The organism is Proteus sp. G4415, from assembly GCF_963896075.1.
GTDB lineage: Bacteria > Pseudomonadota > Gammaproteobacteria > Enterobacterales > Enterobacteriaceae > Proteus > Proteus mirabilis.
The window spans coordinates 1-57671 of record NZ_CAWQOK010000065.1 but is presented as its reverse complement, the minus strand read 5'-3'; the positions used below and the strand labels follow the sequence as shown (position 1 = coordinate 57671).

The following is a 57671-nucleotide window of genomic DNA, read 5'->3' as shown; positions in this document are numbered from 1 at the left end:
CAACAGCCACACGCACAGCGGGGGCCGACTGGGCCAAAGTCGCCGCTGTCTGGCAAACGTCCCTGAAAGGAGCGGCAGAAGACTTCGGGGCTGTACAAAATATTATGGCTTATGCCGGTGATCAGGGTTCATTTGAAATCCCTGATCAGGTCAAATGGATGCAGTCTCTTGCCCCTATGATGGAAGGTGTCGCCAGCGGTAAAGATGCCGTGGCTGAAATCGGTGCCAGCCTGCAGATTGCAAAAATCGGGGCAGGTTCAACCGATGAGGCGGCGAATAACTTTAAAAATTTTCTGACCAAAATTTTTGCCCGGGATACCCAAAAGCAATTTACGGATTTGGGGATTGACCTTCAGGCGTCTCTTGAAAGTTACAAATCCGCCGGTATATCCCCCATCGAAGGCATGATGAGTATCATTGAACGATACCTGAATGCCAAAAGTCCCGAGGCACTGGCAGGTTTTAAATCTGCCATGAAAATAGAAAATGATACCGCCAGAGACGAAGCGCTTCAGGCGCTGGCTAAAAATTTCGGTTTGGGGGAGATGTTTGCAGATCAGCAGGTCATGGCATTTATCCGCCCGATGCTGGCGAATATGGATCGATATCGTGAAATACGGGCCGGTGCACTTAAAGCGGCAGATAATGATCTTCTGGGAACAGCTTATGACCGGCGTCTACAATCCCCGCTCGAAGCCACCAAAGCACTGATGATCAATAGTCGTGATCTTGCTATCACACTGGGAGATCAACTTGCACCGTCTTTTGTTTCTCTTGTGCAGGAATTGCTTCCGCTTATACAAAAGACGAAAAACTGGATCACACTTCATCCTGAGCTGGTCAGCGGTGCAATACAGATTGTGGGTGCGCTGCTGGCCTTCAAAGCCTCAACCATTGCCCTGAAACTGGGGCTGAATCTTCTGCTCTCCCCCTTTGTCAGTGTCTGGAAAAATCTCGTTTTACTCCGGGCAAACTGGTTACGTCTGACACAGGCATTCGGTGAAGGCGGAAAATTGCGCTGGCTGGCAACCGGGCTGAGCCGTGTCGGTAAAGGTGCAGCCAGCCTGGGCAAAATACTGGCCGGAGGCTTACTCAAAGGATTAACGCTCGCCGGTAAAGCCATCCTCTGGGTGGGAAAAGCCTTACTGATGAATCCCATCGGTCTGATTATTACCGGTATTGCGGTCGCCGCGTATCTGCTGTACCGCTACTGGGGGCCGGTCTCCGCATTTTTTAAACGCTTATGGGCGCAGGTCACCTCTGCATTCAGTCGTGCATGGCAGAGTATTACTGCCGTCTGGCAGGGCATTTCAGGCTGGTTTTCCGGTCTCTGGACTGAAATTAAGACCGCTTTTGACGGCGGGATTGCCGGTGTCGGCCAGCTGGTTCTCAACTGGTCGCCGCTGGGATTATTTCATAAGGCTTTTGCTGGTGTACTGTCATGGTTTGGTATCGATATGCCAAAAAGTTTTACCGATTTCGGTAAAAACCTGATTACGGGGCTGGTCGACGGGATCAGTAATCAGCTGACCGCCGCAAAAGAAACGATTGTGAATTTCGGCAGTTCTGTCTCTTCCTGGTTTAAAGAAACTCTGGGGATTAATTCGCCCAGCCGGGTCTTTATGGGATTCGGTGATAACATCGTGCAGGGTGCGGCCATCGGTTTGCAACGCACCACACCACTGGCAGCAAAAGCCAGCCAGCAACTGGCAGATCAGATGGTGCCCTCATTACCGGTAATTCGCCCTGATAATCTGATCGGGCAACTGGTTAACGATGTTCGTCAGAAAATTACCGCTGTTAAAAACCGGCTGACCGGCACAGGGGCTTCACTTTTCGCCCGGTTATCTGACACCTTCCCGTCATTTTCCGTAATGCCGTCAGGCATATCGCCTGTCGTTCCTCCGGTCTTACCGGGGTTGCATATTGCAGAGTCAATGTCACCCGCCGCACCGCGTATTCCCTCTGACGAGGTGATGGCTGCGGGGTATGCCGGACAACGTGCCGGTAAGACTGACTCGGCCCCGGCAATTCAGGTCAGTTTTAATCCGCAGTTTTTTCTCAATAACAAAGAAACAACCGTACCTGACACACTGTCCGGTGCGCTGAATATGAGTCTGCATGAACTGGAAAAAATGCTGGCACGTCTGCTGGCTCAGAAACAACGCAGGGAGTACGAATAATGTTTGCGGTACTGGGTAATATTGAATTTGAACTGATCACGTACTGGGACGGCTTCGAAATGACGTCCGGTGTCGATTATGCCGAACATGCCCGTATCGAAGGCAAACCCGGATTACAGTTTATCGGTGACCGACTGGATGAGATCCAAATCGCGCTGGTGTTTCATCAGCATTATTGTGTTCCGGATACCGAACTGACCCGGTTGCGTACGGCAATGAAGGCACATCAGGCGCTGGCGCTGGTTTTCGGCAACGGGGATTACCGGGGCTGGTTTGTCATTACCGATATTACCGCTGTCAGCGAGCAGACCGACAGTACCGGGAATGTGCTGGCCATGAATGCCACCGTGTCGTTGCGTGAGTATACCGGAGACCCGAAAAACCCGCTGAAACCGCCCGCCATACGTACTCAGGTACCCGGTGTCAGCACGCTTTCCGGCGCTGTGCCGAAACCGTCCGGTATCGCAAAGCTTGTCCGTGACGGTGTGAATTATACCCGGCAGGCACAGTCGGTGCTTCAGACAACGGTCAGTGCTGTCCGGATAGCCCAGAAAATGAAGAACAATCCGGCTGTTGCACTGACTCGTGTCCCGGGGCTGATGAGTCATCTGGGGAATATGTCTAACGCACTGGGAAACAGTGTACCGGCTTTCCGTTCACTTTCAGCGGTCATGCCTGATGCTGCCACGCTGGCCCGGGCAGGCAGTGAGGCGGTGTCGTATGTGCAGCAGGCCCGGTCGTCACTGAACAGCACAAACAGTAAAAATATTGCCGCAGTACTGGACGGGGTTTCCGGTCAGCTGGGGTCAGCGACGACGGTACTGACCCGGATATCCCCGGCATTAAGCAAAATGGCTGCCGGAATTACGGTAAGGAGCGTGTGATGTTTATTGAACATATCACCCGTCACGGGGAACGCTGGGATACACTTGCCCAGCAATATTATGGTGACCCGCTGGGCTACCCCCGGATTATTGCGGCGAATCCACACATTGCCATCACGCCGGTGTTGCCTTCCGGACTGGTGCTGCTCATCCCTGTCATCGATGCCGGAGAGGCAGGTACTGAGGAGGATATCGCACCATGGCTGAGATAAACACCCTGCCGGTAAATACCGGCGTCACGGATGTCCTGAGTCCGGTATTTACGCTGTGGTATCTTCAGAAAAATATCACCACCGATATTGCACCGTATGTCACACGCGTCACTTACACCGATAACATCAAAAGTGAATCGGACACCATTGAAGTGGAGTTGGAGGATTCGGACGGTCGCTGGCTGGATAAATGGTATCCGGGAAAAGGTGACACGCTCACGCTGAAAATGGGCTATAAAGGCGAAACATTGCTGTCCTGCGGCACATTCTCCATTGATGAAATCGAGGTCAGTGCCCCCCCTTCGGTTGTGTCCGTCAGAGGTGTGGCTGCCTCGGTGAATCAGGCGCTGCGGACAAAATCCAGCCGGGGTTTTGAAAACACCACACTGGCCGCCATTGCCGGACGCATTGCCAAAAAACATCAGCTGAAACTGGTCGGCACCATTGAGCCTGTCAAAATTGATCGGATTACACAGTATGCGGAAACGGATGTGGGATTTTTGCGCCGCCTGGCCGGTGAATATGGTTATGCCGTGAAAATTGTCAGTGACCGGCTGATTTTTTCTCACCTGACCTCTCTGCGCAGTCAGGAGCCGGTCAGACAACTGACACCGCAGGATATCGCCCGTTTTTCCCTGCGTGATACCATCAACCGGATTTACCAGTCTGCAAAAGTCAAACACCAGAACAGTAAAGAGAAAAAATTAATTGTCTATGAGGCTGACGGAGGAACCCGTGAGAGTGATAAACAACTCAGCGGGGGAAAAACCGTCAGCGCAGACACACTGAAGGTCAACAGTCGCGCCGGTGACCCGGAAAGTGCTCGGATAAAGGCAGATTCGGCACTGGCAAAAAATAACGAATATCAGCAGAACGGCTCACTGACTCTCGCAGGGACGCCGCAATTGACCGCCGGTAATAAAATTGAATTATCCGGTTTCGGGCAGTTATCCGGGGACTGGCTGATAACATCAGCCCGGCATATGTTTGAGCGGAGCAGCGGCTATACCACTGAACTGGAAGTGGCCAGAGGCCCGGTAACCCGAACCCGCCGCCAACGGGGAAAACCGGCAAAAACACAGACGCTGACGGTGTATAAAGCGGATGGCACCACCTCAACGGTGATAAAGGAGAAAAAATAATGGCCACTGTAACCCGTCAGGTCGGTACTGTCAGTGCCGTGGATGCCGATAAGGTTCAGGCCCGTGTTCGTCTGCCGGAATGCGATAATCTGCGCACACACTGGCTGAATGTGCTGCAGCGCAATACCCAGAATAACAAGGATTACTGGTTGCCTGATATCGGTGAGCAGGTGGAGGTGCTGCTGGATGCAAATGGTGAGGACGGTGTTATCCTGGGGGCCGTTTACTCCAGTGTGGATAAACCGCCATTCAGTGACAAAAATGTCCGGGGCACCGTGTATGCTGATGGGGCTGAATTCAGCTACAACAGGGACACACACACGCTGACTATCCGGGGCGGTATTGAGCATATCCGAATTGAATGTCAGGCGGATGTCACCGTCAAAACCCCGAAAGTCACCATCAATGCACCGGAAACCGAAATCACCGGCAATCTTCTGGTCGGCGGTAAACTCACTTATGAGGGGGGCATGGCAGGCTCCGGCGGAAATGGTGCTGCTGCCAGTATTCAGGGGAATGTGGAAGTTAACGGTAATGTCCACTCAACCGGCAGCATGTTATCGGATGGCCCTAACTCGAATCATCATGGCCACTGAGTCTTTTTAAACCCCTTTAATATCCCTCCCGCATGTCCGGGGTAATACTGCCCCCATGAAAACAACCCCTGTATTCTGGCAACCGGCTCTGCAGGCTCCCGGCGAAATCGTCCGGGGGCCGGAGGATATCCGGCAGTCCATTCAGATTATCCTGCGAACGCCCCGGGGCAGTGACCCGCACCGCTCTGAGTTCGGTACGGATCTGCACCGGTATATCGACTGGCCGGTTGACCGGGCCATTCCCCATGTGGTGCGTGAGTCTGTTGATGCCATCCGTCGCTGGGAGCCACGCTGTCAGCTTGTGTCAGTGAAACCCCTCATTGACGGTGAGCATCTTACACTTTGTGTGAGCTGGAAAGGGAATGACGGGGAAACTCAAATGCAGGAGTTGCTATGGCGTTAACAGAACCTGATTTTATTGAACGTGATGCCGATAAAATTACGGCTGAAATGATTGCACAGTATGAGCGTGATACCGGAAAAACCTTATATCCGGCTCAGGCAGAACGCCTGCTGATTAATTTGTGGGCTTACCGAGAGATGCTGATCCGTGTTGCGATTCAGGAGGCGGCCAAACAAAATCTGGTGGCCTTTGCCCGGGAGCCGATGATTGATTTTCTGGGCGAACTGGTGGGGGTTTACCGCCTCGCGCCACAACCGGCTTCGACTCTGCTTCAGTTTTCCGTGGATACAGCACTGACCAGGGATGTCCTGATACCCGCAGGCACCCGCGTCAGTGCGTCAGACAGCATAATTTTTGCAACGGATACCGATGTGGTGCTGAAGGCCGGATTACTGTTGGTTAACACCCGGGCCACCTGTACTGAGCCGGGAATAAACGGAAATAACTGGCAACCGGCACAAATCAGCCAGTTACTGGATGATATCGGGGATATCGATTTACAGGTGACGAACCTGACGGCCAGTTCCGGCGGTTCAGAGCAGGAAGATAACGACAGGCTCCGTGAGCGTATCAAGCTGGCACCGGAATCGTTCACTAATGCCGGAAGCAAAATGGCTTACCGTTTCCATGCCATGCAGGCGCATCCCAATGTGGTGGATGTCGCTGTGCTTTCACCGTTTCCCGGTACGGTGGAATTATATCCGTTGCTCAGTACCGGTCTGCCGGATGACAGTATTCTGACGCTGGTCGAGAGTTTTTGTTCAGATGAAAAAATCAGGCCGCTGACCGATACGGTACAGGCGAAACCACCCGTACTGGTGGATTATGACATTGTGGCCAATATCACTGTCTATCGTGATCAGGATGCCGCCTCGGTAAAAGTGCATGCAAACAAGGCTATTCAGAACTGGGTGGCTGCCCGCAGGGCAGTTCTGGGGCGCGATATTGTCCCGAGTCAGATTATCAGTGAGCTGTCTGTTGCCGGTGTTTATCAGGTTGAACTGATAAGCCCGGCGTTGCTGGTCGTTGCTGAAAATGAATGGGCTAACTGTACCGGTATCACCCTCAATATGACCGGAGTGGCTGATGACTGATCCCCTTCAGCTTCCGCCGCCGCTGGAAGGCGATATCCGGTTCCGGTCACTGGGCAGGCTGGCAGAACGTCTGAATCGTATCGACCTGAGTACCCTGATGATCTGTCTCACCGATATCGTCGACAGTTCCGCGCTGCCATGGCTGGGTGAGCAGTTTTCACTGTTCGGCGATGGCTGGGAGCTGGCTGAGTCCGACGACGTCCGCCGCACACTCATCAAGTCAGCCATTGAATTACACCGTTATAAAGGTACGCCATGGTCAATCCGGGAAGTCATCCGGCGTTTTGGCTTTGGTGAGGTGGAGTTAATCGAAGGACTGGGTGGATTACAGTATGACGGTCAGGGAACGTTTAACGGCCATTACCTTTACGGGGACAAGCGTGCCTGGGCGGTTTACCGGGTGATACTGCAGCGGCCCATCACCAATGATCAGGCAAGACTGTTACGCCGCGTACTGTCCTTTTTTGCCCCGGCCCGCTGTCACCTTATCAGCCTAGATTATCAGGCTGTTCCTGTCCGGTATAACGCAGAGGCGCATTTTGACGGTAATTATAACTACGGGAGTCATCAGTAATGGCAACACTTAACGAATCCGCTGTCTGGGAAGACGGTATTTATCAGCTTGAAGTCTCAGACCCGGTATTAGGTGGGCCGGGAGGTATCGCCAACCGGCAGGCAGAACAACTGGCCAACCGGACGAATTATTTAAAAAAACAGGCTGAAGGTCAGAAAAATGAGCTGTCAGAGCATCTCAAAGCGGCTAATCCGCATACACAGTATGCCCGGAAAGGAGAGTCATATACTAAAGAAGAGTCTGACGGTAAATTCCCGGATAAAAACAGTGTCGCTTACCTGACACATGTGAGGCATCAGGATTTTCAGGGAAGTATCGGCGTTAAAACACTGCTTTCTGTTCGTGGTGCCGATAATGAGGCAGGGCTGACACTCAAACCCGGCATAGACAAATCCCTAGCATTAAAACATAACAATAAATGGAACTATTACAGCTTTCCGGACAAGTCGGGCACCGTTGTGTTAGCCTCAGATGCTGAGTGTGTTGATAATTATCCTGTCGGCTCACCTATACCCTGGCCATCACCTACAGCACCTTCTGGTTATCTAATTTGTCAAGGGCAAACCTTTAATAAGGCAACATACCCAAAACTTGCCGTTGCGTATCCTTTAGGAAAATTACCCGATTTACGCGGTGAATTTATTCGTGGCTGGGATAATGGTCGTGGTGTGGATACAGGCAGACGTATTCTCAGTCAGCAATTCGGTAATACCCCTATAGTAAATTATGAATATCCGGTAGGCAGTGGTTTTTCGGTAACGATTAGCACTGCAAGTAATGATGAAGGTGCTAATGAAACGCGTCCGCGAAATATCGCTTTTTTATATATCGTGAGGGCTAAATAATGCAAAAATATAACGTCAATATCCAAAAAGGAAAAATTGGTGATAACGGTCTGGCCAGCGTGACAGGATGGGTTAAGTGTTATCTTGCTAATCCTGTAACACGCGAATACATGGGATCAACTATGGAATATGTCATGTTTGATGTTTCATTATCTGCGGGTGCTTATTTAGATGAGCCACCATTACCCGAAAAAGAAAATCAAGCCGTTAGGCGTAGAGAAGATGGCAGTGCGTGGGAAATTGTTGACGATTACCGAGATTTAACCGCCTACAATACGCAAACAAAGCAACCTATCATCATTGATTTTATGGGGGCATTGCCTGAATCTCTCACATTGTTAAAACCGAATAGTGAGTTTGATAAATGGGATGGTAAGAAATGGATTGTTGACACAGAAGCCCAAAAAGCGGCACTCATTACACAGATTGAGCAGGAGAAGTCACGACGCTTAGATGAAGCAGGTAATACAATCGCGTATTTGCAAGAAGCTGTTGATGTTGATCTAGCCACAGAAGAAGAGGTTGTCGCACTGCAAAAATGGAAAAAATACCGAGTTCTGTTAAATCGTGTTGATGCTTCCAGCACTACTGATATCGAATGGCCTCAAAAGCCAGAATAACCCATTTCAGACTCTGGCTATGCAGAAGAGGTATTTTTGATATTGATACTTTCTGATAGACCGTTTAAGAAAGAATTGATATATGAAATTGTAATTCTTTTGCAAATATTGGAACGCCGCAACGGTATCATTTATCTCACGGATATGGGGTGATTTATCGCGCGGCGCATCATTTAGTCTGCGCAATTACGGGCTTACTGAGTTACAGGCTAAATTCGTTAATGAATACCTTATTGACCTAAATAGGACTGCTGCATATAAGCGTGCTGGTGGTAAATGTGAAGGAAATACGGCATACGCAAGCGCAAGTCGGATGTATAGAAATGTTAAGGTTAATCGGGCAATCACCGACGCATTAGCAGAACGGGAACGCAGAACAGAGATAACCCAAGATGCCGTATTAAAAATATGGTGGGATATTGCAACTGCAGACGTTAACGAGCTGACCGAATACCGTCGATTATGTTGTCGTCATTGTTGGGGCTTTGGTTTCAATTACCAATGGCGTGATTCAATAGAGTTTGAAGACGCTATTAAGAAAGCGCTTACAGCCAATAAACCGCCTCCACAAGATGTGGGTGGCTACGGTTACGATGAAACATTAGATCCAAATCCTGATTGCCCTCGTTGTAATGGTGCTGGTATTGGGCGTGCGTACTTTCATGATACGCGTGATTTAACAGGGCCAGCTCGTCGAGTATTTGCTGGCGTGAAAGAAGGGAAGTTTGGTGTTGAGGTTATTACCCGTAATCAAGATGAAGCGCTTAAGATGGTTGCACAGCATTTAGGTATGCTGAAGAACAAGACGGAATTAACGGGTGTCGATGGTGGTCCTATTCAAACAACAGGAATAGATTTAAGTCACTTAAGCTTCGAGCAACTTCTTCAATTGAGAAAAAAGGGTGAAAAGTAGTTCTATTTAACATAATGGTTCTAATGCGCCCCTTCACTTTTAAACTCAACTAAAAACACAACCAAAACCGCTAAAAGTAACAATCTTCTTTCTGTTTTAATGCCGTTTTATTGTTAATCAATTGTTATCAAAAACATGAAAATCATTTCGTGCCAATTACGGCATGAAAGGGTTATTTTTGTCACTTTAGGTATCTCTATGGATGTCAATTTCGACTTGTTTGATGAAGAAGTCAGGAGAGAGATAGCTAGACGTAGTTTGCACGAATTTATTCAGTATATAAACCCTGAATACATTACAAGCCATTTTTCTCAAACGGTATGTGATGCGCTCGACCAGTTCTTGATTGATATGATGGCAGGTAAGCGCCCTAAATTAATATTAGGGGCACCGCCACAACACGGTAAGTCTGATATTGTTTCTCGTTATCTTCCCGCTTATTTCTTTGGAAAATACCCTAACATGCGTGTGGGTGCGCTGTCTTATTCCTCAGATTTAGCCGGTGATATGAATACCGATGTTCAGCGCATTATGATGTCCGATGAATATCGCGTGCTATTTCCTAAAAGTTGGTTAGGCAATAGGCCTGAAAACGGCATTGCAGTTAAACGTAATTCTGACGAGTTCGGTATCGCCAACTACAAAGGAAGCTATGTGTGTGCGGGGGTAGGTGGCCCATTAACGGGTAAGAAAGTTGACCTCGGCATTATTGATGACCCGATAAAGAACTCGAAAGAGGCACTTAGCCCAACTGTTAAAAAATCAATTTGGAACTGGTACGTTTCGACCTTTAAGACCCGTTTATCAAAAAATAGCGGTGAAATTATCATGGCCACTCGATGGGCAACTGATGATTTGTCTGGTCAATTAAAAGAAAAAGCGCCTGAAACCAAGGTGCTTGCATTCCCTGCCATTAATGAGAAAGGAGAAGCGTTGGTACCAGAGTTACACCCAATCGACAAACTCCTTGAGACAAAAGCAATCCTCGGTGATTACTTTTGGTCTGCAATGTACCAACAATCACCTAAGCCGGGTGATGGTCAAATCTTCCACGAAGAATTTGCTCAGTACTATCTACCGAAAGACCTACCTGAAAAATTCGATAAGGTTATCCATAGTTGGGATATGACCTTTAAAGACAGTGACGGTACTGACTATGTGGTGGGGCAGGTATGGGGCAAGAAAGACGCAAACGCTTATCTACTGTATCAAATTAGAAAACGCATGAGCTTTACTGAAACCTTAAAATCGGTGAAATGGTTAGCTGAAAAATTCCCTGAAGGACGACGTAAGCTGGTGGAAGACAAAGCCAATGGCCCTGCTGTAATCGACTCTCTCAAATCAACCGTATCAGGGTTAATTCCCGTCGAGCCAGATGGTAGCAAGGTTGCTCGTGCTCATGCGTGTACTGCTGAGTGGGAAGCTAGAAATGTGTGGCTACCTCACAAAGATATTGCGCCGTGGATTGTCGAAACCGTAGAGGAAATTACTACATTCCCGTTTGCTGGCCATGACGACACAGTGGATGCCATGACGCAAGCATTACGCGATTTATATCAGAAGAAAAAAGGCAGTTTCTTCACAACTAGGAGATGATCTATGTGGTGGCCGTTTAAGAGGCGAAAAACAGAACCACTCGCACCGGTTAAACGGTCAGCATTTACAACTGACTTATATCCTGCACTGGCGCGAGAACAGGGCTTTGATGGGATTAATTTACCCCAACCCACAATTGCAGGTGTTGCGATGGATAGCATTGATAGCTACGTGCCCTCATTTAAAGGTGAACAAGTTTACGGTGTGCCAGAGTCACAGGCCTCATGGTATGCCTCACAAATGTTTATCGGCAACAATATGTGTGCGGTTATCGCTAAACATTGGCTGGTGGATAAAGCCTGCAATATGCCTGCGCGTGATGCGATACGTCAGGGTTACGATATTGATTGTGATAACGACGATGATCGCGCTATCAGTAAAAAGCTCCGTAAACGTGATAAAAAATACCGTATTACACACCAACTGAAAGAGCTGGTTCATTTTGGGAGAGTATACGGCGGTCGCTTAGCATTATTCGTTGTGGAGACATCAAACCCGAAAGAGTGGTACGAAAACCCGTTTAATATCGATGGTGTGACTAAAGGGATGTATAAAGGTATTAAACAGATTGATCCACAATGGGTAACGGCCGATTTAACGGATTCCAATGTTCAAGATCCTGCTAGCATGGATTTCTACGAGCCAACCTATTATGTGATTGGTGGGCGTAAGTATCACAAGTCTCACTTTATTAAGTTTGTACCGTTTCCTGTGCCGAATGTCTTGAAGCCAATGTACAACTACTTTGGTGTTTCTGTTCCTGAGCGCATTTATGAGCGTGTCTACGCTTCAGAACGTACCGCCAATGAAGCGCCACAATTGGCAATGACTAAGCGTTTACTCACGATGGGGATCGCAGACCTTGAGTCGGCAGATAAGAGCATTATCAATGAAAACATGCTCTATTTTATGGAGATGCGCGATAACTACGGTGTGCAAATGACGGGCAGTGGTGACACTGTTCAACAGTTCGACACCTCATTAGCGGATTTAGACGCCACGATTATGACGCAATATCAGCTTGTGGCATCGGCGTCCAATGTACCGGCAACAAAGTTATTAGGTACTACACCGAAAGGCTTTAACTCAACAGGGGAATACGAAGAGGCTAATTACCGCGAAGAGCTTGAAAGTATCCAATCAAACGACCTTGAAGATCTATTACAGCGTCATTACGACATGTTAATGCGTAGCGATGGTTTACCTGTGACAGAAATCTCTATCACATGGGCGCCACTTGATAGCCCGACGGCTGTTGAGAGTGCGGATATTGAACTGAAAGAAGCGCAGACCGATGTGGCACTGGCTTCGACGGGTGCGATAGATGGGTTAGATATCCGTAAAAAACTGGCCAGCAATAAAGAGTCCAGCTATTACGGCATTGAAGTGAACGAGGCAGATTATGTCGAGGCGAATACGAGTACGAACGAAGCGAGCACAATGGGCAATTTCGCGTCAAGCGGTCATGAAGGGGAAACCTCTGCAGTATTCAGTCGCCCCAGCTAGTCGTTATCAAGGTGACATGTCACGACTCATTAATGCAATGATTAAAGACTATGAAAAAGTGTTTAGTGAATTAAATGACGGCTTTGACGGTTTTACGATGGATGCCAGCTTTGCCAGTCAAACACGCATCTGGCTTAATCGGCTAAAACGCAAATGGGATAAGATTTTTAAACAAAAATCCACAGAGATTGCGGATAAATTTGTTTCCCAAGTCGATATAGGCGCAAAGCGTAATTTAGATGATTCTCTCAAACAGTTGTCAGGGGGGATCACCATCAAAACCCCAGCCATGCCCGAAGCCCTGAAAGATAAAATTATTGCCTCTACAGCTGAAAACGTATCGTTAATTAAATCTATTCCACTGCAATTTCATCAACGTATTGAAAGTGTTGCATTACGTTCTATTAGCCAAGGTGGAGAGGGCGCAAAGACGCTATTAGAGGAAATTAGGCATACAGGCAGTGTGACTGAAAAAAGGGCGAATTTTATCGCTGTTGATCAAACACGAAAAATCACGACTGCAGTGAATTATGAGCGTATGAAATCTGCCGGTATTCGTAAGGCAGTTTGGCATCACTCGGCTGGTAGTGCCGAACCGCGTGAATTACATCTGCGTCTGGATGGTGAAGTGTTTGATTTAGATAACCCACCTGTGATTGATGAACGGACAGGTGAGCGTGGCTTGCCCGGACAATTACCAAACTGTAAGTGCTTCTGGACACCCGTAATAGATTTCGGTGAGGAGACATGACCAAACGACAATATGATTTAAACGGCTGGCTGGAAGTGAAAGATAACCCCATCTCTAAAGTTGGGGTTTTTGATTATTTAGGGTTTGAAATTGGCGCACCGATACCCGAAAAAATTTACAAGGTGTATCGCCCACAAGAAGAACTGGCCAGCACAGAGACAATTAATTCTTTCAAATTAATGCCCTTTGTTGATGAGCATGAAATGTTAGGGAAAGACGGTACACCCGCGGAGACAAAGGGGATACAAGGGGTCATCGGGGAGCGAGTCTATTTTGAATACCCCTATCTCAGAGGCAATATCAAAATCCTGTCTAATTCAGCGCTTAACCAAATTGAAGGAGGAAAAATTGAATTATCTCCAGGTTATCGCTGTATTTACGATTTCACACCAGGCGAATTTAACGGTGAACGTTATGACGCCATACAACGGCATATTAGAGCCAACCATCTTGCGTTAGTCGATGAAGGGCGCACTGGCGCTGATGTTGCTGTGCAAGACCATTCCGTTATTACCATAGACACAAAGGAACTTATTCGCATGAACGAAGAAGAAAACAAAGAGAAGCAAACCACTGATGAGGGTGCATTTACGCCCGAGCAATTGGAAGCGTTAAAAGCCATTATCAAGGAAGTCATCACCAGCACTCAACCTGCAACAGATAATGATCCAGAAGAAGAGAAAAAACCTTCAACTGATTCTGATCCTGACGAAGAGCAGAAAGCAGAAGAAGCAGTGGAAAAAGCCGAAATTGCCACAGAAGAGGCTGAATCTGGCGAACCTGAAGCAGTCGAGAAAGCCGAAGTCGCCATTGAAGAAGCTGTCGAAGCGATTGAAGAAGCCAAAGAGCATCTTGACCAAGCCACTACCGATGGACTTCATCGTCGTTTAAAACGCCTAAATCGTAGCATGACCGCCATGGACGAAATGGCATCGCTAAAACGTAAAATTAAGCGATTAGAAAAAGCCAAACCCGCAATGGATACGGGGGAGTTACTCAAACAAATCGGTGCGCGTGATTCGTTAGCGCATAAATTAACGCCATTTATTGGTGTGTTTGACCACTCAGCCATGACTCAACAACAAGTTGCCGAGTACGGTGTTGAAAAACTGGGTATTCAATGCAGTAAAGGTACAGAAGCCATTGCTCTTGATGCTTGGATGCAAGGGCGTGTGCCTGATTCTCAAAAGACCAGCTCAACAATGGACTCTGCAGTGAGCAATAAATCAATTATGGATAAATGGGGAGCTAAATAATGGCAATTCCTAAATCAGTAGCAAACGGCTTAATTTCTGGTGTTGTCGGTGAAATTAGTCATGCAGGCCCTATTCGCGCTGTTTCCGCCATTCTCAGTTCAGCAGATGAAAAGCTGAATATTTTCGGTCGCGCCTATACCTACAAAGATGATTCAGTGGAATCCGTTCAAGTGGGCGGTAAAGGGGCATTTGCGGGGATCATGATTAACCCTAAAGCCTATCGTATCGAAGAAGAATTCGCTCGTAATGGTACGCAGGGCGAATTCCTGACAATGGGGGAGGTTTTCGTTGAACTAAAAGAAGTGGCAGGAAAAATCAACGCACCGGTTGTTTTTGATGAAGCAGACGGCTCGCTATCTTCGAAAGCCACCATTAGTGCCGGTGATCGTGTCATTGGTTTTATCAGCCGACACCTTGAGTCAACAGAAAGTGCTCACTTGGGCATTATTCGTTTAACAGAAATCCCATATCCAGCATCTCCAAAGGAAGGTGAATAATGCCAGTCAGTAAAATTAAGTTTCACATGTCTGGTCGTGATGTCAAAAAACATGGCCAACTAAATATTAACCCTGATCAGAAATGGACATACGGGGAATTAGCGCAAATCGGCTTTGGTGGTTTTTCTGCGATGGACTCCGCGATCAGTGGTGGTGCAATGCAGGGGGGCTTAATTCAACGCGAAATGTTGCAACACGTTTTACCGGGTGTCATTCGTACTGCTACGCGCGTGCGTGTGTTAGATGAAATCACAGGTATTGTTAATGCGGGCGAATGGCATGATGAAGAGATCATTCTGAATGTGGCGACACCAACCGGTAAAGCCGAGCTTTATGGTGATCATACTAATGTGCCATTAGCGTCTTATGCGCAAGACCAAGAGCGCCGTGGTCTTGTTCGTTTCGAATTAGGTTTCCAAGTGGGGAAATTAGAAGAAGCGCGCCAATCGTCTGCAGGCTTTGTTGCTATGGAAGAAAAGCGCAATTCAGTGACTGAATCATTAGAGCAAGGGCGTGAGCGAGTGGGTTACTACGGGTTTAATAGCCCTGAAACACGCGTCTTTGGTTTGATGAATGAGCCTAACTTACCCGCCTATGAAACCGCAAAAGGCAAATGGAAAGGGGGAACCTTTGCGGATATTACTGCTGATATTACCGATATGTTCTCGCGCATTGAAACGAGTTCTGGCGGTATTATCAAAGATGATACGCCAATCACCTTAACATTACCGTTGGGCTTTCGTTCTGCTCTGAATGTGGCTAATCCTGTCGCACGCGGTGAAACAGTCAAACAATGGATAAATGAAAACTATCCAAATATGCGTCTGGTTTTCTCTCCTGAATTTGTCGGCGCAAATGGTGGGGCTGATGTGGCCTATATGTTCGCAGATAGTATTGATGATGGTTCAACGGCAACCAGTGCGGTGATCTTGCAAGTTGTGCCTGTGAAATACCAGTTATTAGGTTCACTCAACCAAATTAAAGGGTATATGGAAGATGCAACCAATGCGACTGCAGGTGTATTTGTGACCCGTCCGTGGGCGGTGACACGCTTAACCGGCATTTAATCTTACCACTTCTCTTTTTGCGCCCTCATTTGAGGGCTTTTTTATATCTAAACAACAGGAGAGCACTCCATGCCTCTTTACGCATATTGTACCTTATCAAATGACCAGAACTATACCGTGAAAGACGGGAAAGTGTTTATTGCCGGTCAAGCGAACGTGATGACCAAACACATGTACACACCACGTGGTCGTGTGACGGAAATTTCTGACGAGCAATACAAACAGCTCAAAGAAAATCACGTTTTCAATCTTCATTGTGACAATGGGTATATTACCGTTGAAGAACGCAAAGAAGATCCCGAAAAAGTTGCTACCAATATGGAAGCGAGCGACCAATCAGCTCCTGACACACCAGAATCGTTAGAAGCTGAAAAGTTAGACATTCCTAAAACCAACAAAAAAGGTAAGTGATCATGGAGACGAGCACATTTCCTTTAACGTCATTCCGTGTGCTCTATCCGCAGTTTAACGGTGTGGGTGATGATGAAATAGATATCATTGCTCAATCTGCGTTGAACTATTTCTCTGCCTGTAAGGGTGTTTGCACTAACGAGCTGTGGATGCTCGTTGTTGCACACATGCTAACACTTAGAAAAATGATTGCTGATGATGAGTCGCCTACCGGTGTGGTGACGAGTGTGACTATCGATAAAGTGAGCGTGTCATTTACGGCACCGCCTGCCGGTTCGGATTGGTCGCACTGGTTTAAAATGACCACCTTTGGCCAGCAGTTTCTTGCACTGATCAAACGTTGTAGCGTCCCTCAATATTTGGGTGGTGGTGGCGAACGTTCAGCATTTCGTGGTGTAGGTGGGCGATTTACGCGAGGAGGGCGATTACGTTAATGACTAAATTAGCGCAATTAAAAGCGGTTTACGATGAATTGGCTAAAAAGCGATTAAGTGTTGGTTTTTTTGAACACGCAAAATATCCCGATGGAACACCTATTGCTTATGTTGCAGCTATTCAAGAGTTGGGCTATCCGGCTGGTGGCATTCCTCCTCGCCCATTTTTACGTCCGACCATGAATGACAAAAAGCAGGATTATAGTCAGTTAATTTTTCGTGCTGTGAAAGCCTCTATTAAGGGGAACATCACGCTGGATAATGGGCTGACACAAATTGGTGCGACGGTAGCGGGAGATGTGAAATTGGCAATTAAAGCAGTCACCACCCCAGCGCTGGAAGAGTCAACGGTCAAAGCAAGAGCACGTCGCCATAGCAAAGGTAAAGCCACGGATAAGCCGTTAGTTGATACCGGCCAAATGCTTCAAGCCGTGTCATTTGTCGTGGAGGATAAATAATGTTTGGTAACTTAAATCGTATTGCTTCACGTTATATTCCCCAGCAAAAGGTGCTCTGGTTTCGATTTAAAGAACGGGCACCCGATGAACGAGGGAATGACCAAAATTATTATTATGATCCGATAGAAGTTCGTGGCAGTTGGCAAGCGGTCGATACCCAAGATGTTCAATCCATGGGATTAGATACGAGCCAAGTGTACCGACGCTTATATACCTCTCATGATATTAAAGCGGTGCAACGAGGAACATCTCCTGATTTCCTTGTATTCAATGGTCGAAAATATGATGTGGTGGGTGATGCAGACTGGTACGAACAAGACGGTTGGAAATCGGTGATCTGTATCGAGGCGGGTACTTATGACGGATTATGAAGTTGATGTCGCCATTCGAAAACAGCTCTTGTTGCAGTTAAAAGTGGTCGGTATTGATATCTCCGTTAAAGCTGGTTTTCAATCTACTAAGCAAGGCCGTGAAGATAATATGGTGATGTTCTTTCCCATTAATGAAAACGGCTACGGCTGGCAAGGGCGTAAATATAACGTTCAAGGCAATAAAGCCAATCACCAAGAAAACCAGTTATCCGAAAAAACGTACCAAGTTCAGGCTTTCGTTACCCAGTTGGGCCATTATTCAGCGAGTGATATTACCGCTATTGTCAGAATGATCGCCAATTCATTGCCCTTTGTTGAAGCTCTCCGCAAACAAGGCATTGGCGTTCAGCGGGCAAGCGGTATTCGAACACCTTATTTTCTGAATGACCAGGGCAACTACGAACAAAACCCCTCATTTGATTTCAATGTGACATTTAATCGCATACTTCATCCTGATACAGACGCCGTGAGTGCGTTGTATCCTGATATTTATCGTATTTAAGGAACGTTATGTCTATCAAACAAACTCGCTATGTCGATATCGCGAGTGCGGTGATTGGCGCGTCTGCTGTACCGATGCGTAAGCTCACGGCTCGTGTTTTTTCAACAAACCCTAAAATTCCTGCTGGTAAAGTGCTTGAGTTTGCCAGTGGCCAAGTGGATGACTTATTGGGTACTGACTCCCCCGAGGCGCATTTTGCGCGTCAGTATTTCAGCTATGTCAGTCCAGCACCGGCAAGTAAGCCGAAAGAACTGCAAATTGCCTCTTATGAGCCTGTTGGTCGAGCGCCTACCTTGTTTGGCGAAAAGACAGGCGATTTAGCTGATTTAAAATTGATTAATGAGGGTGAACTCAATATCACTATCGGCAAGGTGACTAAAACAATCACTGGGATTGATCTCTCTGAAAGTACGTCATACGCGGATGTTGCAACAGCTGTGCAAGCGAAATTAAATGCAGAAAGCGAGCCTCAATTTGCTAGTGCTTACGTCACATTTAATTCACTGGATAGTGCCTTTGTCATTAGCGGTGGTGTACAAGAGCGTGCAGATATTAGTGTGCGTCAATCGGTACTTGCTGATGCAATGAATATTAGCCACGGTACATCATCAGCCGGTAATCCAGCGCAAACCCCGTTACAAGCCTTTATTGCTTCTGAGGCTGTTTCTGACTCTTTTGGTAGTGCAACGTTTTTAACGGAACTCTCATTAGAGCATGCCGTAGAGCTGGCGCAGTACGTGGCAGGCGAAAACGTGAAGTATCAATTGCACTTGTCTGTGACCAATCAAAATGCAGAAGATTTTAGCGGGGCGTTGGTGGGTACAGCTTCAACGGGCTTAAACCTAAAAACAGCAGATAACTTCTTTGTTCAAGCGTTACCTATGGCCATTATGTCCGCCACGGATTATGACCGCACCAATGCGACAACAAACTATATGTATCGTCAATTTGGTGTCACGTTCCCATCGCAAATCACGACCGATATCGATGCGGATCGCTTAGATAAACTACGGGTGAACTATTACGGAGAAACGGCGGTATCGGGTTCACATATCAGTTTCTATCAACGTGGCTTCTTATGTGGTGGGGTTGCTAACCCATTAGATATGAGTGTCCATGCTAATGAGCAATGGTTAAAAGCCTACATCGCGCAACAGTGGTTTAGTTTACTTATGGCCACACGCGGAGTACCCGCCAATAAAGACGGTGAAGCACGGGCGATGATGGTGATTGCAGGGGCGGTGACCAAGGCGATTAATAACGGCACGATCCTAGCGGGAAAAACCTTAACCGATGTGCAAAAAATTGCAGTGACAGACGCTTCTGGTGATGATTTAGCGTGGCACGATGTACAAAACAAAGGCTATTGGTACAACGCTCAAATTGTCGAAAACACAGGTCCATCTGATTTACCCGAGTACGTGATGAAATACGTATTGATTTACGGTAAGGGCGACTGGGTTCGTAAAGTCGAAGGCTCTCACAACTTAGTGTAAGGAACACAATATGCATGATGTATCAGCAACTGGCTTGAGTATTGTTATTCAGGCTCATAAAACCTTTCCCGCCGGTATTCAAATTACCGCCTTCGCAGATGATGCCGATCCGTTAGATTTGCCTGCCGTGGACATTGCGCAAACAGGAATGGATATCAACGGTAATTTGGTGACATGGTCAACACCAACACCTCAAACGGTCACCATTAACGTGTTAGCCGGTAGTGAAGAAGATGAAAACCTCGCTATCTTACTGGAATCGAACACTGCACGACGTGGACAACGGCATGCAGGGGATATTATCACCATGGTCGCTTCGTATGGTGATGGTTCAACAACCACGGCACGCAACGGGAAAATTACCAATGGTAGTCGTGGTAGCTCTGTTGCCAGTGCAGGACGACACAAATCCAAAGCGTATACCTTCGTATTTCAAGACTTCGATCGCACTCGCGCACGTTAATTCTAGGCGGTTATTCCGCCTTTTTTTATGGATATTAATCATGTTAATTAAACCGAAAGAAATTACGATCACCGATGCTGATCGTGAAGAGCACACTTTTATTATTAGCCGATTACCGGCAACGATTGGACGTGAAATTCTGGCAAAATACCCTTTATCCAATACACCTAAAATTGGCGACTATGAAGTCAGCAAAGAAGCCATGTTAAAGATGATGGCGTATGTTGCAGTGGAAAAAGAGGGACAAGAGATTTATCTGAAGACCAGCACATTAATTGATAATCATGTGCCCGATGGTGAAGCCCTTATTCGTCTAGAACTGGAAATGTTGAAGTATAACACCAGTTTTTTCGGCAAAGACGGGAGCCAAGGTTTCCTCCAATTCCTGCTCAACAAAATCACCGGTTCACTCCCGTCGATTATAAAAACGCTGATGGCTTCTTTGCCGTCATCATCTCAGCCGGTTTCGCCACGCTCACCGAACTCAAAACGTCAATAGATTTAGAAGAGGCGTTTGATTTGTGGGAGATCGCCATTACCAATCGTTATAACGAAGCGCTGGCTTCATCATAAAGCTAATAGTGGTATATTTATATCTAAATATGATATGGTTTAATAAATGATTAACATTACTAATGGTTAGTATTTATGAAAAAATTTCTGATTATCGCTCTGTCTGCAATGCTTTTATCTGGTTGCAAAGTAGATATGAGTACTAAAATTAATACTGATGATTTACTCTCAGATCAGCATAAATTAATTAGTGGAAATTTATCTATTGAAGTTCCTTCTTGCAATGATTTTGAGGACTCAAGAAAAGATTCCCAAATGCTGGTGGATTTAAAGGAAAAAATACCAACAGTATTTAGAAATGCTGAATTTAAAGAATGTTATAAGCAAAAATTTAATTCATTTGCCAACTTCGAAATCCCTATTGGAATAGGTTCATTTAGAGGGGAATATAAATCTGTCGATACTGATATTTATATAGTCTCAACAGACGATGTATATGTCGGAGCTATTATGGGTAAGGATGTTATATCACGAATGAATTCTTTGAAAAAAGAAATGCCCACAGATTTAAATATCGAACTGACATTAAATATAGAAAAAGGTAAACAGCCGATTCCTAATGTTGCATTATTAGGCTCTTATATGACGGGTGTTGAGAGTAAAAATTCACCAATCCTAATAAGTAAGATTGCCATAGAGTCTAAGAGTATTAAGGTTAAATTGTCAGATGTGTCTAATTCTTTATTAACATCAGGTAAAGTTACACCAGTCCTAGTGAGTAGTGGTTTCTTAAAGATGATACTCGCTAATCTTGAAAAATAGAATAATTAGTATTGATAACAAGCCCCTCATTGAGGGGCTTTTTTTATGGTGATTTTATGGCTTTATTAGATACATTTGTTCATGTTTTTCAGTTCGATACCCAGCAGGCTGATAGTGCATTTGACCGAGTACAGCGTTCAACGGATGACATTATTGACGGGATGAAAAGAGCGCAACAATCGGCAACGATGGGCGCTGATGGGTTTACTCAATTTATTCAAAATCTATCCGCACAATTGACAGAGTTATCATCAAACTCAGTCGATATTCATGTTAATAGTGACACATACGGAGTTGCCGATAACCTGATTGCGGAGATAGATCGCATTAAAGAAAGTGCGATGGACAATTCGCAATCGGTGAATGACTTTATTCAAAGCGTGATTGCCAGTATTGAACAGTTATCAGCTGGGGAGGCGATAAATATTGAGGTTGAGGCAGGTGATACACAAGAAAAAATAGCCTCAGTCACCGCTAAAATTGATGAACTAAAGTCATCAATGAACTTGCTTGATATCCAACGTAACGAACTGTCACAAGGCGTAAATGAAAGCCGTGTTTCATCTGAAACGCTCAATGCCCAATATCAACAGATGCAAGAAGCGTTATCCCTTCTCAATGATGAATTAAATTCACTCAACGAAAAAGAAAAACAAGAAAAAGAAAATAAGTTACTTTTGTCAGCCGTTATGAAGGCATTACAGGGGGATTATAAAGAACTTATTAAACTTGTGGATGAAGCTCGCAAAAAAGGAATTGAAACGGGAAATAGTGAAGTTGATACACAGAAGAGAGTTCAGGATGAATTAGATAAAACTAATAAAAAATATCAGGAAGTGGGTAACTCTGTTACAGGGTTTGTAAAAAAAGCATTAGGTGCTGTTGGTATAGTGATGAGCATTGGCAGTATTTTTGCCGAATCGGTTTCTCGTTCTCAAGAAATTGAAACGCTGGATAAACTAGGTAAACAAATTGGTGTTGCGACCGCAGACGTTGATGCATTTTCTGGTGCAATCGCTGAGTTAGGCGGTTCTAGAGAGTCCGCACAAGCCGATTTATCCGCGATGGCAAAATCGTTCGGCAATACGAAAGACTCAATGGAAAAAGTACTTCAAACCGCGGATAAAGTTCAAGGCATGAGCTTTGATAAAGCAAAGAAAACACTGGAAGGCATGGGGGTATCGGACGAAAAAACCATTGAGTTAATGATGAAAGGGCGCAAAGAACTAGAGCGCACAATGGGTATTCAAAAAGAGTATTCAGGCATTAGCAAGGAGAGTATTGAAAGCTCAATTAAATTTAATAGTGTTATGGCAAAATTTCAACAATCATCAGGGTTGTTGAAGAATAGTTTTTTAGAAATGGTGATCCCCGCTTTATCTAAAGGATTAGAGTGGTTAACAAAATTAATTTCTTTTTGTAAGGAAAACAAGCACCTTGTTGTCGGTTTTTTTACTGCTATATCCACAATTTTGTTAGGCAAATACATCTATGCCATGAAGTTGGCCAGTATTAGTACATGGGCAACATTCTTACCTATTATCGCCATTATTGCCGTTATTGCGCTTTTAGCCGCCGCCTTCGCGCTCGTATATGACGACATCATGAACTTCATTGAAGGGAATGATTCGATGATTGGGCGAATTTTTGAAAAATACCCAATGGTGAAGACGGTCATTCTCGCATTATGGGAAGCATGGAAAGCTTATTTTGAATATCTAAAAGCGGTCGTGAAAGTTGTGACAGATATTGTTGTCGCCGGTTGGGATCTAATGGCATCAGGCTTAAAAGCTTATGTTAAGTATTTGCTGAGTTGTATTTCAGTCATTGCGGGTTGGGGTAAATCCTTTGCAGGTGTATTTAATACAGTCAGTGATGCCGTTGTGAGCGCGTTTGAATGGATGTGGGAGCAAGTCGAAAAAATTATTGGTTGGGTAAATACAGGACTTAATGCGGTTAAAAATGGTTGGAAATCCGCCAAAGAGTTTTTTGGTTTTGGTGGTGATGAAGCTGAAATTAAAATTACCTCTGATGATGCGAGTAATTATTTAAGCGCCTTATCGGCAAAACGTAATCAGGTAGCAAGTGCAGGAATAGATACATCAGAAATTGATAAGGAAATTATTGAACTCAAGAAGCAATTAGACAATGGACTAGACGCATCAAAAATTATAGCGGATGTTGAGGAGGCGAATAAACGTTTAATGATGGCAAGCCATGATGCAATGAATCCTATTACCAGCCAAGCCATCAGTAATCAATCCAATGTGAAGAATGAAAGTAACGTAAGTATTGGAGAAATTAAGGTTGAAACTCAAGCAACCGATGCACAAGGTGTCGCAAGTGGACTTAGCAATGCGTTACAAGATGAAATAGCTAATGTCAATCAACAACATTCTAGTGGATTGGGAGGTTAAATTGCTTACAGAAGTCAAAATCTTTGATTTAGAATCGTTTTCTACGCTATTTGATAGTGTGAGTCCTATTCAAGTCAATATTAGAGATGAGCATAAGGCCACTCAATTTCAAGTTGAAAGCGGTGAAACTCGCAGTGACCATGTGATTATTAACCCCGTTGAAATTGGTATAGATTTGCTATTAACAGGGGAGATGAAAAACATCTTCTCATCGATGCAACAAGCTTTTGATGAACACAAACTTGTTGGTATTCAAACCCGAGTAAAAACCTATCAACCGATGTTATTAACGGGTTTTAATCATGATGAAATACCCGACATGATAGATGCGATAAAACTGTCGCTAAGGTTTGTTGAGTGGCGCACCGTTGAGCCTGAATACGGAGAACTACCGCCTCGAACCACACAAAAGCCAACGCAGTCATCAACAGTAAATCGGGGAAATGTGCAAACAAAAGACGCCGATACTGAGACCAAGAAAAAAGGTTCGGTTGCAACACGTATCGCAGATGGGGATTGGAGCTTCTAATGAAAGTCATACCCTTAAAAGCTATTCCAAACCAACGCTTATCCGTCAATTTGGAAGGTGTTAATTGGACGTTGACAATAAAAGCCGGTCGTCATGCGATGTATCTCGATATTGAACGAGAAAGTGAGGTTATTGCCGTCGGCATGCGTGCGGTGGCAAACACACCTATCATTCCTTATCGCTATCTGACTGATGGTACAAATTTAGCGTTTATAACAGAAAATGATGATCTGCCCTGGTATGAATCATTTGATAGAACCCAATCATTAATTATTTGGAGTGATGATGGACTTACGACGAATACGGGTGGGGATTGAAGTCGCAGAACGACTGCAGTGGTATGAAGGATTGCGGATTAAAGCTAACGGCACCAAGTACGCAAACCCTTTACAAAATGAATGCACAGTTAGCATTGATGGATTGAACGCCCACACTCGAGATTATCTTCTCACTGAAACTAGCCCTTATCATAAAAGCAAACAAACTCGCCGTCTTTACCTTGAAGTAGGACGCGTCAATACCGGATTATTTCGTATCTTTACCGGTGATATTGTCAGTGCAGAAATTGCCTCACCTCCTGATGTTACGTTAACCATTAAAGCCAAAACTAATAATGCCAGTTCAGGTGATATTGTTTCTTCCAGTGGTGGCGCCATGCAGAAAATGAGCGAGATCGCTTCATCAGTAGCTAAGGATTGCAAGGTTAGATTGGACTTTCAAGCCACCGATAAGAATATTGCCAATTGGTATTTTTGCGGTTCAGCGTTACAGCAAGTACAACGACTGCAGGAAGCAGGAAACGTTAAAGCCTTTATTGATGATGATACGTTGTTTGTCAAAGATGATAACCAAGCCTTAAAAGGTCGTCTGCGCATTCTTAGCATGAAATCAGGCATGGTGGGTATACCGAAAGCCACCGAAAAAGGGTTGTCTGTTACCTACTTAATTGATGGCGCTTCAGAACTAGGGGGAATGCTACGACTTGAGAGTAAATTCAATTCCGCACTTAATGGTGACTACATCATTGAACAACTGAAATTCGATGTTGCTTCACATGATGATCCTTTCTTTTATCAGGCTACCTGTAAACGAGCATAACCATGAATAAACCCAATACTGATATTGCCAGTGATGGTTCGCTGGCAGGTGCGCTATCGTCTGCATTTCGTAACTTGATGATGAATACTGAAGATATGCTCCCTGCAACGGTAGTGAGTTATGACGATAAAACCAATCGTGCTGTTATCAAACCACTGGTGATGATGGTAACAACGGAAGGGGGAACAGTCGGACGTGCGCCATTGGCCAACATTCCCGTTTTTAGATTTGGGGGAGGCGGTTTCTTTATTCGCGCACCCATTAAGCCGGGTGATTTCGGTTGGATAAAAGCCAATGACAGAGACATTAGCCTGATATTCCAGCGTGGAGGATTGGAGGATCAACCTAATACCGCACGCCTCCATTCATTCAGTGATGCGATGTTTTTCCCTGACACCATCAAAGGTTGGGTCATTGATGGAAAAAACATTGATGCTTTGGTGATCCAATCAATGGATGGCTCAGTCTGTTTCTCGCTACATAGCGATAAAGTGGTGCTAGAAACCCCTAAGTATGAAATCAACGCCCCTGAAACGATATTTACTGGCAATGTCACGGTAAATGGTAATTACGCTGTAAATGGTAATAGTGACTCTAACGGTGGCACGATGAAACACAATGGAAAAGATATCGGTTCTACGCATCAACACAGTGGTGTTGAAACCGGTCATGGAAATACAGGAGCGCCTCTATGAGAACATTTTCAATCGATAAAAATAATGATCTCTTTATCGGCCCTGATGGAAACCTCCAATTCAGCGAAAAAGACGATGCGGTTAAAAACCTTTGTCAGCATTTTGCCAAGGCTGTGCGTGGTGAAATGTTACATAAAAAAGATAAAGGTATTCCGTTCTGGCCAACAACCTTTGGTCGCCAAGCTGATATCCCGATGTTTGAAACGGCATTTAGACAACGTATGAGCGAAATTGAAGAGGTGGTTGAAGTGACGCATTTTAGCGCCACAGTGGAAAACGGTGAATTGAAGTATCAAGCAACAATTCGCACGATATACGGAGGGTTTACACTGAATGGCTGATTATCGTTATATCAATAATAAAGGCGTTATTCTTCCCGACACGGCCACAATACGTGATGAAGTCGAAAGCGAGTTTCGTGCGGTGTTTGGTCAATCGATTAACCTTGCCCCTGAAACACCGCAAGGGGCATTAGCGACGATGGAAGTTGAAAACCGTGATGCAATGGTGAGAAACAATGCCGAGTTAGCAAATCAAATCAATCCCGATATTGCGGGTGGTGTTTTTCTTGATGCAATATGGGCGCTAATGGGTGGCCAACGCATTAATGCCACTCACTCTTATCTTTCCAGCGTTGAATTTAGTGGCGTACCTGGCACCATTATTCCTAAAGGCTCATTAGCGTCTAGTGTTGCCGGTGCCATGTTCGAAACAGTTTCACCCTTGATTATTGATAATACCGGCAAAGCAACAGGGGATATGAGGGCGGTTGAATATGGTCCTGTTGAATGCGGGGCCGGCCAACTTAATTCTGTGGCTAGCTCAGTATTAGGTTGGGAGAAAGTCAATAATCCCACTCATGCGGTTGTTGGCCGTTATGCTGAATCTGATATCAAAGCAAGGCGACGACGTAAGCAAACTTTGGCTAAAAATACCGTCAGTGTTGCAGAAGCGATCACCTCTTCACTGTATGAATTAGAGGGCGTTAATTCACTGTCTTTTCGAGAGAACTACACCGATGCGGTGCTCACTATTGATGGAATTTCTCTATTGCCTCACAGCATTTACGTTTGTGTTGAAGGGGGCGATAGTAACGAAATTGCTAAATCATTGCTGAGAACCAAAACCATTGGTTCGGCGTTTAATGGCGAGATTGAAATCGGTGTTGTAGAGCCAGTGAGTGGACAAGAATATAAAGTGAAATTTTCACGCCCTAAAGAGATCACCGTTTTTTGTCGAGTGACAGTGAAAAAATCAGCCGTTGATGCGCAAACTATTATCCCCAGTGCCATAGAACAATGGACGCGTGGAGAGTTGGACGGCGATAACGGTTTGATTGTTGGACGTGAAGTATCGCCTTTTGAGATAGCGTCTGCAGTGAATACTGTTGAACCTCGTCTGTTCGTGACTAAAGTTGAATTGTCACTGGATGGGAAAGTGTGGAATGTTGCATTAATTCCGATTGCCATTAATCAAATCGCACGCTTGCAACGGGGTGCTGTGCAAGTGGTGATTGTATGAACGTTCAACAATTTGAGTTCCATTCAGACCTATTAAAAGCGATCCTCTGGCAGTATGAAGATGCAGAGAATTTAAAGAAACTCGCCAGTTTTAAAGCCTCTCATTTTGAAAAGTCGATGGTGTCATTTTGGCAAAACTGGTACCGAGATGTGTTTAATATCGATACGGCGAATGACTTTGGGTTGTCGATTTGGTCACGCATTCTGGATGTACCCTTAGGTATTGATATTCCACCGAGCGATAAAAATAAAGTTGGGTTTGGTTTTGGCAAAAAGAAAGCCAATTTTAAATCTAACTTCCGACGTAATGCGGATTACACCTTGTCACTGACTGTTGATCAAAAACGCATGTTAGTACGAATGCGCTATTTTAATCTGACACAAAGTCCTACGGTCACCAATATTAATGAATTTTTAAAACGTTTCTTTTGGCGTGATGACAGCAAAGTTTTTGTCCTTGACCCGCTAGATATGACTTATATGTATTACGTCTTTAACTTTAACCCTGACGAACGTCTACGGGTTCTTCTCGAAAACTTTGACTTAATGCCACGCCCTTCGGGTGTTGGCGTCAAATATCGCATTGTGACCCAAAAAGCCTTTGGTGTTGGTCAACATCGTAAAAACTTCTTAGGCAGTAACTTCGGAGCATAATTCCTATGACAACTATTTTTAAAACCCCCTTTGCAACACAAGGGGATAAGGCTTCTATACCCGTAGAAATCCAACCAGACGGCTCAGTGTCTTATACACAAGGTTATGGTTACGACTATGAGCGTGACCAAGTCACAGATCCTGCTGCGAAAGATATTGAACGTGAAAAAATGAACGGGATATTTCACGATATCACGGAAGCGATTGGCGAAATTCAGCGATTTGGTTTTCCAAAATGGGATGAAGCCGGTAAGCCGTATGCGATACGCACTATTGTGTATCATAAAAATAAAGTCTGGCAGTCTAAAGTTGAGAATAACAATATTGAGCCGGTTGCCGGTAATGCTTGGGCAGAGTTAAAAGCTGATATCACCGCGAATGAAGTGGGTGCTTATAACAAAGCCGAGGCTGATAAACGTTTTCAACCATTAGGTAATTACACACCATCTGGTTATAGTTACTCAAAGGCAGAAACCGACACCAAATATCAGCCAAAGGGTAATTATGCGCCAGCAGGGAACTATGCCAATAAAGGGGATAGTTACACTAAAACGGAAAGTGACGGACGTTATCAAGCGAAAGGGAGTTACCAGCCATCAGGTGATTATGCGACTAACTCAGCGCTCAATAGTGGACTGAATAATAAATTTGATAAAGGTAATGTAACTCAAAGTACGGGAACGTCAACGGTTCATGTGATGAGCCAGAAAGCTTCTACAGATGCTTTTCAACCTAAGGGAAATTATCAGCCTAAAGGTAATTATGCGTTAGTGGGTGCTTCATATACGAAGACTGAGTCGGATGGCCGATATCAAGCTAAAGGAAGTTATGCAACAGCTGGAAGTAGCTACACAAAAGCGGAAAGTGACGGACGTTATCAAGGTAAGGGAAATTACCAACCAGCTGGCAATTATGCGCTAGTAGGCGCATCGTATACTAAGGCAGAGTCTGACAGTAAATACCAGCCTAAAGGAAATTATGCCCCTGCTGGGAACTATGTTCCTTCCGCACGTAAAATTAACAACAAACAATTAAGTAACGATATAAATTTAACTGCAAACGATGTGGGTGCTTTGGGAAGTAATCAAGCACTGGGTTTTGGGCAAGACTATCAAGATGTCACTTCTAGTCGTGCAATCAATACCGATTACAAGAATGATACGAATAGACCTATTATGATTTCAATTACAGGACGTTCAAATGGTACTCATCACTCTTATTTTAAAGTAAATGGCAAGGTTGCCGCAGTGGTTGGCGGAAGTGATACTATTGCCATTGATAGGAATTTTTTTGCAATTGTTAAGCCGGGTGCAACATACAGAATGGAGAGTAGTAAATTTTCATTTGTTTATTGGGGGGAATTAAAATAAACCATTAGTGCTACATATATATTAAACTCGCCCCGTTACTTAAATTATAAATTAAGTAATTTACTTTTTTGTTCTTTGAACTCTTCTTCCGTCAGTACACCACTTTCTTTTAATTTACCTAATTTTTCTAATTTAGATAACAGATCATCACCGCCACTATTATTCGAAGGTTGTGGTGATGAATTGTTTTTTTCTACATAAGATTATCTATATTTTTTGATGTCGGTACCATATTTTGATGATTGAAATGCGTTTTCAACTTCTCAAACAAATCCCTTGCCACAGCCTCCGTCATATACGTCCTCATCGGTTCCCTACGAACATTCTTCATTTCAAATGTATTCTTATCAAACCTTGGATCAGAAAAGACAATGTCCATAAACAGATAACCATAAGGGTTATCTGCAGATAAACGAGCCTCTTCTAACTGAGCAATATATTCCGCATTATTGATTTCAAGCTTAATCATGGTATCACTTATTTAACTGTGTTTTTATACAGTAACTTATATAAGGTAACGAATAGAATAGCAAGGAGAAAAGGGCAATTTTATGAGCTAAAGAAAGGGTGATTTTGAGAGATGATTTGTTGTCGTTTTACCAGAGTTTTACCAGAGTTTTACCAGTGGCAAATTCCAGACATAAAAAAACCAACCGTAAGTGGTTGGTTTTCTTAAATAAGAATGGTCGGCATGATAGGATTTGAACCTACGACCCCTGACACCCCATGACAACGAGCTATAATGATATTATTTTTTTCTTGCTAAACTTTCGCCATAAATCCGAGCTATTTCATATTTTAGTTCTTTAGCTTCAGCAAGACAGATATCTAAAGCTTTTGCCCACTTTTCTGCAGGAACGACTTCATCTAAATTATTAGAGACAGTCACCATAACTAAACATTTTCCACCACCAAGCGGACCAGCATTTAAGGCTGCATATTTCATGGTTGAATTCAATTCAATACAAGCTTTTCTCATAATCATTACCTCAAATTAAGATGGGTAATAAAAAGGCCCACCGAAGTGAGCCTTTTAAACTTTAAATGATCCGCGTGTCATTTGCGTGTCATTTATAGTTCTTTCGTTGTCAGTGTATAGTCTTAATGATTTCGCTAACTTCTTGTTTTTGAAACCGTTGTCCTATCACTGACCCACCAAATTTGGTGGAGCTGGCGGGAGTTGAACCCGCGTCCGAAATTTCTACATCCGCGGCACTACATGCTTAGTCTAGTCTTTAAATTCACTTACTTGCTGCGGACAGACACGCCACAAATAAGCTAGCTTGATTAAATTTAACGCTTCAACCCCAAGCTAGGCATCCACGCGATCTCTTTTGGGTTTGACTCCTCTTTATCCCCGTCTTAAGAGCGGAAGCTAGGGAGAGAAGGCTCTAGGCAGGTTATTAAGCTGCTAGTGCTTTATATTGATTGTCGTTTGCGACTATCTTTTTGCGGCTTTTTACGAGGCCAACCGCCCCTCGGCATGCACCTTGGGTTTCGCAAATCCCGTCGAATCCAGAATCAGCCCCAAGTTGTTGAAAGTGAGTATATCAGAAAAATACCTGCTATTGCTAGTAGTTAACGCAATTTAGCGGTTAGCATTTTTCATGATCCGTGCTTTGTCTAATTTCCACTCACGATCTTTTATGGTGTCACGCTTATCGTGATCTTTTTTACCTTTAGCTACGCCAATTTTGATTTTACACCATGCATTTTTCCAATATAAGGAAAGGGCAACCACGGTGTAACCATCACGGTTTATTTGGCCATAGAGATTAGCTAATTCACGTTGTTTTAATAACAGTTTACGCGTACGTGTCGGATCACAAACAACATGAGTAGAGGCAACGTTTAACGGTGTAATGGTGGCACCAAACAGGTATGCCTCACCATCACGCATGATTACATAGCTATCACTGATATTGGCTTTACCCGCACGCAGTGATTTAACTTCCCAGCCCTGTAACGACAGTCCCGCCTCGATTTCATCTTCAATGAAATATTCATGGCGAGCACGTTTATTGAGTGCAATAGTGGCAGAGCCGGGTTTGTGTGATTTTTTCTTTGTCATAATTTCCACATTATACTGTATGAGCAATAGAAAGAAATCATTTAAGCGTCTGTTTTCTTTTCAATTGCGTAAAACTTAAGCTATATTCCATTAGATTTTTATTTAATCACTGTTCAATGATATGATCGCACACAGTGTTGTCGTACAGGAATAACTATGCCTCAGATTAGTCGATCTGCTCTAGTTCCTTTTAGTGCAGAGCAAATGTTTAAACTAGTGAATGATGTTCTTACTTATCCTGATTTTCTACCAGGATGCGTTGGAAGTAAACTGATCAAAAGCACTCCAGAAGAAATGATTGCATCTGTTCAGGTTTCTAAAGCAGGGATCAGTAAAACATTCACTACCCATAATTTTTTAAAAACCAATGAACGTGTTGATATGCGTCTTGTGGATGGCCCTTTTCGTAAACTAACCGGAGGCTGGGTATTTACCGCATTAGATGATAATGCATGTAAGGTTGAGTTTCAGCTAGACTTTGAGTTCACCAATAAATTAATTGAGTTAGCTTTTGGCCGTATTTTTAAAGACTTAACAAATAATATGGTGCAGGCGTTTACTCAAAGAGCGAAAGAGATTTATCGTGACTAAAATATGGGTTGAGGTAGCCTACGCGTTACCAGATAAACAATATGTTATCCCTGTGGAGTTAACACTGGGGGATACTGTTGAACAAGCAATTATTGCCTCAAATATTTTAACGATTTGTAATGATATCGATTTAACTAAAAATAAAGTGGGTATCTATAGTCGACCAGCAAAATTGAGTGATAATGTGCGTGATGGCGATCGCGTTGAAATCTATCGACCGTTAATCGCTGATCCTAAAGAGATGCGCCGTAAACGCGCTGAAAAAGCACGCCAAAAAACTGAATAGTTAACATTTTCACCACGTCATAATCAAATCATTGTATCTCATTGATTGCATCGATATGTTGGTCATAAAACACACCCCATTGTTGAATTACAAATGGGGTGCAATTTCGTTTTTGCCAATCGTATAGTGAGATTAGTCTTTACTGGTTTGATTAGAAAAACTCGGCATATCACCTTGTTTGTCAATCTTAGTCAGTATGCCATTATTATCAAATGTCAGTGTCAGAGTTTCTTGACGCACTTTTTGATGGCCTGGCTGTTCACGGAAAACATAATACCAAGTTTGAGTTCCGAAAGGATCTTTCAGCATAGGTGTTCCGAGGGCAAATTGAACTTGCTGCTGTGTCATTCCTTGTTGAACTTTGGCGACTTCGGCTGGTGTTAAATAATTACCCTGATTGATATCTGGGTGATAAACCAGTCTTTCGAACATCGAGCAACCTGAAGTCATTACGACTAAAGATAAGGCGGCAACTTTTAACAGTTTAAAACGCATGGCTATTACATTCCTTTTAGGGTCATAGTGACGATGATAATCGACAATGCAGCAATTGAAAACCTTTCACGCTCTGCCTAAGACCCTAAATATCGATAAAAGTTTGTTAATCGTTAGGCTGCCAGCAGATCTTTTGCGTTAGCAAGGGTGTTTTTAGTCACTTCACTTCCTGCTAATAAGCGGGCTAACTCCTGTAAACGCTCTTTTTTAGTTAACAGCTTCATGGTGGTTTCTGTCTCTTCACCATTAGTCTCTTTATTAACAAAATAGTGTTGATGACCACAGCCTGCTACTTGCGGTAGGTGAGTAACACACATAACTTGTGTCGATTCGCCTAATTCACGTAATAACTTACCGACAATAGCTGCTGTTGGTCCACTAATACCAACATCTACTTCATCAAAAATCAGCGCGGGTGTATCCATTTTTTTTGCGGTGATCACTTGGATAGCAAGAGCGATACGTGATAGCTCACCGCCAGACGCAACTTTAGAGAGAGCTTGATGAGGTTGCCCCGGGTTGGTGGTGACATTGAACTCAACTTTTGTCGCACCATCAATTTGTAAGACATTTTCATCAAACAATGTATCTACAGTTAAATAGCCATGAGGCATTGATAATTGATGCATGCTATTGGTAATAAGCTGACTTAATTCGTGTGCATACTGTTGACGAATTTGATGAAGTTGTTTTGCCACGTCCAATGCGGCTGCATGATCAATTTTAACTTGTTCCATTAATGCATCACAGTCATCATTTTGGCGTAATAGTGCCTCTTTTTCTTCAATTAATTGTTGATGCAGTTCATATAGCTCTTCAGGGGTGACGCGATGTTTACGAGATAGACTAATATATTTGGAAATACGTTTTTCTAATTCGAATAAACGGTTAGGATCCATTTCTAAACGATCACTGTAGTGGCGTAGTTCATCACTCACTTCGCTAATTTGAATACTTGCTTCTTCCAGCATATCTAACAGTGAATTAAATTGGCTCTCCATTGTGGAAAGTTCGCTGATCTCATGTTTGGCCACATTCAGCATACTTAAAATATTTTGTTCTTCGTTATCACTTAAGATCTGCAAACTATTTTGGCTCAAGGTCAGAAATTGACCACAATTAGATAACCTTTTATACTCTTGATCTAATTCAGGGTATTCCCCCGCAACAGGTTGGAACTCGTTAAGCTCTTTTAAGTGATAATCAATCAGTTGTTGCCTTGCTTCTCTTTCTAAAGATTGTTGTTGAAAAGTCGCTAAGGTTTGGCAACTCTGATGCCAGGTTTGATAAGCCGCTTTCATCTTTTTTAATAAAGCAGGTTCATTAGCATAGATATCAAGTAAATGTTTTTGGTAGCGAGGCTCTAACAGTTGTTGATGAGCATGTTGCCCATGAATTTGGATCAGCAATGAGCCAAGCTCTCTTAGTTGAGACAAAGGGACAGAAGTACCATTAATAAAACCACGAGAGCGGCCATCTGCTGCAATGGTTCTTCTTAATAGGCATTCGTTATGATCGTCAAGATGATGTTCTTCTAACCAACGCTGGGCGGAAGGGGTATCAGAGAGTGAAAATCGTGCGCATAAATCCGCTCTAGTGGCACCAGGGCGAACCATATTAGCATCACCACGGTTTCCTAAACACAAGCCTAATGCGTCAATCGCAATAGATTTACCTGCGCCCGTTTCACCGGTAATTGTGGTCATGCCACCAGAAAAGTCGATTTCAAGTTCACGGACTATGGCAAAATGACTAATAGTTAATTGAGTCAGCATAGTGCCTCTCCTGTATAAAAACATATCTGTAATTACATACAGTATAAACTGGTTTTTTATACAGTAAAGTAGCGAGGCACAAAAATCAGAACATTTTTTTTGACCAACCTAATTTTGAGCTGAGTGTATTAAAATAGTTGTAGTCAGTTGGGTGGACTAAGTTAAGTTTTTGTCGACTCCGCTTAATAATTACCTCATCCCCTTCTTTGATAGGTAATACAAGCTGACTATCACAACTGACTTCATAATCAATATTGGTTTGTGAGAATTTTAAGCGAATTTGACTGTCGCTACTAATGACTAAAGGGCGTGAAGAGAGCGTATGGGGAAACATCGGAACCAGCGCAATCGCATCAAGATTAGGTGTAAGAATAGGGCCACCTGCAGAGAGTGAATACGCCGTCGATCCGGTTGGTGTGGTAATAATTAGACCATCAGAACGTTGTGAAAATGCAAAACGATCATCAATATAGACTTCAAACTCAATCATATGCGCCACTTTGCCGGGGTGAAGTACGACTTCATTAATGGCGGTGCCAATCCGTGTTCTTTGTCCTTCAGCACAGACACGAGCTTCAAGTAAGAAGCGTTTTTCTTCACGATAATGGCCTGTTAATACATTAGTTAATTGTTGTAATGCGTTATCAGGATCAAGATCGGTCAGAAAACCTAAGTTACCGCGGTTTACACCAATCACTTTGATATTATAGCGCGATAAAACACGGGCGGCGCCTAGCATATTGCCATCACCCCCAACAACAATAACCAGATCAGCGAGTTTGCCGACTTGTGTTAAATCACCCGTTTGTGTATCGGTGAGTTTTAATTCTTCAGCAACTTGGGTATCGATAATGACGTCATATCCTTTATCAAGGAGCCAATAATAGAGCATTTCATGTGTCGAAAGTGCTTCAGGATGGCGGGGATGACCGACGATGCCAATGCATTTAAATTGTTTTTCTTCCGTTACGGTATTATCTGGCATTTTTTTTACCCTCGTTTAGCGCCTATTCCTTGAAACCCGTTTATTGATCCCCATAATAAACTAAATATGAAGATGAATACTAAAACTACGCGGAGATATTCATGAGTAGTAAAGAACAAAACGTACATGAAGAGCAAGTCTCAAAAGAAAAAGAAGGAATGGAATCGGTAATGAATGAATCTCAAGAGCAAGTGAAAAGCGAAGACGCTCAGGCGGAGTTTGATGCACAAGCTGAGTTAGTTCAAGCGCTTGCACGCGTTGATGAGCTGGAAAAACAGTTGCAGCAATCACAAAAAACGGAACGTGAAGCGATGATCCGTGCTCAAGCCGAAATTGAGAATATTCGCCGTCGTACTCAACAGGATGTTGAAAAAGCACATAAATTTGCGCTTGAGAAATTTTCTAATGAGCTACTACCTGTATTGGATAATTTAGAGCGTGCTTTATCTGCCGCTGATCATGAAAATGAACAAATGAAACCGATGATTGAAGGTTTAGAGTTAACCCTGAAATCATTCTTAGATGCGGTGCGTAAGTTTGGTATCGAAGTCGTTGAAGAAAAAAATGTCGCCTTCAATCCTGAAGTACACCAAGCGATGACATTAATTGATAGCCCTGAGCATGAAGCAAACCATGTGGTTGATGTGATGCAAAAAGGCTATACCTTAAATGGTCGTCTATTACGTCCAGCAATGGTAGTGGTATCGAAATAAGAACCATAATTCTTATATCAATGCGCCAATAAGTCAGGGCGTGGGATAAGTAAACCGCACTTTTGTGCGGTTTTGTGTTTTTATCACTAGCTTATTCAATAGGATCAAGTTGCCAATTAATGGGCGTGCGTCCTTGTTGCGCTAATAGATTATTGGTTTGTTTAAAATGACCACAGCCTAAAAAACCACGATGTGCAGAGAGTGGTGAAGGGTGAGGGGCTTTTAAGATAAAGTGTTTATTAGTATCAATAAAACGACCTTTTTTCTGAGCATGAGCGCCCCAAAGTAGGAAAATAACGCCTTCACGACGTTGATTAATTTGTTCGATAACCGCGTCAGTAAAAACTTCCCAACCATAGTTAGCATGAGAGTGAGCTTGGCCTTTCTCTACTGTAAGAACGGTATTAAGTAGTAATACCCCTTGTTGAGCCCAGCTCTCAAGATAACCATGATTAGGTCGTTTGAAGTCAGGGTATTCTTGTTCAAGCTCTTTATACATATTAACTAATGAAGGGGGAGCCGGAACGCCGGGACGTACAGAAAAGGAAAGCCCATGGGCTTGATTGGGGCCGTGGTAAGGATCTTGACCTAAAATCACAACATTAACATTTTCAAAGGGAGTGAAGCGAAAAGCGTTAAATACATCTTCTTGTGGAGGATAAATTATTTTGCCTGCTTGTCTTTGTTGTGCGACTTGAGACAAAATTTGCTGAAAATAGGGTTTTTCTTTTTCAGCACCTATTACATCATGCCAAGTTAATGGTGTAGTCATAACATAAAATCCTTGTTGATATCTTATGGGGCTAAGCTTACCGATTTCACCCATGGAAAGAAAATGTTCCGTCTCGAAAAAATCGAATTAATTGTTATTTAAAAAATTTTTTGAAAATTTACAAAAAAAATTGCAATTGCATGGGTTGTAATTATTGATTTAAAACAAGACTTTGCACCATTACCCGTTATGTCCTTATCAATTTTATTGATATTTATCAAAGAATGACGCCATTTATACTGGTATATAAGTAAACAGAAACATTGGTTAGACCAAATACCCAAATTCTGATATGCCATTAGAATTTGATTTTGTGCCCACATTGGAGGTCGAAATGATTACTGGTATCCAAATTACTAAAGCTGATAACGACGATTTATTACATTCTTTTTGGTTGTTAGATGATGAAAACGGCGAAGCACGTTGTATTTGTGCAAAAAAAGGCTTTGAAGAAGGCCAAGTTGTTAGCCGTGATGCATTAGGCAACATCGAATACCGTGAAGTACCGGTAGAATCTAAACCGGTAGTACGTGTAGAAGGTGGTCAACACCTAAACGTTAACGTATTAAGCCGTGAAACATTAGAAGATGCCGTTAACAATCCTGAGAAATATCCTCAATTGACTATTCGTGTATCCGGCTATGCAGTGCGTTTTAACTCACTGACACCAGAACAACAACGTGATGTAATTACTCGTACTTTCACTGAAAGCCTGTAATTTTCACTAAAAATCATTAAGTAATGATAGAACCTGGTATGTTTATATCAGGTTTTTTTGTTTATCAATAAAGAAGATAATATAAAAAACCGCCGTTATTTAATAACGACGGTTTTTTATTATGGTTCAAAGTAACGTAAAGAAGACAGATTATTGTTGCTCTGTTTTTATATGATTAGTTTTTTCCGCAGTGATGGTGGTTTTATCAGTAGCGGTTTTACGGCGTTTACCAATATTTTTACGATCGCGTGCGCGTACTTTCTCTTTTACGTTTTTTTTCTCTTCTACTTTTTTCGCTTTGCGTTTTGCTAATACTTTTTTAGAAGGCTTAAATGATGCTTTTTGACTAGGGGCTTTAGTCACTGGACGTAATTGGGCTACAACACGATATTTAATCGGCTCTTGGATATAACGGCTAATTTTACCAAGTAGCGGATAATCGTGTGCTTCAACTAATGAAATGGCAGTCCCTTTACGACCCGCTCGACCTGTACGGCCAATACGGTGCAAATAAACATCAGCTGTGCGCGGTAAGTCAAAGTTAAAGACGTGGGTGATATCTTCTAAATCAAGACCTCGAGACGCCACATCTGTCGCAATCAGCACATGCATTTTGCCAGACTCTACACGTTTAATCGCTTCGTTACGTTGTGTTTGAGCCATTTCGCCTTCAAGGTAGCTGGCTTTGATACCTTGTTTTTCTAATGCTGCGGCTAACTCTCTGACTCGCTCTCTTTTACGTACAAAAACAATCGATTTTTTAACTTCTTCTTGTTTGAGTAAATGTGCAAGTAAGGCAGTTTTATGGTCAAGATTATCTGCATGATAGTAAAATTGTTGAATTTTTTTACGCTCACGACGAGAAGGGTCAGCGTTCAGTTCAACCGGTTCATTAAGAATTCGCTGTGCAAAATCAATCACAGCATTGCCTTCTAATGTGGCTGAAAAGAGTAATGTTTGTTTACGCCAACGAGTTTCCCCAGCAATAGTTTCAATATCGTTAGCAAAACCCATATCTAACATACGATCAGCTTCATCGAGGATCAGCATTTCAACAGCACGACAGTCAAAGTTCTCTTCTTTGATGTACTGCAATAAGCGACCTGTTGTGGCAACAACAATATCTTGGTTCTCACTAAAAACTTCTGCGTGATTCATATAAGCAACACCGCCGGTGATAGTGGCGATGTCTAGATGGGTATGAGCGCATAATTCTTTTGCTTGATCAGCGACTTGCATAGCAAGTTCACGGGTTGGTGTTAAGATCAGAACACGAGGTGGCCCTGATTTTTTTCGTGGATAATCAAGTAAATGTTGAATAGCAGGAAGTAAGAATGCCGCTGTTTTCCCTGTACCCGTTGGTGCAGAGCCTAATATATCACGTCCTTCCATTGCGGCAGGGATAGCTTCTGCTTGGATAGCAGTAGGACGTTGATATCCTTTTTCTTCTAATGCGGTCAATAAACTTTCATCAAGTTCAAGACTGGAAAATGTCGTGGCTGTCATTGTATACCTCTATTTAGGGCGCGGATTTTGACATTATCCTCTGTTAAAAGCCAGAGGATTTACCGCTATCACATTATATATCATCGATTGTTCCAGCTATGTGTTGTTTTTTAGGCTTAAAGTCAATAAGCAAGCATCGAATATAAAGCGTTTAATGTTAAGATAGAGGTAGCAAAAAAGTTATCTTACCATATATCGCTTTTTCTATTATATGGATTGCATTCATTCTAAGAATAGAAAGAGTTATACAAATCATTAGAGCGATTCAATGAAGCAAAAGAAAGTAAAGAAAGCAGGTTTACGCAAAGGCGGGTTTACATTTAAACAATTTTTTGTCGCTCATGATAAGTGTGAAATGAAAGTGGGTACTGATGGCGTTTTATTAGGTGCTTGGGCGCCTATCACTAAAGCAAAAACGGTGCTTGATATTGGTACGGGAAGTGGATTAATTGCCTTGATGTTAGCGCAACGTGCCCCGCAGGTTGAGCGTATTGATGGTATTGAACTTGATGAAGATGCCGCATTACAGGCGCGTGAAAATGCGCTCCAATCACAGTGGAGTTCGTTAATCCATATTTATCATCATGATATTTATCAATATGCGCAACAAGCGCCAACTCGCTATGATCTTATTGTGAGTAATCCACCCTATTTTGAGCCAGCGGTTGCATGCCGTAACCAAGAGCGCGAGCAAGCCCGTTATACGAAAACATTGACCCATGAAGGTTTGCTTGACAGTGCACAACAACTTATTACAGATGAAGGCCTATTTTGTGTGGTGTTACCCTATTTAATCGGTGAACAGTTTATTGAAATCTCACAAAGAAAAGGGTGGAATGTCGTACAGCGAGTCAATATTAAAGATAGTGCAGATAAGCCTTACCATCGCATATTGCTAGCCTTTCAAAGACAGTATCAAGGCGAAACTAAACCATGTAATATTGAAGAGCTGATTATCCGCAATAATGACGGTCATTACACAACCCAGTTCCAATCTTGGGTCACAGATTTTTATTTATATTATTAAAGACTAATGTTGCCGTTAATATTACATTGTTTAAGATTGTATATATTGTTGTAAATAAAGGTATATATTTAAATTATCACATTGTGTTATCGCTTTTTTCTTGGCAAATTGCAGATTGGTTGGTGATTACAACGACAGTTTTTTGTGATTCATCTCTTATTATTATAATTGAATTGAACTTCATTCTATTTTAATGCTCTAACGTAAGTAGCTCATAAAAACGAGAAGGAATAACGAGAGTAATATGACGGAGTCATTGAAAAATAGTTTGAGGCTTGACTTCGGGAGAGTCCATCTCTAATGAGCGAGCAGTTAACGGACCAAATGTTGGTCGAGAAGGTACAACTGGGTGACCAGAAAGCGTTTAACTTGCTAGTTATCCGCTATCAGCACAAGGTAGCAAGTCTGATTTCCCGTTATGTACCTCAGGGTGATGTGCCAGATGTTGCACAAGAAGCCTTTATAAAAGCCTATCGAGCTATTGGATCATTCCGTGGTGATAGCGCATTTTATACATGGCTTTATCGCATCGCTGTGAATACAGCTAAAAATTATCTGGTAGCACAAGGGCGGCGTCCGCCTTCAAATGACTTAGATGCGAGTGATGTTGAAAATTTTGAAACATCAAACGCATTAAAAGAAATTTCGAACCCTGAGAATTTAATGTTGTCTGAAGAGTTACGGAGAGTAGTTTTTCAAACCATAGAGTCGTTACCCGAAGATTTAAGGGTTGCTATTACACTTCGGGAACTTGACGGCTTAAGCTATGAAGAGATAGCCGTTATTATGGATTGCCCTGTAGGTACGGTTCGTTCACGTATTTTTAGGGCGCGAGAAGCTATTGATAATAAGGTTCAACCATTAATACAAGAGTTATAAGATGGCTGAACCCTCATTTACTGAAGGGTACTTTTACATGCAAAAAGAGAAACTTTCTGCATTTATGGATGGCGAAGTTCTTGATAAAGAATTAATGGGATCGATTGCCCGTGATGAATCTATGAAAGAAACATGGCAACGTTACCACTTAGTTCGTGATGCAATGCGTGGTGATGTAGGAGAGGTTATCCACTTTGATATCGCAAGTCGCGTAGCACTCGCTTTAGAAAATGAGCCAGTCCGCATAAGTCCTGAACAACAGCAAGAGCAGCAACCTGCGCCTTCTCAATGGCGTCAGCACTCTTTCTTACAAAAATTACGTCCTTGGGCTAGCCAGTTAACACAAATTGGTGTTGCTGCCTGTGTGTCATTAGCTGTCATTGTGGGTGTTCAGCAATATAATGGCAACAATAGCGCTGAGGATTTCCAAGTTGATACGCCGGTGTTTAATACTCAACCTATTATGGGGAATGGGGCACCAGTCAGCTTAAATTTACAAAGTGATAATTTAGGCCAAAACCAACAAACACGTCTACAAGAGCGTAATCAACGCCTTGGACTTATGTTGCAACAGTATGAGTTAGATCGCCGTATCTACAATGCACCACAAGATGAAGTGCCTGTAGCATCGCAAAACACAACTCAGCAACAGGCTCAGTAATCATTGTGGTATCAATTTATAATTACGTGTAGGAACAATAGAGTCGTAATGAAAAAATCATGGTTATCCGCTTTACTTTTAGCGGGTTACCTATCAATACCAACACAAGCCTTGGCACAACCTCAAATAGGAAATGCCGAGGCTTTGTTGCAAAAGATGGGTAATACAACGCAAACCGCTACTTACGAATTATCTTTTATTAATATCAATTCTCAAGGTATTGTTCCTATTCGTTATCGTCATGCACTTGTCGATGGTAAACCTGTGGCACAATTGATGCAGATGGATAGCACTCGTCGAGAAATCGTGCAACGAGGGAATGAAATCAGTTATTTTGAACCAGGTTTAGATGCGTTTAGTTTGCGTAATGAACATATCGTTGATTATCTCCCTGCTATCATTTATCAAAATTTTGCTGAACTCGCTGAGTATTACAATTTTATTGATGCGGGAAGAACGCATATCGGCGACATTCCAAGTCGTGTTGTTCGTGTGCTATCAAAAAATAATGACCGTTATGAATATGTCTTATTTATTGATGAAGAGAGATATTTGCCATTAAGGGTTGATCTGCTTGATAAAAATAATGACGTTATTGAACAATTTCGGGTGATCACCGCTAATCAAAATAAAGAAATCATCAGTGAGTTAGATTCACTCAATAAAGTGAATATGCCCCCGCTATTGTTGATCCCCAAAGCCACTCAAGCACTGAATTACAATTGGCGTGTGACAACGTTACCTGAAGGATTTAAAGAGGTAAAACGTAGCAATCATCAAATTGCTGAAAATGAATTTAGCCAATCTATTTTATATAGTGACGGCTTATTCGATTTCTCTATTTATGTTAACAAAAGTGGTCAGCAATTAAATTCCCCCGAACGTGATAAAGCATTGAGATATGGCCGTAATACAATTTATACCTATGATAAAGATGGCAATGAAATTACCTTTATTGGACAATTGCCATTTATAACAGCACAGAAAATCGTCAACAGTGTGGTGTTTACCAAAAAGTAAAAGGTATAAGTTATGGTTAAAGAGTGGGCAACAGTCGTACATTGGCAACAAGGGAGGGCTTTACTACGTTATGGCTCATCGTCCGGTTGCGGGAGTTGCCAAGCTCGAGCAGCTTGTGGCTCTTATTTATTAAATAAAATAGGCCCTGAAACTGTTCATCAGTTAGAACTTCCTGTTGAACAACCTTTAGTGGTGGGGCAAAAAGTGGAAGTTGGTATCCCAGAAAATAGTTTACTTCGCTCCGCTATGTTGGTTTACCTTACTCCTTTGCTGGGATTATTTATCGTTGCAGGGATAGCCAGCCTGTGGCTTTCTAGTGAGTTGGCTATTTTTTGTAGTGGTTTAGTGGGGGGAGTGTTAGGCTTTTTATTAGCTAAAAATATTGCCCGCTGGTGGAGTAAAGATGAAGGATTTGAACCTATTATTTTACAAATAGGACTTCCACCTAATGAATTGCAAGTACAATATCAAGAATAATGATAAAGAATGAATATGATAAAAAATGGGGCATAGGCTCCATTTTTTTGTTATTAAACTTATTTTATGGTTCTGATCTTTTTTATTGATAGATAAAAATCAAATTTCTATCTAGTGAAAGTGCAGTTACGCTGCATAAATAAAGGTAAGCTTTATCATAAATGTTTGTGTTTGATGAACGTTTCTTTGAGTATAATGTCTCTAGTGTGTAGAATGCGTCATCAATCATAACTCCTGCAATATAGAGTTTTCGCTTTGTGTCCATGAACGACGCTAAAGCCAGATTTATAGAGCAAAGCAATAGAGAAAAATAATTTCAGAATGAAAAACATACGTAACTTTTCCATTATCGCACATATTGACCACGGTAAATCGACGTTATCAGATCGAATTATTCAAATTTGTGGTGGCTTAACAGATCGTGAAATGGCTGCGCAGGTTCTTGATTCTATGGATCTTGAGCGTGAGCGTGGTATCACCATCAAAGCACAAAGCGTAACACTCAATTATACCGCTGATGACGGTGAAGTTTATCAGCTTAACTTTATCGATACGCCAGGACACGTTGACTTCTCTTATGAGGTTTCTCGCTCTCTTGCCGCTTGTGAAGGTGCTTTACTGGTTGTCGATGCAGGGCAAGGGGTTGAAGCCCAAACATTAGCAAACTGTTATACGGCGATAGATATGGATCTTACTGTCGTTCCGGTATTGAATAAAATTGACTTACCTGCCGCAGAGCCTGAGCGTGTCGCTGAAGAGATTGAAGATATTGTCGGTATTGATGCGACCGATGCAGTGCGTTGTTCTGCTAAAACCGGCGTGGGTGTAAAAGAAGTGATTGAACGTCTGGTGAAAGAAATACCTGCGCCAGAAGGCGATCCTGACGCGCCTCTACAAGCACTTATTATTGACTCTTGGTTTGATAATTACCTTGGTGTTGTCTCACTTATCCGGATCAAAAACGGTAAAGTCAACAAAGGCGATAAAATCAAAGTGATGAGTACAGGGCAAGTTTATAATATCGACCGTATTGGTATTTTTACGCCTAAACAAGTTGATACAACATCGCTAAGTTGCGGTGAAGTAGGCTGGGTAGTTTGCGGTATTAAAGATATTCTTGGTGCACCTGTTGGGGATACATTAACAGCCGCACAGAAGCCTGCAGACAAACCATTACCGGGCTTTAAAAAAGTCAAACCACAGGTTTATGCGGGGTTATTCCCGGTCAGTTCTGACGATTATGAATCATTCCGTGATGCATTAGGAAAATTAAGCTTAAATGATGCGTCACTCTTTTATGAGCCGGAAAGTTCATCCGCATTAGGATTTGGTTTCCGTTGTGGTTTCTTAGGCCTTCTCCATATGGAGATTATCCAAGAGCGCCTAGAGCGTGAATATGATCTTGACCTGATCACCACAGCACCAACAGTAGTTTATGAAGTGGAAATGACCAATGGTGATATCATCATGGTTGATAGCCCATCAAAACTGCCGGCACTGAACAATATTGAAGAGATCAGAGAGCCTATTGCGGAATGTCATATGTTACTACCGCAAGAATACTTAGGTAATGTGATTACTTTATGTGTCGAAAAACGCGGCGTTCAAACTAATATGGTCTATCATGGTAATCAGGTTTCATTAACTTATGAAATTCCGATGGCTGAGGTGGTATTAGATTTCTTTGACCGTTTAAAATCAACCTCTCGCGGTTATGCTTCGTTAGATTATAACTTCCTGCGTTTCCAAGGCTCCAACATGGTACGTGTTGATGTCTTAATTAATGGTGAGAGAGTCGATGCACTTGCATTAATCACCCATAATGATAACGCACCGTATCGTGGACGTGAGTTGGTGGAAAAAATGAAAGAATTCATTCCACGTCAACAGTTTGATATTGCGATCCAAGCTGCAATTGGCAATCATATTATTGCTCGTTCAACTGTTAAACAGTTACGTAAAAACGTATTAGCTAAATGTTATGGTGGTGACGTTAGCCGTAAGAAAAAACTGTTGCAGAAACAGAAAGAAGGTAAAAAACGTATGAAGCAAATTGGTAATGTCGAGTTACCACAAGAAGCGTTTTTAGCCATACTGCATGTTGGTAAAGATAAATAATTTAAGGAGAAAATATGGCTAGCACGTTTGCCTTGATCCTAACGTTGGCAACGCTAATTACGGGTATTTTTTGGTGTATAGATCGTTTTAAATTAAAGCCAGCCCGTAAAGCGAAGTTAAAACGTTTACAAGAGTTAACGCAGGGAAGTGAGGATCAGCAAGAGTTAGCAAAATCGATTAATAAACCAAGCTGGGCAGAGACATTAGGCTCTCTGTTTCCTGTATTGGCGATTGTATTGATTTTGCGTTCCTTTGTGTATGAGCCGTTTCAGATCCCATCTCGTTCGATGATGCCAACTTTATTAGTCGGTGATTTCATCTTGGTTGAAAAATTTGCTTATGGATTAAAAGATCCTATTACACAAACAACCTTGATTAGTACGGGTAAACCTAAACGTGGTGATATTGCGGTATTTAAATACCCACGTGATCCATCAACTGACTTTATTAAACGGGTGATTGGTTTACCGGGGGATAAAATAGTGTATGACATGACGTCGAAGAAATTACACATTTACCCAAATTGTAATAAAGCAATATGTGATGATGAAATAGCGGTAACCTATGGTACAGCGTATCCTAGTGAATGGACATTACTGTTACAAAGTGTACCTGGTGGTCAACGTATTAGCGGTATGAAATCGATTCCGATTGAAGAGCCAATTTCTACAGCTACGCAATTTCGCCAAGAAGAGAGAATTGAAACGATTGGTGATGTCTCTCATCGTATTATGACTATTCCGGGAGATGTTACTGTACCTGAATTTATTCAACCGGGATTACCTCAAGGTACGTGGATTGTCCCTGAAGGTCAGTATTTTATGATGGGTGATAACCGTGATGGTAGTTCAGATAGTCGTTTCTGGGGCTTTGTGCCTGAGCAAAACTTAGTCGGTAAAGCCACAACGATTTGGATGAGCTTCGAGAAACAAGAAAATGAATGGCCTACAGGTGTTCGTTTCAGCCGTATTGGTGGCATTAAGTAATTTTTAACAAAATAGCTACAGCATTCCTTTCTATCTCAGTGTAGAATATGCCACTTCTTTAAACATGATTGGCTCCTGTATAAACAGGAGCCAGTGCAAACGCAACAGTTCTGTTATTCAACCCGATAATATCTCGTTGTTTTTAAACAGGTTTGTTGCGTGTGCTTCAAATTAAGTAATGGAAATTGATCGCACATGAATACTCTATTAGTTAACCAGTTACAAAAAAAACTGGGTTATACTTTTAAACAAAACGAATTACTTTTACAGGCACTTACTCACCGTAGTGCAAGTAGTAAACATAATGAACGCTTAGAATTTTTAGGTGATTCAATTCTAAGTTATGTCATTGCTAATGCGCTTTACCATCGTTTCCCTCGTGTCGATGAAGGGGATATGAGCCGGATGCGTGCAACCTTAGTGCGAGGTAATACCCTCGCTGAACTAGCACGTGAATTTGAACTCGGTGAATGTTTACGGTTAGGGCCGGGAGAATTAAAAAGCGGTGGTTTTCGTCGCGAATCTATTTTGGCCGACACAGTAGAAGCGTTAATTGGTGCTATTTTTCTTGATAGTGATATTCAAAATATCGAAAATATCATCTTAAAATGGTATGAGAATCGCTTGGCTGAAATCAGTCCGGGTGATAAGCAAAAAGATCCTAAAACTCGCTTGCAAGAATATTTGCAAGGACGTCATTTACCACTACCTTCTTATGTTGTTGTACAAGTACGTGGTGAAGCTCATGACCAAGAGTTTACGATCCATTGTCAGATAAGCGGTATCGACCAACCTGTTAAAGGGATGGGTACAAGCCGTCGTAAAGCCGAACAAGCCGCTGCTGAACAGGCATTAATACAATTGGAGCTTGAATGAGCGAAGAACAAACCTATTGCGGATTTATTGCGATAGTCGGTCGCCCTAATGTAGGGAAATCAACATTACTGAACCAATTATTGGGGCAGAAAGTTTCTATTACTTCACGTAAGCCACAAACCACCCGTCACCGTATCATGGGTATTGATACTGATGGTGCATATCAGGCTATTTACGTGGATACCCCAGGCTTGCATATTGAAGAAAAGCGAGCCATTAACCGTTTAATGAACCGTGCAGCAAGTAGCTCTATTGGTGATGTTGAACTGGTTATTTTCGTTGTCGAAGGAACCAATTGGACGCCTGATGACGAAATGGTATTAAACAAATTAAAATCACTACGTTGTCCTGTGCTATTAGCGATTAATAAAGTTGATAACGTTACAGATAAAACCAAGTTACTGCCACATATTGGTTTTTTAAGTCAACAAATGGATTTTCTAGATGTAGTGCCGATTAGTGCTGAAAAAGGCATGAATGTCGATACTATTGCTAAAATAGTGCGTAACTGTTTACCTGAAGCCATTCATCATTTCCCAGAAGATTATATTACTGATCGCTCTCAACGTTTTATGGCGTCAGAAATTATTCGTGAAAAATTGATGCGCTTTTTAGGTGAAGAATTACCTTATTCTGTGACGGTTGAAATTGAACAATTTGTTACTAACGATCGCGGTGGATATGATATTCACGGTTTGATTCTGGTTGAACGTGAAGGCCAGAAGAAAATGGTGATTGGTAATAAAGGCGCTAAAATTAAAAAAATCGGTACGGAAGCCCGCATGGATATGGAAGATTTATTTGAAAACAAAGTTCATCTTGAACTTTGGGTGAAAGTAAAAGCGGGTTGGGCGGATGATGAACGTGCTTTACGTAGCCTTGGCTATGTGGACGATTTAAAATAGTAGGTTACTGAAGTGGAAGGCTGGCAACGTGCATTTGTTATCCATGCTCGGCCTTACAGTGAAACGAGTTTATTGCTCGATTTTTTCACTGAGAATGAAGGGCGAGTGCGCATATTGTCAAAAGGTGCGCGCGGCCGTCGCTCTCCTTTAAAAGGAGCTCTTCAACCTTTTACTCCCTTGCTCATTCGTTGGAGTGGGCGAGGTGAGATAAAAACCCTCCGTGATGCTGAGCCTATCTCTTTAGCATTACCATTAACAGGCACAGTACTTTACAGTGGTCTGTATCTCAATGAATTACTTTCTCGTGTTTTGGAAAATGGCACATCATATAGCACGCTTTTTTTCGAATACTTATCTTGTTTGCAAATCCTTGCTGCCAGTGAAACCACGCCAGAAGCTGCTCTAAGGCGCTTTGAATTAGCGTTATTAACGCAATTGGGTTATGGCCTAGACTTTTTGCATTGTGCAGGAAGTGGTGAACCTGTTTCTGATACCATGACTTATCGATACCGAGAAGAAAAAGGCTTTATTGCCAGTTTGGTGGTTGATCACTATAGTTTTACTGGATTGGAATTAAAATCGCTGGCAAAACGAGAATTTCCTACGGCTGGCACATTGAAAGCAGCAAAAAGGTTTACACGAATGGCATTGAAACCTTATTTAGGTGGAAAACCATTAAAAAGTAGAGAGCTGTTTCGGCAATTTGCTATTAAAAAGTGTGCGAAAAAAGCGTATTGATAGAGGATAAATAATATTGTCTTTTTCTTCTCTATGGAATGTGTAAACTAAGGTAATACAACGTTATTTTTCAGGAGAAGAGCATGTCTGATATTCTACTTGGCGTTAATATTGACCATATTGCAACCCTACGTAATGCCCGTGGTACAACTTATCCCGATCCGGTTCAAGCGGCATTTATTGCGGAACAAGCGGGTGCTGATGGGATCACTATTCATTTACGTGAAGACAGACGTCATATTACCGATCGTGATTTAATGCTGATCAGCCAAACGGTTCAAACAAGATTAAATTTAGAAATGGCGGTAACAGAAGAGATGATTGAGATTGCTTGCCAAACTCAACCTGATTTTTGTTGTTTAGTGCCTGAAAAACGCCAAGAAGTGACCACAGAAGGTGGTTTAGACGTGGTGGGTAATGAAGAGAAAGTGGCTGATGCGATTAAACGTTTATCATTAGCGGGGATTAAAGTCTCTTTATTTATTGATCCTGACCATGAGCAAATTAATGCAGCAGATCGTGTCGGCGCTCCTTTTATTGAAATTCATACTGGTGCTTATGCTGACGCTGAAGATGAACAGGCTCAAGAGAAGGAGTTTGTTCGCATTCGTGATGCGGTAACCTATGCAGCGTCTAAAGGTTTAAAAGTCAATGCAGGTCATGGTTTGCATTATCATAATGTACAACGTATTGCTGCATTACCTGAACTTTATGAACTCAATATTGGTCATGCGATTATTGGTCGAGCGGTATTTAGTGGGCTTGCACCAGCCGTTGAAGAAATGAAACGCCTAATGAGAGAAGCGCGTCGCTAATGGCTATTGTTGGTATAGGTATGGATATCGTTGAGATATCACGTATTGAAGAGATAATAGGGCGTTCAGGAGAACGCCTCGCGCGACGTATTCTTACTGATAATGAATGGATTATATATCAATCACATAAACAACCTGTTCGTTTTTTAGCTAAACGATTTGCGGTAAAAGAAGCCGCAGCCAAAGCATTAGGTACAGGCATTCGCTTAGGATTGGCATTTAACCATTTTGAAGTCGCTAATGATGAATTAGGTAAACCAACATTGCACTTTTTAGCTGTGGCAAAAGAGATGGCGCAAAAAGCGGGAATAAATGCTATTCACGTGACACTGGCTGATGAGCAACGTTACGCATGTGCAACCGTTATTTTAGAAAAATAACGCTTAAATTTATTCCCGATTGCGTTTGCTTAGATTTTGTCAGCGTGGTGGATCAGTACAAACTTTTCCCATAATTCATCTTGCGATTCAGTATGAGCAGGATCGATGATAATTGTATTCGTGATAGGGCATACCGACTGACAAGTCGGTTTATCATAATGTCCTACACATTCAGTGCAAAGATCAGGATTGATTTCATAAATATCATTCCCCATTGAAATGGCATCGTTAGGACATTCGGGTTCGCACATATCGCAGTTGATGCATTTCTTCGTAATTAGTAAAGCCATATCAGTCACTTAATATATAAATTATTAAATTACAGTAACTTATATCTTGCACTTATATGTTACTTTTAGTTTATTGGTTGTATTTTTACTGCAAATTGACAGTGTTACTACAAATAATAGAGCACTGCCACACAAAATAAATACACAATTATATACAAAAGAGTGTGAGATTATCATATACGTGAAAGATTCTAAATATATTGATGTTGCAGAGGGGAATATCTTTTATAACATTTCACACGCTAATATCTTTAGTTATCAATCTAAAACAGGCTACAATACCGCGCTGTATAATAATGAAGAGATGTTCTTGTGAATAAAATTAAAGATGATATTTATTGGATGCATAAAGCGATTGAGCAGGCACATAAAGCACAACAACTCGGTGAAATTCCTGTAGGAGCCGTGTTAGTCGCTGATAATAAAATCATTGCTAAAGGTTGGAATCACTCCATTATTGATAATGATCCTACTGCACATGCGGAAATTATGGCATTGCGTAAAGGTGGGAAACATCTACAGAATTATCGCCTACTTGACGCCACATTATATATCACGTTAGAGCCTTGCGTTATGTGCGCTGGAGCAATTGTACATAGTCGTGTAAAAAGAGTGGTCTATGGTGCATCTGATCTAAAAACAGGTGCCGCAGGCTCATTTATTGATATTTTGCAACATCCCGGGATGAACCATAAAGTTGAAATAACATCGGGGGTTTTAGGTGAGGAGTGCGCACAACTCTTGAGCCAGTTTTTTAAGATGAAAAGGGCAGAGAAAAAACAACTGAAACAACAGCAACGTTTAATTACTCAAGGCTTAATCATACAAGAGAAAGCCAAATAGCATCTATTTGGCTTAATTGTTATTGGTAATTGAGTGTATAGGTTGCTTGTGCTTGAAATGGTCCTGTGAGTATCGTTTGATTTTGAATAGCTGATGATGTTGCTTCAACATAGGCCATAAAATCAAATTGTACTCGTTTATTATTAAGCTGTTGAGGAGCACTTGGTTTTTTTAATTCAATAATATTATGTGCCTTGTCGGTAAAAGCGATGCCAATACTTTTCGGATCTTCTGAGCCACTCCCAGTAACGGCTATATGATTGGGCATTGTTGAATGCGCTTGACCATCTAATGTGATAGTGACACTTTTATAAATATCTTGGCTACAATTTTCTAAACTGATACTAAAAGCAACGGGGTTGCTTTTTTGTAGTGAATAGAGATCTTTTGCAGATATTTGTTTGAAATCAATAACTTTATTTTCATCTCCCGCAACAATCGTACAGCCATGTGCAACAACAACACCTTTAAATTCCATCTCTCCACCAATAATATCAGTGGCAGCAAAAGTGCTAGGAGAGAGCAATAACAAGCAAGTTATAGCTGACTTTATTATGCTGTTTTTCATTACATAAACTCCGCAATGAGTGTCGCATGAGCTGAAAATTCACCTTCAGTAATTTTACTGCCCGCTTTGGCGATGGGGGCTGCACTTACTTCCCAATTTCCGTTGAAATTATTGAGTTTGCCAACTGAAAAATATTGGTTAGGTGGGATAATCGTACCTGACTTATCTCTTAATACGATACCTAAGTTACTTCTATCTACAGAGCCTGTTGTACCAAGGTAATTAGAATTAAAACTCGCAATACCTGAGCTACCAGTCTGAACTTTAAACATTATTCTGCTATTAGGATCAGTAAAGCTTCCCCCTTCGCATTTGATGGGGATGTTGCGAGTAATTTTGTAGTTTTGCCCATTGAGATAATCAGAGGTATTTCCCACATTACCAAAGTCAAAGGTAATTGGTGAACCATTATTAAAGATACATTTATCTTTAGTGGTAATGATCCCCGAGGTGATCACTAATTTAGAAATAGGCTCTGAACCATAGGTTTTTGGCGTACCGCTGTGACTTACCATGGCATACATTTGTGCAAGAGATTGCCCATTAAGACTGACACCATTAATAATGGGTTTTCTTAAACGGAAAGTGAGTTGACCGCTACTTCCTGAGGAAATATGCGGTTTAGGTGAAGAGGGGACTCTGCAACCTTGTTGGTTATTTCTATTATTAGGTATGTCAGAAAAGGGCACTGTGGGTAAAGGATTAGGCCCCCAAATTTCAAAATTAATTTTGATATCAACATACTCATTTAATTGATAAAAGTTATTACCAACAGGGGGTAAATCAGTCGTTGCTTTAAAATAGGTTAATGCACGATCATAGATACGTGAGTTAGGACAATATACTGTCCCATCATAGCGATCAGGCAACGAAAAGTTTACTGTTGCTAATTCTCCCGCTTTGTTATTAGGAAAGGTGGTGTGATCTAATACTGCATAGAAAATATTAGGGCCACCATTAGTTCTCACTTCACCTTGTAAATAAGCAATTGCGTGCAACGGCATTAAAGAAACAATGCCGGCACAAAATAGCATTACTGATTTGGAATGAATGTTTTTTTTATTGAGGATCATTTTATTCCTACCGGCATCAAGTTTATTAATATTTAGGTTGTTGATCTTTAGGGGCTACTTTGCAGCTATCTTGCTGACATACAAATTTGAGCTCTGGGTGTCCACCGTAATCATTTACATACATCATATAAAACTGATTAACGTTACTGGTTTTTACTGGTATATCCAGTGAAGCTTTTGGCGCAACCATTAATCCGGGGAAGGTGGTTAATTTATCGCTATCCTCACCATTTAATTTATTAGAAAGTGAGATAATCGTGATGTAATAAGGGGTTGGATTATTAACAATAAATTTATTACCTTGTTTTTTAAACACCAGTTGATCTTGCCAAACCATTCCCGGTTTTTCAGGTACTATGGCACTAGGGCGATAGAATAATTTAATGCGTGACTGCATCGCCATCTGTAATACGTTGGCTTGTTTTGGTGCGGGTGGAATTTCACGCACATTTAAATAAAACAGTGATTCTCTATCTTGAGGTAATAGCCCAACTTCAGCTGTTTTTGTAATGCGAACTACGCCTTTTTGAGCACCATCAAGGCGTTGTAACGGTGGAAGTGCCACTAAGGGTGAAGAGATCTTCTGCCCATTTTCATTTTCAACCCAAGATTGCGCTAAAAAAGGAATATCAGGGCTGGTATTTTTTAAATTAACACTGGCTGAGTTTTCATTACCCGTTAATACAATACGAGTTCTATCTAGTGAAACACCCGCTTGTGTTGGATTCACTAGACTCAGTGCCAGCAAAGAGCCACAAAATAGTGTTTTTAGTGTGCTGAATGAGTTCATGTTAATTATCTCTCATTATTAATTTTATTTGTTAACGATCCTGACAAACGAGCGATTGATGTTTTAAGGGATCTGTTATTTCCGCGGGAATGGCAATTGAACATTGTGTTTTACCGTTCCAAATTACATTTAATGATTCATTAAGGTTAACACCCGCAATATAAACAAGGCCTTCTTCCATCACCATACCAATACTTTCCCCTTTTTGATTGGTGACTTCTGCACCAAAAGGAGGGTATTTATTATCAGTTGTCTGTAAGACAGCCATTAAGCGTTCACCTTGACGAACCGGAAATTGGTAATAACCAATGGCACCTTCTGTTAAGGTTGTTGAAGCAATGGCCTTACGTGTTTCAATATCTTGATCCATCTTATCGACGTCAATACGTGCATCAACATTGTTATAACTTGTTAAGTCGGTTAGTACGCCAATGCCGAAGCGGTTCGTAGTCGTGCTTTGACCATTAAAGGGCACCCCTGCAACACCATCAGTATCCACCATTATTCTTGCGGTGCTAGAGGTCATACTGCTACTGTGTAATGCAGCTCCATAACGAGTAGCAGTAAAACCGCCTTTTATCGTTGCGCCCACGGCTAAGTAATTATCTTGTTGATAGCTTGCATTGGCATTGATTTCTGCATACTGAGAACGATGTTGATAATAACCATCGGTATTGGCTTTCTTATCCGAACTTAAGCCTGCTCTTATGCGCCATAAATTATTATAATCGCGATTATCAGCATAAGAGGCCATTTGTGTCACTTTGCCATTATTATCTTGCAAGTTATAACCAATATTGCGACCACTTCCTAATGGTAGTGAAATATTAAAAGAGAGCGTATCGTCAGTATTCCCTTTATATTGGGTACGAAATGCTGACAAGTTGGTATTGATTTGCTCAATCCCCATAATGGAAAAATTACGACTTACTGTGACACCATACTGCTCTTGAGTATTTTTATCCCAGTAATTTTGGTGGCGATAAGAGAGATAGAGGGTGGTCGATTTCTCTGCATCATCAGCCCAAAAAGTTTTATTACCGGTAATGGTGTACATTTCTTTTTCATAGCCATTATTATTGATGCCGTTATAACGCTCATCAATATACTGAGAAAAAGAGCGAAATGTTTTTTCTGAGAAACGATAACCTGCAAAAGTAATGGTACTGTGGTACTCATCAAAAGTTTTTGCATAGTTTAGTTTAAAAGACATCCCATTGATCTTTTCATTATCATAGGTTTTGCTATAAGACTGTGTAATATCGCCAGAAAGGGTACCAAAACGTCCCATATCATGGCCGATACCTAAAGACCATGCGTTATAATCTTTAGCGGTAAGTAAAGCACCACCATAGAGAGACCATGTATTATTCATCCCCCATGAAAAATCCCCTTGATAGAAAATAGGGCCTTGCATTTTATGGTTGTTCACGGATGACTGTCCCAGTGAGGTATTAAAACGCACAGATCCTGGGCGAGTCATATAAGGCAAATTAGCGGTTTGCACTTGAAATTCGTTAATCTTACCATTTTGCTCTTCAACTCTAACATCGAGTTGACCCTGTACGGTATTTTGTAGATGGTTAATCACGAAAGGGCCAGCAGGTACGGTTGTCTCATAAATTAAACGTCCATTTTGGGTTACCGTCACTTTTGCATTGGTATTGGCGATGCCATGAATTTCAGGTGCATAGCCTTGGAGAGAAGGGGGTAACATTCTCTCATCGCTTTGTAAATTGGCTCCTGTAAAACGGAAACTATCAAAAATTTGAGAGTTTAAATAAGTTTCCCCAACCGTTAATTTAGCGGCGAGATCAGGTAATGGCTTATAGGCATAAATTTGGTTCCAATCAAAACGATTGTTAGATGAATATTCAGAAGAATAATTGCCTTGATATTCAGCTCGTAAACGCCATTCACCCAAGTTTAATCCCGCTTGGCCATAACCAGTTAAGGTATTGTTATTATTGCCTTTATTAGGTCGAGTTGACGTTCCTGTTAATGTATAATCAAAAATAAGCCCAGAGACCCCGCTATCCCAAAGCTCCGGAGGTGTCCAATCAGATTCTTCATATTTCATTAATGAGCGCGGTAACGTGATATCAAGTACACCACCATCATTTTTAATCGAGATACCGGGTAATTGGCTAATATCAAAACAATCTGGTGATATTTGTTTGATATATTTTTGGTTTTCTTGGTTGATTGTTAACTTTTTTAAAAGAGTAGGGTCGATACAAGCCACGGAATGATTATCTGCTACTTCAATATAATTAATATTTTGGCGAGGAAAGTCGCGACCATTTAGACGAATATCTAAATAGTACATACCCGGAATGATATAATTTGAGGTAGAAAAACGTGAAAGGTCGACATTATCGCGATCTTCCGCGTCTAGCATATGAATGTTAAATTCCACAGAATCGTCCTGCTCTGCTTGTGAGAAAAACGCCAAGCTTAATAGCAAAGTCGCACAAATGGTCTTCCATATTGTGTGGGGTGAATAAGGAATTAACATGAATAAACGCCTAATTATTATATTAAATAAAAAGTAATTAAATAATAAATATTTATTTAATTACTTTTCATTTTTATTAAATTGAAGTGTTTTATTGAATTTAACGCAGAGGAAATCCTCTGCGTTTTCGCAGTAATTACTTATTTATTAATTTAGATATTTAAATCAATATGATTACTGATAATCAACTTGGAAGTTGATAACGGCTTGGAATTCACCTGGCGTTACTTTAGCGTCAGCTGATTCAGCTTGAACATAAGCAACGAATGGGATTTTTGATACACCGTTAATTAATTGTACTGGTGTAGTTGCAGTATTCCATTTAACTGCTTTACTACCCGCATCCATTAAGCCAATACCTGCGCCAGATGCGTTACCAGAAACAAAAGAGGCTAAATCTTTATTTACAGCGTTAACAACACTTGGTGTATAGCTAACTGTGGCAGTTTTCGCTACAGTTGTATCACAGTCTTGTAATTCAATATCTTTTTTGATATTTCCTGCTTTTTGCTGATTTGCTAATGCAGAAGTTGGAATTTCACTGAAATCAACAATTACAGGGCTTGAAGATGCTGCTAATCCACATGCTGAATTAACAATTTCACCTTTTAATTGAATTTCGCCTTTAGTTGAACTTACTTTTGGTGCAGGCGTTTCATTTTCAGCTGTAGCAACAGAATTAATACCAAATACTAAAGCCGCAGCCAAAGCAATTTTACTCAGTTTCATTATAGATGATCCCTTGAAGGTAGTACGTATTATTATTGACTAAAAATAAAAATAGTATTGATGTCCAAATGTAAAAATTGATGTACATTACATTTTTCATCAAGTCGGATAATGACTGGTTTATATGATATCAGTAAAAATACTATCAGTGATATAAGATTTTGTTAGTTTGTG

Annotated in this window: 66 protein-coding genes, 1 other RNA gene and 1 pseudogene (1 of these 68 running past the window's edge); 52 read left to right on the top strand and 16 right to left on the bottom strand. The window is 42.1% G+C overall.

The window, feature by feature from the left end:
* From AACU95_RS07525 to AACU95_RS07355, 35 genes and pseudogenes are all read left to right on the top strand, one after another.
* On the top strand, window positions 1-2183 hold the 3' portion of the coding sequence (locus AACU95_RS07525; protein WP_060555597.1) for a phage tail tape measure protein. Its footprint begins 595 nt before the window's first position; 2183 of the gene's 2778 nt are visible here — the last part of the coding sequence; the start codon falls outside the window, past its left edge; the stop codon is at window positions 2181-2183.
* Complete coding sequence (locus AACU95_RS07520) at window positions 2183-3067, top strand: phage tail protein (protein ID WP_060555596.1); 885 nt, start codon at window positions 2183-2185, stop codon at window positions 3065-3067. Before AACU95_RS07525 ends, AACU95_RS07520 begins: the two co-directional genes overlap by 1 nt.
* The gene (locus AACU95_RS07515; RefSeq protein ID WP_029550509.1) at window positions 3067-3279 is read left to right on the top strand and encodes a tail protein X; all 213 of its coding nucleotides are present in this window, start codon (window positions 3067-3069) and stop codon (window positions 3277-3279) included. Before AACU95_RS07520 ends, AACU95_RS07515 begins: the two co-directional genes overlap by 1 nt.
* Window positions 3267-4421, top strand: a complete 1155-nt coding sequence (locus AACU95_RS07510) for a phage late control D family protein (RefSeq protein ID WP_060555595.1) — start codon at window positions 3267-3269, stop codon at window positions 4419-4421. Before AACU95_RS07515 ends, AACU95_RS07510 begins: the two co-directional genes overlap by 13 nt.
* Entirely contained in the window at window positions 4421-5017 is a 597-nt protein-coding gene (locus AACU95_RS07505; RefSeq protein WP_060555594.1) for a phage baseplate assembly protein V, read from the top strand. The genes AACU95_RS07510 and AACU95_RS07505 overlap by 1 nt, the downstream gene beginning before the upstream one ends.
* A gap of 55 nt (window positions 5018-5072) precedes the next feature.
* On the top strand, window positions 5073-5420 hold the full coding sequence (locus AACU95_RS07500) for a GPW/gp25 family protein (protein WP_121910133.1): 348 nt from the start codon (window positions 5073-5075) through the stop codon (window positions 5418-5420).
* A complete protein-coding gene (locus AACU95_RS07495) occupies window positions 5411-6514 on the top strand; it encodes a baseplate assembly protein (protein ID WP_060555592.1) in 1104 nt (367 codons plus the stop codon). The genes AACU95_RS07500 and AACU95_RS07495 overlap by 10 nt, the downstream gene beginning before the upstream one ends.
* Window positions 6507-7088 carry a phage tail protein I gene (locus tag AACU95_RS07490; RefSeq protein ID WP_060555591.1) on the top strand — a complete coding sequence of 194 codons (582 nt, stop codon included), beginning with the start codon at window positions 6507-6509 and terminating at the stop codon, window positions 7086-7088. The genes AACU95_RS07495 and AACU95_RS07490 overlap by 8 nt, the downstream gene beginning before the upstream one ends.
* Window positions 7088-7933: a phage tail protein gene (locus AACU95_RS07485; RefSeq protein WP_060555590.1), complete on the top strand. Its 846-nt coding sequence runs from the start codon at window positions 7088-7090 to the stop codon at window positions 7931-7933. Before AACU95_RS07490 ends, AACU95_RS07485 begins: the two co-directional genes overlap by 1 nt.
* Window positions 7933-8553 (top strand): tail fiber assembly protein, encoded by a 621-nt coding sequence (locus AACU95_RS07480; RefSeq protein ID WP_060555589.1) that lies wholly within the window; start codon window positions 7933-7935, stop codon window positions 8551-8553. Before AACU95_RS07485 ends, AACU95_RS07480 begins: the two co-directional genes overlap by 1 nt.
* Window positions 8554-8722: 169 nt before the next feature.
* A pseudogene (locus AACU95_RS07475) lies at window positions 8723-9466 on the top strand (terminase small subunit); the annotation flags it as partial.
* Between the two features lie 198 nt (window positions 9467-9664).
* Entirely contained in the window at window positions 9665-11062 is a 1398-nt protein-coding gene (terL, locus tag AACU95_RS07470) for a phage terminase large subunit (RefSeq protein ID WP_161737224.1), read from the top strand.
* A gap of 3 nt (window positions 11063-11065) precedes the next feature.
* Window positions 11066-12568, top strand: a complete 1503-nt coding sequence (locus AACU95_RS07465) for a phage portal protein (protein WP_161737215.1) — start codon at window positions 11066-11068, stop codon at window positions 12566-12568.
* Window positions 12569-12605: 37 nt separating this feature from the next.
* Window positions 12606-13319: a phage head morphogenesis protein gene (locus AACU95_RS07460; RefSeq protein ID WP_080047948.1), complete on the top strand. Its 714-nt coding sequence runs from the start codon at window positions 12606-12608 to the stop codon at window positions 13317-13319.
* Window positions 13316-14575 carry a DUF2213 domain-containing protein gene (locus AACU95_RS07455; protein WP_080047797.1) on the top strand — a complete coding sequence of 420 codons (1260 nt, stop codon included), beginning with the start codon at window positions 13316-13318 and terminating at the stop codon, window positions 14573-14575. Before AACU95_RS07460 ends, AACU95_RS07455 begins: the two co-directional genes overlap by 4 nt.
* A complete protein-coding gene (locus tag AACU95_RS07450) occupies window positions 14575-15072 on the top strand; it encodes a structural cement protein Gp24 (protein ID WP_036908136.1) in 498 nt (165 codons plus the stop codon). Before AACU95_RS07455 ends, AACU95_RS07450 begins: the two co-directional genes overlap by 1 nt.
* Entirely contained in the window at window positions 15072-16139 is a 1068-nt protein-coding gene (locus tag AACU95_RS07445; protein WP_004250578.1) for a major capsid family protein, read from the top strand. The genes AACU95_RS07450 and AACU95_RS07445 overlap by 1 nt, the downstream gene beginning before the upstream one ends.
* Before the next feature lie 69 nt (window positions 16140-16208).
* Window positions 16209-16550 carry a hypothetical protein gene (locus AACU95_RS07440; protein WP_071425658.1) on the top strand — a complete coding sequence of 114 codons (342 nt, stop codon included), beginning with the start codon at window positions 16209-16211 and terminating at the stop codon, window positions 16548-16550.
* 2 nt (window positions 16551-16552) lie between these two features.
* Window positions 16553-16984 (top strand): DUF4054 domain-containing protein, encoded by a 432-nt coding sequence (locus AACU95_RS07435; RefSeq protein ID WP_004250580.1) that lies wholly within the window; start codon window positions 16553-16555, stop codon window positions 16982-16984.
* Window positions 16984-17442 carry a hypothetical protein gene (locus AACU95_RS07430; protein ID WP_087726614.1) on the top strand — a complete coding sequence of 153 codons (459 nt, stop codon included), beginning with the start codon at window positions 16984-16986 and terminating at the stop codon, window positions 17440-17442. The genes AACU95_RS07435 and AACU95_RS07430 overlap by 1 nt, the downstream gene beginning before the upstream one ends.
* Entirely contained in the window at window positions 17442-17813 is a 372-nt protein-coding gene (locus tag AACU95_RS07425; RefSeq protein ID WP_020945484.1) for a phage collar protein, read from the top strand. Before AACU95_RS07430 ends, AACU95_RS07425 begins: the two co-directional genes overlap by 1 nt.
* A complete protein-coding gene (locus tag AACU95_RS07420; protein ID WP_161737214.1) occupies window positions 17800-18315 on the top strand; it encodes a phage gateway protein in 516 nt (171 codons plus the stop codon). Before AACU95_RS07425 ends, AACU95_RS07420 begins: the two co-directional genes overlap by 14 nt.
* An 8-nt stretch (window positions 18316-18323) precedes the next feature.
* Window positions 18324-19811, top strand: a complete 1488-nt coding sequence (locus tag AACU95_RS07415) for a DUF3383 domain-containing protein (protein ID WP_004250584.1) — start codon at window positions 18324-18326, stop codon at window positions 19809-19811.
* Between the two features lie 10 nt (window positions 19812-19821).
* A complete protein-coding gene (locus tag AACU95_RS07410; protein WP_004250586.1) occupies window positions 19822-20274 on the top strand; it encodes a phage tail fiber protein in 453 nt (150 codons plus the stop codon).
* A 40-nt stretch (window positions 20275-20314) separates the two neighbouring features.
* Entirely contained in the window at window positions 20315-20773 is a 459-nt protein-coding gene (locus AACU95_RS07405) for a hypothetical protein (protein WP_087726613.1), read from the top strand.
* Between the two features lie 149 nt (window positions 20774-20922).
* Window positions 20923-21609, top strand: coding sequence for a DUF7424 family protein (locus tag AACU95_RS07400; RefSeq protein ID WP_087726612.1), 687 nt, complete (start codon window positions 20923-20925; stop codon window positions 21607-21609).
* Between the two features lie 56 nt (window positions 21610-21665).
* Window positions 21666-24026, top strand: a complete 2361-nt coding sequence (locus tag AACU95_RS07395) for a hypothetical protein (RefSeq protein ID WP_161737213.1) — start codon at window positions 21666-21668, stop codon at window positions 24024-24026.
* Between the two features lies 1 nt (window position 24027).
* Window positions 24028-24555: a phage baseplate protein gene (locus AACU95_RS07390; RefSeq protein WP_151251063.1), complete on the top strand. Its 528-nt coding sequence runs from the start codon at window positions 24028-24030 to the stop codon at window positions 24553-24555.
* A complete protein-coding gene (locus AACU95_RS07385; protein ID WP_020945489.1) occupies window positions 24555-24872 on the top strand; it encodes a phage baseplate plug family protein in 318 nt (105 codons plus the stop codon). The genes AACU95_RS07390 and AACU95_RS07385 overlap by 1 nt, the downstream gene beginning before the upstream one ends.
* Window positions 24838-25653 carry a baseplate hub protein gene (locus AACU95_RS07380; protein WP_036937853.1) on the top strand — a complete coding sequence of 272 codons (816 nt, stop codon included), beginning with the start codon at window positions 24838-24840 and terminating at the stop codon, window positions 25651-25653. Before AACU95_RS07385 ends, AACU95_RS07380 begins: the two co-directional genes overlap by 35 nt.
* A gap of 2 nt (window positions 25654-25655) precedes the next feature.
* Complete coding sequence (locus AACU95_RS07375) at window positions 25656-26348, top strand: Gp138 family membrane-puncturing spike protein (protein ID WP_036895343.1); 693 nt, start codon at window positions 25656-25658, stop codon at window positions 26346-26348.
* Window positions 26345-26689: a hypothetical protein gene (locus tag AACU95_RS07370; protein ID WP_004250600.1), complete on the top strand. Its 345-nt coding sequence runs from the start codon at window positions 26345-26347 to the stop codon at window positions 26687-26689. The genes AACU95_RS07375 and AACU95_RS07370 overlap by 4 nt, the downstream gene beginning before the upstream one ends.
* Complete coding sequence (locus tag AACU95_RS07365) at window positions 26682-27869, top strand: baseplate J/gp47 family protein (protein ID WP_004250602.1); 1188 nt, start codon at window positions 26682-26684, stop codon at window positions 27867-27869. Before AACU95_RS07370 ends, AACU95_RS07365 begins: the two co-directional genes overlap by 8 nt.
* Window positions 27866-28522 carry a DUF2612 domain-containing protein gene (locus AACU95_RS07360; RefSeq protein WP_161737212.1) on the top strand — a complete coding sequence of 219 codons (657 nt, stop codon included), beginning with the start codon at window positions 27866-27868 and terminating at the stop codon, window positions 28520-28522. Before AACU95_RS07365 ends, AACU95_RS07360 begins: the two co-directional genes overlap by 4 nt.
* Window positions 28523-28527: 5 nt before the next feature.
* Window positions 28528-29892, top strand: a complete 1365-nt coding sequence (locus AACU95_RS07355) for a hypothetical protein (protein WP_237612033.1) — start codon at window positions 28528-28530, stop codon at window positions 29890-29892.
* Window positions 29893-29936: 44 nt separating this feature from the next.
* On the opposite strand, the gene AACU95_RS07350 is transcribed toward AACU95_RS07355, so the two are convergent.
* The 5 genes from AACU95_RS07350 to smpB form a co-directional block, all read right to left on the bottom strand.
* A complete protein-coding gene (locus tag AACU95_RS07350) occupies window positions 29937-30035 on the bottom strand; it encodes an SHOCT domain-containing protein (protein ID WP_232467372.1) in 99 nt (32 codons plus the stop codon).
* 50 nt (window positions 30036-30085) lie between these two features.
* A complete protein-coding gene (locus AACU95_RS07345; RefSeq protein ID WP_161737211.1) occupies window positions 30086-30361 on the bottom strand; it encodes a hypothetical protein in 276 nt (91 codons plus the stop codon).
* A gap of 279 nt (window positions 30362-30640) precedes the next feature.
* On the bottom strand, window positions 30641-30871 hold the full coding sequence (locus tag AACU95_RS07340) for a hypothetical protein (protein ID WP_141192185.1): 231 nt from the start codon (window positions 30869-30871) through the stop codon (window positions 30641-30643).
* 183 nt (window positions 30872-31054) lie between these two features.
* Window positions 31055-31421, bottom strand: a transfer-messenger RNA (tmRNA) gene (gene ssrA, locus AACU95_RS07335).
* A 59-nt stretch (window positions 31422-31480) separates the two neighbouring features.
* Window positions 31481-31963: an SsrA-binding protein SmpB gene (gene smpB, locus AACU95_RS07330; protein ID WP_004243915.1), complete on the bottom strand. Its 483-nt coding sequence runs from the start codon at window positions 31961-31963 to the stop codon at window positions 31481-31483.
* Window positions 31964-32119: 156 nt separating this feature from the next.
* Between smpB and AACU95_RS07325 the strand changes: the two genes are divergently transcribed.
* A complete protein-coding gene (locus AACU95_RS07325; protein WP_004243914.1) occupies window positions 32120-32554 on the top strand; it encodes a type II toxin-antitoxin system RatA family toxin in 435 nt (144 codons plus the stop codon).
* Window positions 32547-32840: an RnfH family protein gene (locus tag AACU95_RS07320; protein ID WP_004243913.1), complete on the top strand. Its 294-nt coding sequence runs from the start codon at window positions 32547-32549 to the stop codon at window positions 32838-32840. The genes AACU95_RS07325 and AACU95_RS07320 overlap by 8 nt, the downstream gene beginning before the upstream one ends.
* Window positions 32841-32972: 132 nt before the next feature.
* Here the strand turns inward: AACU95_RS07320 and bamE are convergent, their stop codons facing one another.
* The 3 genes from bamE to nadK form a co-directional block, all read right to left on the bottom strand.
* Window positions 32973-33335 carry an outer membrane protein assembly factor BamE gene (bamE, locus tag AACU95_RS07315; RefSeq protein WP_004243912.1) on the bottom strand — a complete coding sequence of 121 codons (363 nt, stop codon included), beginning with the start codon at window positions 33333-33335 and terminating at the stop codon, window positions 32973-32975.
* Between the two features lie 113 nt (window positions 33336-33448).
* Window positions 33449-35110: a DNA repair protein RecN gene (recN, locus tag AACU95_RS07310; RefSeq protein ID WP_004248462.1), complete on the bottom strand. Its 1662-nt coding sequence runs from the start codon at window positions 35108-35110 to the stop codon at window positions 33449-33451.
* A gap of 85 nt (window positions 35111-35195) precedes the next feature.
* Entirely contained in the window at window positions 35196-36095 is a 900-nt protein-coding gene (nadK, locus tag AACU95_RS07305; protein ID WP_115286873.1) for an NAD(+) kinase, read from the bottom strand.
* Window positions 36096-36196: 101 nt separating this feature from the next.
* On the opposite strand from nadK, the gene grpE reads away from it, so the two are divergent.
* On the top strand, window positions 36197-36808 hold the full coding sequence (gene grpE, locus AACU95_RS07300) for a nucleotide exchange factor GrpE (protein ID WP_004243909.1): 612 nt from the start codon (window positions 36197-36199) through the stop codon (window positions 36806-36808).
* A 91-nt stretch (window positions 36809-36899) separates the two neighbouring features.
* Here grpE and ung read toward each other — a convergent pair whose 3' ends face one another.
* Window positions 36900-37580 (bottom strand): uracil-DNA glycosylase, encoded by a 681-nt coding sequence (gene ung / locus AACU95_RS07295; protein ID WP_012368143.1) that lies wholly within the window; start codon window positions 37578-37580, stop codon window positions 36900-36902.
* Between the two features lie 334 nt (window positions 37581-37914).
* On the opposite strand from ung, the gene grcA reads away from it, so the two are divergent.
* Window positions 37915-38298, top strand: a complete 384-nt coding sequence (grcA, locus tag AACU95_RS07290; protein ID WP_004248459.1) for an autonomous glycyl radical cofactor GrcA — start codon at window positions 37915-37917, stop codon at window positions 38296-38298.
* A gap of 150 nt (window positions 38299-38448) precedes the next feature.
* Here grcA and srmB read toward each other — a convergent pair whose 3' ends face one another.
* Window positions 38449-39804 carry an ATP-dependent RNA helicase SrmB gene (gene srmB, locus AACU95_RS07285; protein WP_004243902.1) on the bottom strand — a complete coding sequence of 452 codons (1356 nt, stop codon included), beginning with the start codon at window positions 39802-39804 and terminating at the stop codon, window positions 38449-38451.
* 268 nt (window positions 39805-40072) lie between these two features.
* Here srmB and trmN point away from each other — a divergent pair, with 268 nt between their 5' ends.
* The 12 genes from trmN to acpS all read left to right on the top strand — a co-directional run bounded on the left by trmN (window position 40073) and on the right by acpS (window position 50686).
* Complete coding sequence (gene trmN / locus AACU95_RS07280) at window positions 40073-40831, top strand: tRNA(1)(Val) (adenine(37)-N(6))-methyltransferase TrmN (protein ID WP_141192187.1); 759 nt, start codon at window positions 40073-40075, stop codon at window positions 40829-40831.
* 300 nt (window positions 40832-41131) lie between these two features.
* Window positions 41132-41710, top strand: coding sequence for an RNA polymerase sigma factor RpoE (gene rpoE / locus AACU95_RS07275; protein WP_004243899.1), 579 nt, complete (start codon window positions 41132-41134; stop codon window positions 41708-41710).
* 37 nt (window positions 41711-41747) lie between these two features.
* A complete protein-coding gene (gene rseA / locus AACU95_RS07270; RefSeq protein WP_012368140.1) occupies window positions 41748-42371 on the top strand; it encodes an anti-sigma-E factor RseA in 624 nt (207 codons plus the stop codon).
* 48 nt (window positions 42372-42419) lie between these two features.
* Window positions 42420-43391 carry a sigma-E factor regulatory protein RseB gene (gene rseB, locus AACU95_RS07265; RefSeq protein ID WP_004243896.1) on the top strand — a complete coding sequence of 324 codons (972 nt, stop codon included), beginning with the start codon at window positions 42420-42422 and terminating at the stop codon, window positions 43389-43391.
* 12 nt (window positions 43392-43403) lie between these two features.
* Window positions 43404-43868 (top strand): SoxR-reducing system protein RseC, encoded by a 465-nt coding sequence (gene rseC, locus AACU95_RS07260; RefSeq protein ID WP_004243895.1) that lies wholly within the window; start codon window positions 43404-43406, stop codon window positions 43866-43868.
* A 321-nt stretch (window positions 43869-44189) separates the two neighbouring features.
* The gene (gene lepA / locus AACU95_RS07255; RefSeq protein WP_004243894.1) at window positions 44190-45986 is read left to right on the top strand and encodes a translation elongation factor 4; all 1797 of its coding nucleotides are present in this window, start codon (window positions 44190-44192) and stop codon (window positions 45984-45986) included.
* Between the two features lie 14 nt (window positions 45987-46000).
* Window positions 46001-46972, top strand: a complete 972-nt coding sequence (gene lepB / locus AACU95_RS07250) for a signal peptidase I (RefSeq protein WP_004248458.1) — start codon at window positions 46001-46003, stop codon at window positions 46970-46972.
* 195 nt (window positions 46973-47167) lie between these two features.
* Complete coding sequence (gene rnc, locus AACU95_RS07245; protein WP_004248457.1) at window positions 47168-47848, top strand: ribonuclease III; 681 nt, start codon at window positions 47168-47170, stop codon at window positions 47846-47848.
* Window positions 47845-48753, top strand: a complete 909-nt coding sequence (gene era, locus AACU95_RS07240; protein WP_004243892.1) for a GTPase Era — start codon at window positions 47845-47847, stop codon at window positions 48751-48753. The genes rnc and era overlap by 4 nt, the downstream gene beginning before the upstream one ends.
* Window positions 48754-48765: 12 nt before the next feature.
* Window positions 48766-49491 (top strand): DNA repair protein RecO, encoded by a 726-nt coding sequence (gene recO / locus AACU95_RS07235; protein WP_141192341.1) that lies wholly within the window; start codon window positions 48766-48768, stop codon window positions 49489-49491.
* Between the two features lie 83 nt (window positions 49492-49574).
* On the top strand, window positions 49575-50306 hold the full coding sequence (gene pdxJ, locus AACU95_RS07230) for a pyridoxine 5'-phosphate synthase (protein WP_004243888.1): 732 nt from the start codon (window positions 49575-49577) through the stop codon (window positions 50304-50306).
* A complete protein-coding gene (acpS, locus tag AACU95_RS07225) occupies window positions 50306-50686 on the top strand; it encodes a holo-ACP synthase (protein ID WP_004243887.1) in 381 nt (126 codons plus the stop codon). Before pdxJ ends, acpS begins: the two co-directional genes overlap by 1 nt.
* A gap of 29 nt (window positions 50687-50715) precedes the next feature.
* On the opposite strand, the gene AACU95_RS07220 is transcribed toward acpS, so the two are convergent.
* On the bottom strand, window positions 50716-50976 hold the full coding sequence (locus AACU95_RS07220) for a YfhL family 4Fe-4S dicluster ferredoxin (protein WP_004243886.1): 261 nt from the start codon (window positions 50974-50976) through the stop codon (window positions 50716-50718).
* 312 nt (window positions 50977-51288) lie between these two features.
* Here AACU95_RS07220 and tadA point away from each other — a divergent pair, with 312 nt between their 5' ends.
* Window positions 51289-51819 carry a tRNA adenosine(34) deaminase TadA gene (gene tadA / locus AACU95_RS07215; protein ID WP_141192299.1) on the top strand — a complete coding sequence of 177 codons (531 nt, stop codon included), beginning with the start codon at window positions 51289-51291 and terminating at the stop codon, window positions 51817-51819.
* A gap of 19 nt (window positions 51820-51838) precedes the next feature.
* Here tadA and AACU95_RS07210 read toward each other — a convergent pair whose 3' ends face one another.
* From AACU95_RS07210 to AACU95_RS07190, 5 genes are all read right to left on the bottom strand, one after another.
* A complete protein-coding gene (locus AACU95_RS07210) occupies window positions 51839-52387 on the bottom strand; it encodes a fimbrial protein (protein WP_004248452.1) in 549 nt (182 codons plus the stop codon).
* A complete protein-coding gene (locus AACU95_RS07205) occupies window positions 52387-53460 on the bottom strand; it encodes a fimbrial protein (protein WP_017627959.1) in 1074 nt (357 codons plus the stop codon). Before AACU95_RS07205 ends, AACU95_RS07210 begins: the two co-directional genes overlap by 1 nt.
* A 25-nt stretch (window positions 53461-53485) precedes the next feature.
* Window positions 53486-54250, bottom strand: coding sequence for a fimbrial biogenesis chaperone (locus AACU95_RS07200; protein ID WP_036970969.1), 765 nt, complete (start codon window positions 54248-54250; stop codon window positions 53486-53488).
* A 31-nt stretch (window positions 54251-54281) separates the two neighbouring features.
* Window positions 54282-56768 (bottom strand): fimbria/pilus outer membrane usher protein, encoded by a 2487-nt coding sequence (locus tag AACU95_RS07195; RefSeq protein WP_036970971.1) that lies wholly within the window; start codon window positions 56766-56768, stop codon window positions 54282-54284.
* 174 nt (window positions 56769-56942) lie between these two features.
* A complete protein-coding gene (locus AACU95_RS07190) occupies window positions 56943-57497 on the bottom strand; it encodes a fimbrial protein (protein ID WP_004248449.1) in 555 nt (184 codons plus the stop codon).
* Window positions 57498-57671: the final 174 nt, after the last annotated feature.

Coding starts and splice junctions, on each gene's coding strand:
- AACU95_RS07520 (WP_060555596.1), top strand. CDS start 2,183: ATGTTTGCGGTACTGGGTAATATTGAATTTGAACTGATCACGTACTGG.
- AACU95_RS07515 (WP_029550509.1), top strand. CDS start 3,067: ATGTTTATTGAACATATCACCCGTCACGGGGAACGCTGGGATACACTT.
- AACU95_RS07510 (WP_060555595.1), top strand. CDS start 3,267: ATGGCTGAGATAAACACCCTGCCGGTAAATACCGGCGTCACGGATGTC.
- AACU95_RS07505 (WP_060555594.1), top strand. CDS start 4,421: ATGGCCACTGTAACCCGTCAGGTCGGTACTGTCAGTGCCGTGGATGCC.
- AACU95_RS07500 (WP_121910133.1), top strand. CDS start 5,073: ATGAAAACAACCCCTGTATTCTGGCAACCGGCTCTGCAGGCTCCCGGC.
- AACU95_RS07495 (WP_060555592.1), top strand. CDS start 5,411: ATGGCGTTAACAGAACCTGATTTTATTGAACGTGATGCCGATAAAATT.
- AACU95_RS07490 (WP_060555591.1), top strand. CDS start 6,507: ATGACTGATCCCCTTCAGCTTCCGCCGCCGCTGGAAGGCGATATCCGG.
- AACU95_RS07485 (WP_060555590.1), top strand. CDS start 7,088: ATGGCAACACTTAACGAATCCGCTGTCTGGGAAGACGGTATTTATCAG.
- AACU95_RS07480 (WP_060555589.1), top strand. CDS start 7,933: ATGCAAAAATATAACGTCAATATCCAAAAAGGAAAAATTGGTGATAAC.
- terL (WP_161737224.1), top strand. CDS start 9,665: ATGGATGTCAATTTCGACTTGTTTGATGAAGAAGTCAGGAGAGAGATA.
- AACU95_RS07465 (WP_161737215.1), top strand. CDS start 11,066: ATGTGGTGGCCGTTTAAGAGGCGAAAAACAGAACCACTCGCACCGGTT.
- AACU95_RS07460 (WP_080047948.1), top strand. CDS start 12,606: ATGATTAAAGACTATGAAAAAGTGTTTAGTGAATTAAATGACGGCTTT.
- AACU95_RS07455 (WP_080047797.1), top strand. CDS start 13,316: ATGACCAAACGACAATATGATTTAAACGGCTGGCTGGAAGTGAAAGAT.
- AACU95_RS07450 (WP_036908136.1), top strand. CDS start 14,575: ATGGCAATTCCTAAATCAGTAGCAAACGGCTTAATTTCTGGTGTTGTC.
- AACU95_RS07445 (WP_004250578.1), top strand. CDS start 15,072: ATGCCAGTCAGTAAAATTAAGTTTCACATGTCTGGTCGTGATGTCAAA.
- AACU95_RS07440 (WP_071425658.1), top strand. CDS start 16,209: ATGCCTCTTTACGCATATTGTACCTTATCAAATGACCAGAACTATACC.
- AACU95_RS07435 (WP_004250580.1), top strand. CDS start 16,553: ATGGAGACGAGCACATTTCCTTTAACGTCATTCCGTGTGCTCTATCCG.
- AACU95_RS07430 (WP_087726614.1), top strand. CDS start 16,984: ATGACTAAATTAGCGCAATTAAAAGCGGTTTACGATGAATTGGCTAAA.
- AACU95_RS07425 (WP_020945484.1), top strand. CDS start 17,442: ATGTTTGGTAACTTAAATCGTATTGCTTCACGTTATATTCCCCAGCAA.
- AACU95_RS07420 (WP_161737214.1), top strand. CDS start 17,800: ATGACGGATTATGAAGTTGATGTCGCCATTCGAAAACAGCTCTTGTTG.
- AACU95_RS07415 (WP_004250584.1), top strand. CDS start 18,324: ATGTCTATCAAACAAACTCGCTATGTCGATATCGCGAGTGCGGTGATT.
- AACU95_RS07410 (WP_004250586.1), top strand. CDS start 19,822: ATGCATGATGTATCAGCAACTGGCTTGAGTATTGTTATTCAGGCTCAT.
- AACU95_RS07405 (WP_087726613.1), top strand. CDS start 20,315: ATGTTAATTAAACCGAAAGAAATTACGATCACCGATGCTGATCGTGAA.
- AACU95_RS07400 (WP_087726612.1), top strand. CDS start 20,923: ATGAAAAAATTTCTGATTATCGCTCTGTCTGCAATGCTTTTATCTGGT.
- AACU95_RS07395 (WP_161737213.1), top strand. CDS start 21,666: ATGGCTTTATTAGATACATTTGTTCATGTTTTTCAGTTCGATACCCAG.
- AACU95_RS07385 (WP_020945489.1), top strand. CDS start 24,555: ATGAAAGTCATACCCTTAAAAGCTATTCCAAACCAACGCTTATCCGTC.
- AACU95_RS07380 (WP_036937853.1), top strand. CDS start 24,838: ATGATGGACTTACGACGAATACGGGTGGGGATTGAAGTCGCAGAACGA.
- AACU95_RS07375 (WP_036895343.1), top strand. CDS start 25,656: ATGAATAAACCCAATACTGATATTGCCAGTGATGGTTCGCTGGCAGGT.
- AACU95_RS07370 (WP_004250600.1), top strand. CDS start 26,345: ATGAGAACATTTTCAATCGATAAAAATAATGATCTCTTTATCGGCCCT.
- AACU95_RS07365 (WP_004250602.1), top strand. CDS start 26,682: ATGGCTGATTATCGTTATATCAATAATAAAGGCGTTATTCTTCCCGAC.
- AACU95_RS07360 (WP_161737212.1), top strand. CDS start 27,866: ATGAACGTTCAACAATTTGAGTTCCATTCAGACCTATTAAAAGCGATC.
- AACU95_RS07355 (WP_237612033.1), top strand. CDS start 28,528: ATGACAACTATTTTTAAAACCCCCTTTGCAACACAAGGGGATAAGGCT.
- AACU95_RS07345 (WP_161737211.1), bottom strand. CDS start 30,361: ATGATTAAGCTTGAAATCAATAATGCGGAATATATTGCTCAGTTAGAA.
- AACU95_RS07340 (WP_141192185.1), bottom strand. CDS start 30,871: ATGAGAAAAGCTTGTATTGAATTGAATTCAACCATGAAATATGCAGCC.
- smpB (WP_004243915.1), bottom strand. CDS start 31,963: ATGACAAAGAAAAAATCACACAAACCCGGCTCTGCCACTATTGCACTC.
- AACU95_RS07325 (WP_004243914.1), top strand. CDS start 32,120: ATGCCTCAGATTAGTCGATCTGCTCTAGTTCCTTTTAGTGCAGAGCAA.
- bamE (WP_004243912.1), bottom strand. CDS start 33,335: ATGCGTTTTAAACTGTTAAAAGTTGCCGCCTTATCTTTAGTCGTAATG.
- recN (WP_004248462.1), bottom strand. CDS start 35,110: ATGCTGACTCAATTAACTATTAGTCATTTTGCCATAGTCCGTGAACTT.
- nadK (WP_115286873.1), bottom strand. CDS start 36,095: ATGCCAGATAATACCGTAACGGAAGAAAAACAATTTAAATGCATTGGC.
- grpE (WP_004243909.1), top strand. CDS start 36,197: ATGAGTAGTAAAGAACAAAACGTACATGAAGAGCAAGTCTCAAAAGAA.
- ung (WP_012368143.1), bottom strand. CDS start 37,580: ATGACTACACCATTAACTTGGCATGATGTAATAGGTGCTGAAAAAGAA.
- grcA (WP_004248459.1), top strand. CDS start 37,915: ATGATTACTGGTATCCAAATTACTAAAGCTGATAACGACGATTTATTA.
- srmB (WP_004243902.1), bottom strand. CDS start 39,804: ATGACAGCCACGACATTTTCCAGTCTTGAACTTGATGAAAGTTTATTG.
- trmN (WP_141192187.1), top strand. CDS start 40,073: ATGAAGCAAAAGAAAGTAAAGAAAGCAGGTTTACGCAAAGGCGGGTTT.
- rpoE (WP_004243899.1), top strand. CDS start 41,132: ATGAGCGAGCAGTTAACGGACCAAATGTTGGTCGAGAAGGTACAACTG.
- rseA (WP_012368140.1), top strand. CDS start 41,748: ATGCAAAAAGAGAAACTTTCTGCATTTATGGATGGCGAAGTTCTTGAT.
- rseB (WP_004243896.1), top strand. CDS start 42,420: ATGAAAAAATCATGGTTATCCGCTTTACTTTTAGCGGGTTACCTATCA.
- rseC (WP_004243895.1), top strand. CDS start 43,404: ATGGTTAAAGAGTGGGCAACAGTCGTACATTGGCAACAAGGGAGGGCT.
- lepA (WP_004243894.1), top strand. CDS start 44,190: ATGAAAAACATACGTAACTTTTCCATTATCGCACATATTGACCACGGT.
- lepB (WP_004248458.1), top strand. CDS start 46,001: ATGGCTAGCACGTTTGCCTTGATCCTAACGTTGGCAACGCTAATTACG.
- rnc (WP_004248457.1), top strand. CDS start 47,168: ATGAATACTCTATTAGTTAACCAGTTACAAAAAAAACTGGGTTATACT.
- era (WP_004243892.1), top strand. CDS start 47,845: ATGAGCGAAGAACAAACCTATTGCGGATTTATTGCGATAGTCGGTCGC.
- pdxJ (WP_004243888.1), top strand. CDS start 49,575: ATGTCTGATATTCTACTTGGCGTTAATATTGACCATATTGCAACCCTA.
- acpS (WP_004243887.1), top strand. CDS start 50,306: ATGGCTATTGTTGGTATAGGTATGGATATCGTTGAGATATCACGTATT.
- AACU95_RS07220 (WP_004243886.1), bottom strand. CDS start 50,976: ATGGCTTTACTAATTACGAAGAAATGCATCAACTGCGATATGTGCGAA.
- AACU95_RS07210 (WP_004248452.1), bottom strand. CDS start 52,387: ATGAAAAACAGCATAATAAAGTCAGCTATAACTTGCTTGTTATTGCTC.
- AACU95_RS07205 (WP_017627959.1), bottom strand. CDS start 53,460: ATGATCCTCAATAAAAAAAACATTCATTCCAAATCAGTAATGCTATTT.
- AACU95_RS07200 (WP_036970969.1), bottom strand. CDS start 54,250: ATGAACTCATTCAGCACACTAAAAACACTATTTTGTGGCTCTTTGCTG.
- AACU95_RS07195 (WP_036970971.1), bottom strand. CDS start 56,768: ATGTTAATTCCTTATTCACCCCACACAATATGGAAGACCATTTGTGCG.
- AACU95_RS07190 (WP_004248449.1), bottom strand. CDS start 57,497: ATGAAACTGAGTAAAATTGCTTTGGCTGCGGCTTTAGTATTTGGTATT.